At 34.4% G+C, this 57,671-nt stretch carries 49 protein-coding genes and 3 tRNA genes (2 of these 52 running past the window's edge); 17 read left to right on the top strand and 35 right to left on the bottom strand.

Translation table 11 applies throughout. The annotated features are described in order from the left end of the window. The 5 genes from QMG60_RS05250 to QMG60_RS05230 all read right to left on the bottom strand — a co-directional run. Positions 1–1,166, bottom strand: the 5' portion of a protein-coding gene (locus QMG60_RS05250; RefSeq protein WP_113677108.1) for an MFS transporter. It extends 55 nt beyond the left edge of the window; only the first 1,166 of its 1,221 coding nucleotides appear in the window; it begins with the start codon at positions 1,164–1,166; its stop codon lies beyond the left edge, outside the window. A 423-nt stretch (positions 1,167–1,589) separates the two neighbouring features. Then, positions 1,590–2,630: a Gfo/Idh/MocA family oxidoreductase gene (locus QMG60_RS05245; protein ID WP_281867113.1), complete on the bottom strand. Its 1,041-nt coding sequence runs from the start codon at positions 2,628–2,630 to the stop codon at positions 1,590–1,592. A gap of 175 nt (positions 2,631–2,805) precedes the next feature. Continuing rightward, the gene (locus tag QMG60_RS05240; protein WP_281867112.1) at positions 2,806–3,876 is read right to left on the bottom strand and encodes an NADH:flavin oxidoreductase/NADH oxidase; all 1,071 of its coding nucleotides are present in this window, start codon (positions 3,874–3,876) and stop codon (positions 2,806–2,808) included. A 127-nt stretch (positions 3,877–4,003) separates the two neighbouring features. Further along, positions 4,004–4,651, bottom strand: a complete 648-nt coding sequence (locus QMG60_RS05235; protein ID WP_281867111.1) for an ABC transporter ATP-binding protein — start codon at positions 4,649–4,651, stop codon at positions 4,004–4,006. Next, a complete protein-coding gene (locus QMG60_RS05230; RefSeq protein ID WP_281867110.1) occupies positions 4,645–5,334 on the bottom strand; it encodes a hypothetical protein in 690 nt (229 codons plus the stop codon). The genes QMG60_RS05235 and QMG60_RS05230 overlap by 7 nt, the downstream gene beginning before the upstream one ends. A 460-nt stretch (positions 5,335–5,794) precedes the next feature. Between QMG60_RS05230 and rseP the strand changes: the two genes are divergently transcribed. The 3 genes from rseP (at position 5,795) to QMG60_RS05215 (ending at position 7,407) form a co-directional block, all read left to right on the top strand. Then, a complete protein-coding gene (gene rseP, locus QMG60_RS05225; RefSeq protein ID WP_281867109.1) occupies positions 5,795–7,138 on the top strand; it encodes an RIP metalloprotease RseP in 1,344 nt (447 codons plus the stop codon). Between the two features lie 83 nt (positions 7,139–7,221). Next, positions 7,222–7,295, top strand: a tRNA-Asn gene (locus tag QMG60_RS05220). Between the two features lie 38 nt (positions 7,296–7,333). Continuing rightward, a tRNA-Asn gene (locus QMG60_RS05215) sits at positions 7,334–7,407 on the top strand. A gap of 435 nt (positions 7,408–7,842) precedes the next feature. On the opposite strand, the gene QMG60_RS05210 is transcribed toward QMG60_RS05215, so the two are convergent. From QMG60_RS05210 to QMG60_RS05130, 17 genes are all read right to left on the bottom strand, one after another. Then, positions 7,843–8,514: a hypothetical protein gene (locus tag QMG60_RS05210; protein ID WP_281867108.1), complete on the bottom strand. Its 672-nt coding sequence runs from the start codon at positions 8,512–8,514 to the stop codon at positions 7,843–7,845. Between the two features lie 262 nt (positions 8,515–8,776). Beyond that, positions 8,777–9,973 carry a C1 family peptidase gene (locus tag QMG60_RS05205; RefSeq protein WP_281867107.1) on the bottom strand — a complete coding sequence of 399 codons (1,197 nt, stop codon included), beginning with the start codon at positions 9,971–9,973 and terminating at the stop codon, positions 8,777–8,779. A gap of 220 nt (positions 9,974–10,193) precedes the next feature. Continuing rightward, positions 10,194–11,354, bottom strand: coding sequence for a BamA/TamA family outer membrane protein (locus QMG60_RS05200; RefSeq protein WP_281867106.1), 1,161 nt, complete (start codon positions 11,352–11,354; stop codon positions 10,194–10,196). Between the two features lie 65 nt (positions 11,355–11,419). Continuing rightward, entirely contained in the window at positions 11,420–12,385 is a 966-nt protein-coding gene (locus tag QMG60_RS05195; RefSeq protein WP_281867105.1) for a transporter, read from the bottom strand. Positions 12,386–12,457: 72 nt separating this feature from the next. After that, positions 12,458–13,633 carry a helix-turn-helix domain-containing protein gene (locus QMG60_RS05190; protein WP_281867104.1) on the bottom strand — a complete coding sequence of 392 codons (1,176 nt, stop codon included), beginning with the start codon at positions 13,631–13,633 and terminating at the stop codon, positions 12,458–12,460. Between the two features lie 111 nt (positions 13,634–13,744). Then, complete coding sequence (locus QMG60_RS05185; RefSeq protein WP_057115586.1) at positions 13,745–14,320, bottom strand: DUF4136 domain-containing protein; 576 nt, start codon at positions 14,318–14,320, stop codon at positions 13,745–13,747. 263 nt (positions 14,321–14,583) lie between these two features. After that, positions 14,584–15,984 (bottom strand): DUF2252 domain-containing protein, encoded by a 1,401-nt coding sequence (locus QMG60_RS05180; RefSeq protein WP_281867103.1) that lies wholly within the window; start codon positions 15,982–15,984, stop codon positions 14,584–14,586. A gap of 14 nt (positions 15,985–15,998) precedes the next feature. Then, positions 15,999–17,489 (bottom strand): DUF1254 domain-containing protein, encoded by a 1,491-nt coding sequence (locus QMG60_RS05175; protein WP_281867102.1) that lies wholly within the window; start codon positions 17,487–17,489, stop codon positions 15,999–16,001. A gap of 28 nt (positions 17,490–17,517) precedes the next feature. Further along, positions 17,518–18,867 carry a DUF1214 domain-containing protein gene (locus QMG60_RS05170; RefSeq protein ID WP_281867101.1) on the bottom strand — a complete coding sequence of 450 codons (1,350 nt, stop codon included), beginning with the start codon at positions 18,865–18,867 and terminating at the stop codon, positions 17,518–17,520. A gap of 46 nt (positions 18,868–18,913) precedes the next feature. Beyond that, entirely contained in the window at positions 18,914–19,744 is an 831-nt protein-coding gene (locus QMG60_RS05165; protein WP_057115584.1) for a hypothetical protein, read from the bottom strand. 101 nt (positions 19,745–19,845) lie between these two features. Further along, positions 19,846–20,868 (bottom strand): HAD family hydrolase, encoded by a 1,023-nt coding sequence (locus QMG60_RS05160; protein ID WP_281867100.1) that lies wholly within the window; start codon positions 20,866–20,868, stop codon positions 19,846–19,848. A 73-nt stretch (positions 20,869–20,941) separates the two neighbouring features. Beyond that, entirely contained in the window at positions 20,942–22,612 is a 1,671-nt protein-coding gene (locus QMG60_RS05155; protein ID WP_281867099.1) for an arylsulfatase, read from the bottom strand. Positions 22,613–23,078: 466 nt separating this feature from the next. Further along, entirely contained in the window at positions 23,079–24,512 is a 1,434-nt protein-coding gene (gene pyk / locus QMG60_RS05150) for a pyruvate kinase (RefSeq protein WP_057115581.1), read from the bottom strand. Positions 24,513–24,517: 5 nt separating this feature from the next. Continuing rightward, complete coding sequence (locus tag QMG60_RS05145; RefSeq protein ID WP_057115580.1) at positions 24,518–25,006, bottom strand: IPExxxVDY family protein; 489 nt, start codon at positions 25,004–25,006, stop codon at positions 24,518–24,520. 125 nt (positions 25,007–25,131) lie between these two features. Then, positions 25,132–25,872 carry a ribonuclease III gene (gene rnc / locus QMG60_RS05140; protein ID WP_057115579.1) on the bottom strand — a complete coding sequence of 247 codons (741 nt, stop codon included), beginning with the start codon at positions 25,870–25,872 and terminating at the stop codon, positions 25,132–25,134. Positions 25,873–25,881: 9 nt separating this feature from the next. After that, positions 25,882–27,135, bottom strand: a complete 1,254-nt coding sequence (fabF, locus tag QMG60_RS05135; RefSeq protein ID WP_057115578.1) for a beta-ketoacyl-ACP synthase II — start codon at positions 27,133–27,135, stop codon at positions 25,882–25,884. A 236-nt stretch (positions 27,136–27,371) separates the two neighbouring features. Further along, positions 27,372–27,608, bottom strand: a complete 237-nt coding sequence (locus QMG60_RS05130; RefSeq protein WP_007137004.1) for an acyl carrier protein — start codon at positions 27,606–27,608, stop codon at positions 27,372–27,374. Between the two features lie 175 nt (positions 27,609–27,783). On the opposite strand from QMG60_RS05130, the gene purN reads away from it, so the two are divergent. Beyond that, positions 27,784–28,362, top strand: a complete 579-nt coding sequence (gene purN, locus QMG60_RS05125; protein ID WP_281867098.1) for a phosphoribosylglycinamide formyltransferase — start codon at positions 27,784–27,786, stop codon at positions 28,360–28,362. Between the two features lie 68 nt (positions 28,363–28,430). Then, positions 28,431–28,907: a ribonuclease HI gene (gene rnhA / locus QMG60_RS05120; RefSeq protein WP_134138893.1), complete on the top strand. Its 477-nt coding sequence runs from the start codon at positions 28,431–28,433 to the stop codon at positions 28,905–28,907. Between the two features lie 58 nt (positions 28,908–28,965). On the opposite strand, the gene QMG60_RS05115 is transcribed toward rnhA, so the two are convergent. Next, positions 28,966–29,313 carry a DUF6249 domain-containing protein gene (locus QMG60_RS05115; RefSeq protein WP_134139646.1) on the bottom strand — a complete coding sequence of 116 codons (348 nt, stop codon included), beginning with the start codon at positions 29,311–29,313 and terminating at the stop codon, positions 28,966–28,968. 273 nt (positions 29,314–29,586) lie between these two features. On the opposite strand from QMG60_RS05115, the gene QMG60_RS05110 reads away from it, so the two are divergent. The 5 genes from QMG60_RS05110 to QMG60_RS05090 all read left to right on the top strand — a co-directional run bounded on the left by QMG60_RS05110 (position 29,587) and on the right by QMG60_RS05090 (position 34,645). Further along, positions 29,587–30,174, top strand: a complete 588-nt coding sequence (locus QMG60_RS05110) for a sigma-70 family RNA polymerase sigma factor (RefSeq protein WP_281867097.1) — start codon at positions 29,587–29,589, stop codon at positions 30,172–30,174. Then, complete coding sequence (locus tag QMG60_RS05105) at positions 30,158–30,553, top strand: hypothetical protein (protein WP_281867096.1); 396 nt, start codon at positions 30,158–30,160, stop codon at positions 30,551–30,553. Before QMG60_RS05110 ends, QMG60_RS05105 begins: the two co-directional genes overlap by 17 nt. Before the next feature lie 2 nt (positions 30,554–30,555). Beyond that, positions 30,556–31,458, top strand: coding sequence for an alpha/beta hydrolase (locus QMG60_RS05100; protein WP_281867095.1), 903 nt, complete (start codon positions 30,556–30,558; stop codon positions 31,456–31,458). 285 nt (positions 31,459–31,743) lie between these two features. Continuing rightward, positions 31,744–32,667: a PfkB family carbohydrate kinase gene (locus QMG60_RS05095; protein WP_281867094.1), complete on the top strand. Its 924-nt coding sequence runs from the start codon at positions 31,744–31,746 to the stop codon at positions 32,665–32,667. Between the two features lie 79 nt (positions 32,668–32,746). Then, on the top strand, positions 32,747–34,645 hold the full coding sequence (locus QMG60_RS05090) for an amidophosphoribosyltransferase (protein WP_134138890.1): 1,899 nt from the start codon (positions 32,747–32,749) through the stop codon (positions 34,643–34,645). Positions 34,646–35,499: 854 nt separating this feature from the next. Here the strand turns inward: QMG60_RS05090 and QMG60_RS05085 are convergent. Together QMG60_RS05085 and pth are read right to left on the bottom strand one after the other, a co-directional pair. Further along, positions 35,500–36,111: a superoxide dismutase gene (locus tag QMG60_RS05085; RefSeq protein WP_057115572.1), complete on the bottom strand. Its 612-nt coding sequence runs from the start codon at positions 36,109–36,111 to the stop codon at positions 35,500–35,502. A 139-nt stretch (positions 36,112–36,250) separates the two neighbouring features. Further along, positions 36,251–36,877 carry an aminoacyl-tRNA hydrolase gene (gene pth, locus QMG60_RS05080; protein ID WP_281867093.1) on the bottom strand — a complete coding sequence of 209 codons (627 nt, stop codon included), beginning with the start codon at positions 36,875–36,877 and terminating at the stop codon, positions 36,251–36,253. 232 nt (positions 36,878–37,109) lie between these two features. Between pth and QMG60_RS05075 the strand changes: the two genes are divergently transcribed. After that, the gene (locus tag QMG60_RS05075; RefSeq protein WP_281867092.1) at positions 37,110–39,995 is read left to right on the top strand and encodes a tail fiber domain-containing protein; all 2,886 of its coding nucleotides are present in this window, start codon (positions 37,110–37,112) and stop codon (positions 39,993–39,995) included. A 431-nt stretch (positions 39,996–40,426) separates the two neighbouring features. Here the strand turns inward: QMG60_RS05075 and QMG60_RS05070 are convergent, their stop codons facing one another. Together QMG60_RS05070 and QMG60_RS05065 are read right to left on the bottom strand one after the other, a co-directional pair. Next, positions 40,427–41,038: a 50S ribosomal protein L25/general stress protein Ctc gene (locus QMG60_RS05070; RefSeq protein ID WP_057115570.1), complete on the bottom strand. Its 612-nt coding sequence runs from the start codon at positions 41,036–41,038 to the stop codon at positions 40,427–40,429. A 121-nt stretch (positions 41,039–41,159) separates the two neighbouring features. Next, positions 41,160–42,101, bottom strand: a complete 942-nt coding sequence (locus QMG60_RS05065; RefSeq protein WP_057115983.1) for a ribose-phosphate pyrophosphokinase — start codon at positions 42,099–42,101, stop codon at positions 41,160–41,162. A 288-nt stretch (positions 42,102–42,389) separates the two neighbouring features. On the opposite strand from QMG60_RS05065, the gene QMG60_RS05060 reads away from it, so the two are divergent. Further along, positions 42,390–42,469: transfer RNA gene (locus tag QMG60_RS05060), tRNA-Leu, on the top strand. Between the two features lie 187 nt (positions 42,470–42,656). On the opposite strand, the gene QMG60_RS05055 is transcribed toward QMG60_RS05060, so the two are convergent. From QMG60_RS05055 to QMG60_RS05025, 7 genes are all read right to left on the bottom strand, one after another. After that, a complete protein-coding gene (locus QMG60_RS05055; RefSeq protein WP_281867091.1) occupies positions 42,657–43,064 on the bottom strand; it encodes a hypothetical protein in 408 nt (135 codons plus the stop codon). Between the two features lie 98 nt (positions 43,065–43,162). Next, on the bottom strand, positions 43,163–43,621 hold the full coding sequence (locus QMG60_RS05050; RefSeq protein WP_281867090.1) for an OsmC family protein: 459 nt from the start codon (positions 43,619–43,621) through the stop codon (positions 43,163–43,165). A gap of 220 nt (positions 43,622–43,841) precedes the next feature. Further along, positions 43,842–45,026 carry an aldose epimerase family protein gene (locus QMG60_RS05045; RefSeq protein ID WP_281867089.1) on the bottom strand — a complete coding sequence of 395 codons (1,185 nt, stop codon included), beginning with the start codon at positions 45,024–45,026 and terminating at the stop codon, positions 43,842–43,844. Between the two features lie 279 nt (positions 45,027–45,305). Continuing rightward, positions 45,306–46,814 (bottom strand): L-arabinose isomerase, encoded by a 1,509-nt coding sequence (gene araA, locus QMG60_RS05040; protein ID WP_057115567.1) that lies wholly within the window; start codon positions 46,812–46,814, stop codon positions 45,306–45,308. Between the two features lie 118 nt (positions 46,815–46,932). After that, positions 46,933–47,634: an L-ribulose-5-phosphate 4-epimerase gene (locus tag QMG60_RS05035; protein ID WP_281867088.1), complete on the bottom strand. Its 702-nt coding sequence runs from the start codon at positions 47,632–47,634 to the stop codon at positions 46,933–46,935. Continuing rightward, the gene (locus tag QMG60_RS05030; RefSeq protein WP_281867087.1) at positions 47,618–49,309 is read right to left on the bottom strand and encodes a ribulokinase; all 1,692 of its coding nucleotides are present in this window, start codon (positions 49,307–49,309) and stop codon (positions 47,618–47,620) included. The genes QMG60_RS05035 and QMG60_RS05030 overlap by 17 nt, the downstream gene beginning before the upstream one ends. Before the next feature lie 231 nt (positions 49,310–49,540). Then, positions 49,541–51,085 (bottom strand): alpha-L-arabinofuranosidase C-terminal domain-containing protein, encoded by a 1,545-nt coding sequence (locus tag QMG60_RS05025; RefSeq protein WP_281867086.1) that lies wholly within the window; start codon positions 51,083–51,085, stop codon positions 49,541–49,543. Between the two features lie 550 nt (positions 51,086–51,635). Here QMG60_RS05025 and QMG60_RS05020 point away from each other — a divergent pair. Next, entirely contained in the window at positions 51,636–52,325 is a 690-nt protein-coding gene (locus tag QMG60_RS05020; RefSeq protein WP_057115563.1) for an NUDIX domain-containing protein, read from the top strand. Between the two features lie 11 nt (positions 52,326–52,336). Here QMG60_RS05020 and QMG60_RS05015 read toward each other — a convergent pair whose 3' ends face one another. Further along, positions 52,337–53,335, bottom strand: coding sequence for a GntR family transcriptional regulator (locus QMG60_RS05015; RefSeq protein ID WP_134138880.1), 999 nt, complete (start codon positions 53,333–53,335; stop codon positions 52,337–52,339). Between the two features lie 101 nt (positions 53,336–53,436). On the opposite strand from QMG60_RS05015, the gene QMG60_RS05010 reads away from it, so the two are divergent. The 4 genes from QMG60_RS05010 to QMG60_RS04995 all read left to right on the top strand — a co-directional run. Beyond that, entirely contained in the window at positions 53,437–54,489 is a 1,053-nt protein-coding gene (locus tag QMG60_RS05010) for an aldose epimerase family protein (protein WP_281867085.1), read from the top strand. Between the two features lie 35 nt (positions 54,490–54,524). Continuing rightward, positions 54,525–55,685: a galactokinase gene (gene galK, locus QMG60_RS05005; RefSeq protein ID WP_281867084.1), complete on the top strand. Its 1,161-nt coding sequence runs from the start codon at positions 54,525–54,527 to the stop codon at positions 55,683–55,685. Between the two features lie 17 nt (positions 55,686–55,702). After that, positions 55,703–56,761 carry a UDP-glucose--hexose-1-phosphate uridylyltransferase gene (locus QMG60_RS05000; RefSeq protein WP_281867083.1) on the top strand — a complete coding sequence of 353 codons (1,059 nt, stop codon included), beginning with the start codon at positions 55,703–55,705 and terminating at the stop codon, positions 56,759–56,761. 254 nt (positions 56,762–57,015) lie between these two features. Beyond that, positions 57,016–57,671 carry the 5' end (the start) of a sodium/sugar symporter gene (locus QMG60_RS04995; RefSeq protein WP_057115558.1) on the top strand. Its footprint extends 1,030 nt past the window's final position, so only the first 656 of its 1,686 coding nucleotides appear in the window; its start codon is at positions 57,016–57,018; its stop codon lies beyond the right edge, outside the window.

Genomic DNA, 57,671 nt, shown 5'->3' with positions numbered 1-57,671 from the left:
CCGATAAAAGCAAAAGAGAATTGAAGACCAAAACTTTGTGCAATATGCCCAATTACAGGAGGTCCCATCAAGAAACCTAAGAAACTTACACTCGAAACAATCGTTAGGGCTTCTCCTGCTGGCACGGTTGGATTTTTCCCAGCGATACTATATACGGTTGGAACGATAGTGGCAACGCCCAAACCAACGAACATAAAAGCGATTGTACACGGAATAATATAAGGAAGAAAAACAGCTGTAAAAAGTCCCGCAGAAATCATAACGCCGCTAATCTGCATAACGCGTTCACGACCAAATTTATTGATTAATCCGTCACCCAAAAATCTTCCGCCAGCCATCATAATCATAAAAGAAGTGTAGCCTAAAACTACTAACGCGCCAGGCGCTTGTACAATATCTTTAAAGTAAACACCACTCCAATCGAACATAACGCCTTCGCTTGCCATACTGCAAAACCCAATTACTCCCAGCCAAAGTAAAGCTGTGTCTGGTTTTACAAATAGTTTTTTGCCTTCTTGTTTTACTTTTACTTTTTCTTTGGCTCGCACCAAAAATTTAAAATTAAAAGCAACCATAAGCAAAACTATTCCAGCAACAATTAGAAAATGATGTAATGGACTTAATTTTAAAGCAAGCATACCTAAACCGACTAATGCTCCTGTAAATCCTGCAAAACTCCACATTCCGTGAAATGCTGACATGATTGTTTTTTTGAACAAAACTTCCGTATAAACTCCCTGTGTGTTTACAGCAATATTGGCTAGATTTCCAAACAGGCCAAATAAAAATAACCCAAGTGATAATTGTAATGCTGTTGTTGCTAAACCCAAATTAATTAAGCAGAAAACGTACATTATTAAAGAGAAAATCAAAATGCGGTGACTTCCCCACTTGGTAACCATTTTTCCCGAAAAGGGCATAATCACTAATTGTCCAACTGGAAGGGCAAAAAGTATAGAACCTAAATCGCCTTCTGTTAAATGCAAAGCCGTTTTAATATCTGGAATCCTGCTTGCCCATGTTGCAAAACTTAAACCCATTCCGAAATAAAACATTCCAACGGCAAAACGAATCCGATTTAAATAGGAAGCCTTTGCTTCTCTAAATACTTTCTTGATTTTACCTTTGGTCTGAAAAAGCGCTAATGGATTAAAATTTATCAGCATATTTAATTTTTAATAAATGATATTTTCAAAAATACTAAAAACACTTGTCAAAGCACATAAAACCTATTGTTATGCTCAATATACAACGTTATTGTTTATAAATTCGAAGGTTTTCAATTGAAATCTTCTTATTAAAATTACAACTTTTCGCGTTTAGTAGAATTATAATCTGCGTCATTTTTTTTAAAAACAAAAAAAGGAGCAATCTCAACTTTCGAGAAAACCCCTTTGTACTTATATTTCTCTGTTCCATAGGAACATTTCGTCGGTAGAAAAATTATATCGTTGCGATATTTTACGTTCCGTAGGAACGTTTGATACATTTAGATTATAAAAATGACAACAAAATCAAACGTTCCTATGGAACGTAAATGCGACTGAACATTATATTTTTTACCGACGAAACATTTAATTACATACTTATTATATACTTATTACCTTTTGCTGGGCATTACTTGCAATTGCAGCTTCTATAACCTGCATCACTTTTACACCATCTTCTGCAGTAACAGGTTCCTTTTTATCGTTTACGATAGAATCATAAACTCCATCAAAAAAACTAAAATAATTACCTTGAAGTGTCGGGATTTTTTCTCTTACTATTTTACCATCAATTTCTGTGTGTAAAAGTCCTTGGAGATTTGCGTCTTCTGTTCCCCAGGATTCTAAATTTGGCTTTTTTCCGATTTTTAAATCATCTTCCTGAACATCTCCTCGAGGTTTTAAGAAAGAGCCTTTTTTACCGTGAATCGTATATGCTGGATTGGCTTCTCTCACAAAAAAACCTGCTTTTAATCTTACTCTGAAATTAGAATAAAACAATGTCAAATCGATCCAGTCGTCTACAACAGAATTTTCTCTGGTTACTCGAATATCTCCAAATACCGATTTCGGACAGCCAAATAAACTCACCGCTTGATCTATTAAATGCGGACCTAAATCTTTTAAAACTCCAGCACCGTCATTTGCCGTTTCTTTATGTGCCTTCGGGCTCAATAAAGGATTATAGCGGTCAAAATGAAATTCTGCTTCTATCAAATCGCCTAAAACTCCTTCGTCGATAATTTTCTTGATTGTTTTAAAGTCACTGTCCCATCTTCTGTTTTGAAACACGGCTAATTTCAATCCCTTTTCTTTTGCGATTGCTGCCAGTTCTTTTGCCTCCGCAACTGTTGTTGTAAAAGCCTTTTCTACAACTGCATGTTTACCTGCCAAAAGGACTTTTTTAGCATATTCATAATGTGTTCCTACAGGGGTATTTACAATTACTAAATCTACATCGTCGTTTAATAATTCTTCTATCGAAGCGTAACTTTTAACGTATGGATAATCTTCTTGGATTAACTTTTTGCTTCTTTCCCAAGAACCTAATAATTCAAATCCTTCGTGAATATCTAGAAACGGTGCGTGAAAAACTTTTCCCGACATTCCGTATGATAAAAGTGCTGTTTTTATTTTTTGCATGTTATTTTTAGTTTTTTGCCACAGATTAATGTGATTAAAAAGGATTTTTTTTGCCGCGAATTTCACGAATTTACACAAATCGTTGCTTTACAAGTTTAAAATAATTCCTGAAATTCGTATCGAAAAACATTAAAAAGAAATCATTTTAATCTTTGAAATCTGTAGCTAATAAATTTTAAATCTTAGCTCGTTCGTATTGTTTTGGACATTGAATTTCGCTGTCTAATTCTTTAGCGAAATCTAAAGGCAAATTCGGATTTCTCAAAGATTCTCTGGCGAATAAAATTAAATCGGCTTGACCGTTTTTTAGTATTTCTTCGGCTTGTCTGGCTTCGGTAATTAAACCAACTGCTCCAGTTGAAACATTAGCTTCTTTTTTTACTTTTTCGGCAAAAGGAACTTGATAACCTGGACCAAGCGTAATTTTTTGATACGAAACCAATCCACCTGATGAAACGTCGATTAAATCTACTCCTTTTTCTTTTAATATTTTTGAAAGCTGTACAGATTCTTCAGGATTCCATCCGTTTTCTGCCCAGTCAGTTGCTGATATTCTAACAAATAATGGTAAATCAGATGGCCATTCGGTTTGAACTGCTTCTACAATTTCTAAAGTAAAACGAATTCTATTTTCAAAACTTCCTCCATATTCATCTGTTCTCACATTTGTCAATGGAGATAAAAACTGATGCAGCAAATATCCGTGCGCGCCATGAATTTCTAAAACCTTATATCCCGCTTCTACTACTCTTTTGGTTGCTGCTTTAAAATCTGAAATTACTTTTTGGATTCCGTTTTTATCCAAAGCTTCTGGAAAAAATGGTTCGTCATCATGATACGGAATCGCACTTGCAGAAACGGTCTGCCATCCGCCTTGAGCGAAATCTAATTTTTTATTGCCAAGCCACGGAGCCGAAACACTTGCTTTTCGTCCCGCATGCGCCAATTGAATTCCCGGAATTGAATTTTGAGAAATAATGAATTGGTTGATTTGCTTCAATTTTTCGATATGTTCGTCTTTCCAAATTCCAAGATCTGAAGGAGAAATCCTTGCCTCTGGAGAAACTGCAGTCGCTTCCTGAATAATTAATCCAGCACCTCCAGTCGCTCGACTTCCTAGATGAACCAAATGCCAATCGTTTGCAAAACCGTCTTCTGCAGAATATTGACACATTGGAGAAATTGCAATTCTATTCTTTAATGTAATTTTTTTTATAGTTAATGGAGAAAATAATTGTGAAGCCATAATTGTAACTTTTGAAGATTTTATGCTACCAATTGAAAATGACAGCAGTTTAAAAAGTAAAGTTACGGCATCTTGTTAAAACGTGAAATTGAAATGTTTATTAATTAACAAACATTTAAACCAAATTCTATTCAATATTATTTATCGCAAACAATTCTTTCTCAATTTCTGAATATTGGCTTTTTTCAAACTGAGTAATGTTCTTATTTTGAAGTAGAAAAATTTTGCCACAATCCCTGTAAAGTATCTCTAAAATATGCGAAGAAATAAAAATAATACTCTTTTTTGAAAGTGCTCTAATATGGTTCATCAACAAATAATTTGATTCTAAATCGAGACCGTTAAAAGGTTCGTCTAAAATATAAATTGAAAACTCTTTTTGAAAAACGGCATTCAGATACGTTTTCTTTTTCATTCCTGTAGAAAACTCGCGTATTAATTGATTACTTGGAACTTCAAATATTTGTTCCGTGTTTTTTCTTTTTACATCTACTAAATGGGCATAAAAATCGTAAAATTCGACCGCAGTAAGTTCTCCATAAATTGGAGGATCTGTTGGAACCCAGCCTGCATTTTGCAGTACTACTTTTTCTTCATTAATGGAACAGCTTCCATTAAACTTTTCTAAACCTAAAATACATTTAAAAAGTGTTGTTTTACCTTGACCGTTTTTACCAATAACACCATAAATTCCAGGTTGATCAATACTGATATTAATGTTTTCTAATATTGATTTGTCTTTATATTTTTTCTGATCAATAATAATCTTCAGCATGTTTTTAATTCGTTTAAGTTTTGAATCGTTTTTTTATAAATAAAAGGTGTTGCCAACAATGGAACTCCAAATAAAAAAATACTTGAAGCTATAAAAAGAGTAAAGAAAATCTGCTGTAAATAATTGTTATTAAAATAGATATACTTGAACAGAAGATTTAAAAGAGGAACAATAAATATAAAAATGAGAAATATTAATTTCTCCCACTGCAATAAGAAACACAATGTTAGAGCTACTGGAAGCACTAAATAAGCAGTATTAATAATTGAATTTTTAAACTGAAAAATCAAGTATTTTTTGGCACTAAAAGGATTCTGTTTTATTTCTTCTATTGTTTCTCTTTCAAAGGATGGAATGCAGGTTATTAAAGACAAACCTAAAAAAACCGCATACAATAGATTTTGATTTTTACTGTTTACCGCCATAAAAATAATGGTAATCAAAATTGGAAGAATATAAATCAGCTTGTATTTTCTAAACGAGATATGCCAGTAGATATTAAATGTATCAAAAGGATATTTAATGATTTTTAAATTGAATTTAGGAGCATTGATTAATAGAATCTTAAACAAAATAATTGCTGCGATAAAAATAAATTCATTCTTTAATAAGAGTACTAAATAAAATGGAGATGAATAAATAAGGTATTCTATAAATAGAATTAATTTATAATTTTTTTTCATTTTTAGAAGCTCTACATCTAACCTCTGCAAATGATAAACCACTATCTCCAAGAAAAGGAGGGGAACATAACTCCTGAACTTTTCGAAGTTTTTATAAATTAAAAATGCGCTGACAAAATGGATTGCTATAATTAGAAATACTGCCAGATTATCATCTTTAGAAACTAATTTTCTAAAACGAACCAAAAACAAATAATGTAAGATTGTTCTCAATATTTTTTTTCCGAAATTTACTGTTTTTTATTTATAACCAAAGAATAAAAGCTCATTTTACAAATACTTGCCGAAGATATTTGTAACAAATAATCAAAAATGTTACTAACAAACGAACAATATTTACTTTATTGAAAAGTAAGGTCAATTATTAACAAACATTTAAAACCTTAAACATTATCTTGCGGTCTTAAATTAAATAAGAAAACGCTACTTTTGTGCGTTAAATACGAACTAAAAATAAAAAATGGATATAGTTATCAAACTCTCTCAATTTCTATTGAGTTTATCTTTACTTATTATTCTTCATGAATTAGGGCATTTTATCCCTGCAAAATTGTTTAAAACAAGAGTCGAAAAATTTTATTTGTTTTTTGATGTTAAATATTCACTTTTCAAAAAGAAAATAGGAGAAACAGAATATGGTATCGGATGGCTTCCGCTTGGAGGTTATGTGAAAATTTCTGGAATGATTGATGAAAGTATGGACAAAGAGCAAATGGCTCTGCCTCCACAGCCTTGGGAATTTCGTACTAAACCAGCTTGGCAGCGTTTAATTATTATGCTTGGCGGCGTTACTGTAAACTTTATTCTGGCTTTTATTATTTATATCGGAATGGCTTTTGCCTACGGAGATACTTATATTGCTAATGCCGATTTAAAGGATGGTGTTGCAATTGAAAATCCTGCTATGATTAAAGCTGGTTTTAAAACTGGCGATAAAATTATTTCTATTGACGGAAAAGCTGTAGAAAATTACGACAGTGATATGAACATGAATGTTATCATGGCAAAACATGTTTTAATTGAAAGAGACGGAAAACAGCAGACTATAACAATGCCGACTGATTTTGTAGACCAACTTTCTAAAACAGAAAAAGGACTTCTTATTGGTATTCGTACTCCTTTTGCAATTGGTAAAGTTGCGGAAGAATCTCCTAATCAAAACTTAAAACCAAAAGACTTGGTTCTTTCTTTAAATGGACAAAAGATTAAATACTTTGATGAAGCTAAAACAGTTTTAGAAGCTAATAAAGGCAAATCAATTCCAGCTGTTGTTTTACGTGATTTAAAAGAAACTCCAATTACCTTAAAAGTTAATAACGAAGGAAAACTAGGTGTGGTTGCAGGAGGTTTAGACATGAAATCATTAGAAAAACTAGGTTACTATAAAATCAGTACTAAAGAATATGGTTTCTTCGAATCTATTCCGGTTGGTCTTGAAAAAGGTAAAGATCAATTAGTAGGTTACGGAAAACAATTGAAAATGATTTTTAATCCAGAAACTAAAGCTTACAAACAAGTTGGCGGTTTTGCAGCAATTTTCAATATTTTCCCTACTTCTTGGAGCTGGGAAGTATTTTGGTCAATCACGGCTTTATTGTCAATTATGCTTGGAGTTATGAATTTATTGCCAATTCCAGCACTTGACGGTGGTCACGTAATGTTTTTATTGTATGAAATGATCAGCGGTAAAAAACCAAGTGATAAATTCCTAGAGAATGCGCAAATGGTTGGTTTTGTTTTACTTATTTCACTATTACTATTTGCTAACGGAAACGACATTTACAAAGCAATTGTAGGCAAGTAAAAATATTTAATAAAAAGAGTGAAAATGTTTTTGAGAAACTAAAAATAGTTTTATATTTGCACTCGCTAAAAAGAGCAACAACTTCCTCCTTAGCTCAGTTGGTTAGAGCATCTGACTGTTAATCAGAGGGTCCTTGGTTCGAGCCCAAGAGGGGGAGCAACTTTTTTTAGCAAACATATTTACCTTTAAGGTGATTCCTCCTTAGCTCAGTTGGTTAGAGCATCTGACTGTTAATCAGAGGGTCCTTGGTTCGAGCCCAAGAGGGGGAGCTTAAAAAAAAGACGATCAATTTGATCGTCTTTTTTTTTGTCAAATTCCAAAGTTTAAAAAATTCCAAATTCCAATACTTTAGGACTGATTATTTTAATAGTAAAGGCGCAGGGTTTTACGCAAAAAGCGCCAATTTTGTCATTTCGACCAAAGGAAGAAATCACGCAAGAAACTACACAATTTAAATTGCCAATCTATGTCGACAAACCATTGATCTCTGGCCCCTCGAGATGACAAACAAGATATCTAATAACATGCTTGATTTTTTGATTTATGTAAACCATTTTGTTTAAATTATCAAATTAACATAGCCTTTGGTTTCAACTGTTCACCTTTTTTTTAATATTGATTTTCAAAATCTATAAAATTAGATCTAATTAACCTTTGCGCTTTTTCTTAGTGTCTTTGCGGTTAAAATCTGCGGCTAACAAAATCTACTTCACTACCAAGGTCTCGCTTTTAAATCGTTTCATCAACAAATCAGCTTTTTCGATTTGGTTGACTGATTTTAAAGACTGGGCGTATCTGTAATAATAAATAACATCTGGATCTTTAACGAGATTAAACAATTGCTCATAATATCCTGCCGCTGTATTAAAGTTTCCTTCGAAGTAAAGTCGATCCGCAACCTTTTGAAGCATTTCTGGAGATTTATATCCTTTTTCCAGCACTCTTTCATAAGTTCTCGTTACATCTACTTTGACATATTTTTCAGGCTCAGCTGGAACTTTAACCACAACTGGCTCTGAATAGGCTGTTATACTTTCAATAGAAACTTCAGGCTGTGTCATACTTGCTCCTTTTTGTTTTCGCTTGACATATCTCGGAATAATAGTTCTAGTATTATTTGGTCCTAAATCGTTGGTATAAACCATATCCAATTTAGTTACCTCATAAGTTGTAATTCTGCCTCCAAAAAGTTTATTGATTCTCTCTTCTACATAATATGATTTTATAACATAATCACTGTTTGAAGCAAGATTGTCGGTTAAAATTATAGTTTTTCCGTTAGCGGAAGATCCCTGGGCATTTGCAGTTTGTTGTGCAAAGCAATTAAGAGATACTATTATTAAAAATGCGCTTAAAAACGCTTCGAGCTTTTTCATAAATATTCAATAAAATTAATGGATCGCCTTAAAATTTTATTAAATATATGCCATTCAAGCCGTTACGATTAATATTCTCCGCAAATAACTAGAAAAAACGTTGAAGCGCTTCTTTTCTTTTAAGTGTTCCTGATTAGGGAAAAAGGTTCCTTAAATTGTTTATAGGAAAAATGGCTTAATGAAAAATATATAATTAATCAATAAAAAAAGCGCCGCAATTTTCATTGCAGCGCTTTCCTATTTATTTAAAAACTCAGAGTAATTAAACCCCCAACTTCTTAGCAATCTCAGTTGGAATTCCTCCTTTGTTTACTAATAATGCTGTAGTTTTATATTTTACGAAGTTCTTAGTTACAAACAAGAAACCTTTGTAGTCGTTTGTTTCTCCCCAAGAATTTTTTACGATATAGTATTCTTTTCCAGTTTGATCTTTTGCTAAACCAATAATGTGCATTCCGTGGTCGTCTGTTGTTGCGTAGTTATCAAACGCAGCCTGACGCATTTCTGGAGTAATTTCTGGTTCTGCTTTTGGTCCGTTAAACATGTCTGCTTTTTCTTCAGCCGTCATATCGTCGAATTTTTTAGATGCAACATAAGCTACACCATTTTTCCAGCTGAAGCTTTTCTCGCTAACATCTGTTGCCCAAGCTACAGTATATCCTTTTTTCAAAGCATTGTCTATAACATCTGTCATATCGTTTACTTTTACGTTGTAAACTTGATCCAATGACCAGTTGTCTGGCACCATCATTGTAGTTTTTTGATAGTACGGAGATGTTGTGAAAGATGACATTTCTACATAATCATCTGGGTTAATTCCAACCACTTCTTTTGCAAAAGATTGCGGCGTATAGTTTTTTCCTTTGTAATTGAAGTTATCAGGCACTTTTCCTAAATAAGAATCAATAACTGCTGTGTAAGCTTTTTGCCAGTTTGGTGTCAATTCTCCGTTCGGGTTTTTAACAACAGCTGCCAAAACTCCTTCGATTAGAGCAGCCATTTCTCCAAATTTATTTTTATCTGTTCCGTAGTTTAATCCTGTGTAAACTTCTCTAGGAACAGTTCCGTATTTTTTGTACATATTTATTACATCGTGCAAAGCTCCTCCGTCTCCAAGGGTAATTGCTCCGTGCATACGAACATAATTTACACCTTTGTCAACATATACATTTCTTGCAGAGTAAATTTGAGATAATTCTACTGGCTGTTTTCCTAAACGAATCATTTCCGACTCTAAGAATGAGTTTGTTGAATAACTCCAGCAAGTTCCAGATGAACCTTGAGTTTTTACTGAGGTTGTACCTAAGTTAATTACTTCTGTAAATTTAAAGTTCTCTTTACTTTTGTCGCTAGCGTTTAGTTTAAGTGAATTTACTAACACGTCTTGCGCAAAACAGCCTGCTGTTCCAGCTAAAAATACTGAAGCTGCAAACACTGATTTGAATGAAAATGTATTCATAATTTATGTTTAAAGTTTAATAAAATTAGTCTCTAATGTTTCTAATTTGTTACAAAACAATTAAATATTATAGAATTTGTGTAATGTTTAATTGTTAATGTTTTCTTAATGAATATAATTATTAGGTTATTTACGACAAAAAGCCTCAATAATGCAATATTGAGGCTTTTCAAAATTATTTTTTTATAAATCAACTTCTTACAAGTTTTTTGCTTTTAATTTATCGCAACCAATTACTTCCAAAAACGATATAGTAAGCCCAATCTTCTGGTCCTTTTGCAACGTCAACACCCATTCTGAGTTTAAACTTTCTGGCCAGTAAATATCTGAAACCTGTTCCGTAACTATAAACAACTGGTTTTGCAAAAGCATCGTCCCAATCGTTAAAAGCACTTGCTAGACCTCCATAACCCATTATACTCCATCGTCGGTAAAAATCCCATCTTAATTCGGCTTCTGTTACAATACTTGTTTTTCCTTGGTATCGTGCGGCTGGAATTCCTCTTAAATTAATTCCCGGCAAAAGATAAAAAGGCGGGTTACCAAACGCCTGTTCCCCTTCAATCCTCAGCCCGCCGATTAATTTTTTAGTTAAGGGATAAAATCCAATTGCAGATAAATTGACGCGCCAGGCATCATAATCACTTCCTAAAATATTATCTGACCAGAAGAAATCTGATTGAAGCCTAATTCCTTTATCTGGTGTAAAAATATTATCACGTCCGTCGAATTGCACTGCTAATCCGAGCTGGCTTATGGTACTTTTAATATCTTTTGGATCTACAAATGGCGGGGGAAGATTAACATCAGGCAGGTTTATTTTAGAATTTAAAAAAAGATATTGTGGTCCTGCACTCCATTTTGGATTATTAAACTGCTTGAGCCATTGTGTATAAAAAATAGTAGATTTAAAATTGAGTTTAAATTCCTGATCTGGCAGATTTGGTCTGTTGTTAGCATAAAATGATAAATTCATATCGCCATAGCCAGCCATAACTCTGTATAATATTTTGGGTTTAATAAGCGTTCCTGAACGAAAAGCCCCAACCATCCAGCTTTTATTTCCTGTATACATCCCGATTCCGCCCGTGATATCTGGATTTATAAAACGCTTTTTACCATTTTCGTCTACAATTGGTGCATGTTTTTTTAAGAAAACAGGCACGATTGCACCTCCAATTCCTCCTAAAGCTGGTTCTGTAATTACGGTTGGAACGACCAGAAATCCGTGTGCGTAAATAATATAATCACTTAAATCAAACGCTCCGTCTAGAGAATCTTTTGCACTTATATGCTGTTTTTGTGCATTTATAACATTAAATGACAATAGAAATCCAAGCAAGAATAGGATAATTTTTGGTGGTGTTTTTTTGTTTTTCATATAAAGAAGCTGAATCGTTTTACATTTAAAAATTACCGTATTCTTAAAGTTCCGAAATCTCTTAATTACTTTTTCTTGAACTCGAAAACATGTGCCAGCGTAATGAAGAAGGTATTTCCTTGAAATCTATTTACAGCGTTAACTTCTCCAATCCATCTCAATCCTGCAGAAGTCATACAGCCAATATGAAGGTAATTAATCTCAGCGCCAAGTCCGCCGACATGATCTTTATCTGGCTCAAGCAATAGGCTTCCTACTGGAATTTTATCATCAGAAACTTTGTATTGGAAATAATAAATTAAACCTGCATTTAATATTCCTTTTGGTGCTGTTTTTTCAGCATTCATACAATAAAAAGTTTTCCCGAGACCTCCTTCAACACTAAGGATATCACCTGTTTTGATATCGGTATCTTTTTTCTTTCCATTAATTTCGTAAGAGGCTAATGCTGAAAAATGAAATGTTTTTTTATCATTAAAGAACAAAGTTGTTCCTGCTGAAAACTCATTCATAAACATTCCTAAACCGCTGTTATTACTTCCGCCAAGTTCATATTTTCCTGTTGGAAGATACATTTGGTAAGTAAAAATAAAATCGGCTCTTTTGTTATGCCAGCCCAGCTGAATGGGCTGTACATACATATCTGTAAACGCAAAATCACTTTTTGAATCGATATAACTTCCTTGAATAGTATTAGAAGCACCTGCTAATAAAATAGTTGCACCATAATTGGCCCCCAGAATTTTAAAGTCGCTTACATAAGAGGCTCCTGCCCCAGTTATAAACATAGTCAAATCTGGATTGCCAATTTTGTCCCCGTCACCATTCCTTAACGAAGATGCCGTATAAATATAACCTGGAATATATACTGCTAAAGTATTTTCTGGAGCTTGAGTTCCTGATTGAAGTCCCATGGCGCCAAGAATATGTCCTCCTTTTAATTGTGCCGTGCTGTGAAAGGAAATGGCTAATGATATAATGGTGAAAATTGATTGTAATGCTTTTTTCGAATTACTAATTTTTGCTTTCATATCGAAATGTTTTAAAATTAATTAAGACTTTACGAGCGCTAATCATAACTGATTTTATACAACAGCTATTTCTTATTTAAAATAGTAAGCACTTGTACGATCAGGATTTATTCTAATGGTTTTAAAATATTCTGATGGTGATTTCCCAGTATGCTTTATAAATGCTCTAAAACAGGTTGTACGGGATTTAAAACCAGAATCCCAAGCCATTCCTTCTAGAGACAAATCTTTCCATTCTGGATCGTTTATTTTATCTTTAAAATATTCTATCCTTTTGAGGTTTACATAATCCTGAAAATGAAGTCCAAATTCAGAATTAATTAAATTGGATAAATGGTGAACAGATATTCCTGTTTCATCAGACAAGTCTCTGATTACAAAATCTTTCTTTAAAAAAAGCTTTTTAGCATTTAAAACATAATCTAGTTTTAATAAATAATCTTCTTTTTTCTCGGGTGTTAACTCATATGTTATGAGAAGATTATTCTTGATTTCTTTTGATTTTACAGCAACCGTATTGTCGCTTATAAAATCGAATGTTTCTTCTTCATCATGAAAAATTTGAGGTTTGAAATAAAGCCATCCCACAGTAAAAAACAAAACTGATGAAATTAAGAAATAGCAGGAAATGTCTACAACATCAATTTTTCTTAACAGAAAGTGATGAACAAAAAGCGCAGAAAATAAAAACAAAATCATAAGATTGTAAATCTTGATCCAGTTGATTACTTTAATTCGATGAAATTGATCTCCTTTAAATTTTTTCAGATCATAGTTTAAAATCAACATGGTTTGAAAAAAGACATAGGACAGCCAAATCGTCAAGGCTAAAATAGAAAATGGATTTTTGATTTTGATTGCAATATAATGTGCCGCTTTTAGATTGGTAAAACTTCCAACGTATGCAAAAAGTGTCAATACAAAATAAATAACAAAAGGCAGAAAATGAAGCCAATCGTATTTCCTGATTCTTTTATTGAGAGATAAAATGTTTCTAACATATAAATAAGAACAAGGGGCAGCTAAAAAAATAAACGATTTTGTAATAGTGAATAGTTCTGGAAAGTTTTTAATGGTATTGGCAGACAGATAAAAATTGTAAATACTTACCACTGCAAGACTCAGCAAAAACATTCCTAAAAAGAAACTTTTTGAATAGTTTTTTTTGGAAAAAAGCACCATAATTGAGGTAGCCAGACCTGCAATTGTGGCTATAAAAAAGAAGAGTGAAAGTAATATATCGATCATTTTTTTTAAGGTTAATTAGCATTATTTCTCTTAAAAATGCGAAAGGGAGCATTCAAATAGAAGCTTCGAGCCTGCCTCAATTGACAGGCACAAAGCTGTACTATTGATTATTTACTTTTTAGCTGATCCTGGAGGAAAATCAGCAAGTATTTTTTTGATAGCACCATTTATAAATTCTTCGGGATTATCTGGTTTACTGTCAATTTCAGCATTTCCAATTCCCTGCCAAAGCAGTTTTTGACTTTTAGTAGAGACAATATCAATTACCAATGAACCATCGACATAATCGTAGGTATTGAATGTTGTATTGGCTCCTCCCATCATAGCGCCGCCGCCCCAATATCCGTACGGACGATACATACCGCCGTATCCATAAAAATCTGTGTTTGCACTTACAGAAGTTTTATTTTTTAATATCGAAACTGCATTTACTTTTAAATCAGGATTACTAGATTCTGTAAAGCCTTTAGCAAGCATTTCGTTTCGAATAGCTTTTGTTACACGATCAACATTTAGTTGATTAACTTGGCCTTGCTGTGCTTTTAAATCATAAACCGCAAAGGTTTTATATTCGCCAAAGTTGGCAGAATGATCATAATCTGATGTGACTTTTACAGTTGGAGAACAGCTGTAAATTAATCCCAAAAACAATACTGGGAGTATACGAAGATTTGTTCTTTTAATCATTTTTGTAGTATTTAAATTGTTAATTAAATTATTTTTAACTAGAATGTATTAAAAACTTAAAATCTTGAATAGAAGGGCTTAGAATGGCTAAATACGACCTAAATACACACAAGTATCTACTAAACAATTACTTAGCTTACTCTCAAAGATAAATCATTTTATTTAATAATTCAATTAAATAAATAAAATCTTACTTGTTTTTTTTCCTCCTTGTTAAATTCATAAATTTCAAATTTATTTTACTCTATGCAGTTATTTAAAAATTATATCTCTGGCGAAATTGGGAGTCTTCCTGCTTTTACAGCTTCGACCATTTTATTGTAATCTGACTCATTTTGATCTGCATATAAAATGGAAAACTTGGCAATTGCGTCGGCGAATTCGTCATTTTTGCCCATATATCCAGATAATAAAGATGGGTCGCCTGTTCTTGCGTGCGCTCTTGCAAGTGCCCATCCGCAGGCTTTGGCATAATCATTCATATTTTGTTCTTTCATTATTTCAAGAACTGGTTTTACTTTGGCATCACGAAGCTGGCGGATGTAAAAAAACTTGTTCTGGCTGTCGTTTGTCCATCCTAAAAACATATCCGAGGCAGACTGCATCAGCTTTTGTCCCATTACAATTCGTTCTCCTTCGTGCGGATACTTGTTTTTAATTTTTACATTTTCTTCGAGTACACTTTTTCGGGCTTCTTTAAATTGTAAAAAAATAGGTTCACCAGTTGCCGACATCAGTAAACTAATACCGCAGCTTGTACCGACACTTCCTACACCTACCACTTTTACAGCTAGATCGTGTAAAGTGTAACGGTTTAAAAGCACCTTTTTATCATCTGGCAGAGAATCGATATAACGTTTGTGCACAATTTCGGCTTCTTTCAAAATTCGTTTTCCTTCTTCTCCCGTTGGATGATAAATTAAAGGTGGATCGTCTTTTATTCTTGCGCGCGAACCTTCGTGATAAGTCATTTTTGCAAACTCTTTTTCGTGTGCGGTATATTCAGCTGCTTTTTTGATTCGTTTTTGCTGAAAGGATTTTATTTCTTCGTCTTCTCCTTTTTCTATTAATTCTGCCAGGTCAATATGCGCGTACCAAATTTGAAGTGCCGATAATTTACTGTATTCCAACATGTGCCTTTTGTAACTATCAGCGACATTCCATGCAAATTCCTTACAGGTTTTGTTCGAAAATTTTTTCCATCTCCCGGCAATTGCAAAACTGGCAGCCAGTCTTTTCAAATCCCATTCCCACGGACCTGGATATGTTTCGTCAAAATCATTAATATCAAAGACCAGTTTACGTTCTGGAGTTGCAAATCCGCCAAAATTCATCAAATGACAATCACCGCAAAGCTGCAAATGAATTCCAGTATTGGGCGTGTGAGCCAAATCGGCAGCCATAATTGCGGCGGCTCCTCTAAAAAATGCAAAAGGCGACTCCATCATTCGGCTATATCGAATAGGCAATAGATTTTCGATTCTTCCAATACTTGTTTTAATGAGAATCTCTACAGGATCTTCGCGATCATCTGCGAGATTCAATTGCCGATGAACCGAACGGGACGTAACTTTCCTAATGGCAGCGCCTTTCTCAAAACGTTCCGCTTTTGAAGCTGCAGCATCAAATGAAGTGTCAGTTCTATTTTCAAATTCTTCAGCCATAATCTGTTTTTAATCTACTTCACTTCTTTAATATCATCCATTTTCCAACTCTTATCGAAATAAGCTGTTGTCGGTCCATAAAAGCGCATATAAGTAAACCAGTGTTTTCCTGGTAAAGTCTGCACCCAGTTTTTCTCTTTTCCTGCTGGAGCTTTTGGTCCAAAATATAAATCAACAGAGCCATCGGCATTTTTTATCAGATCCTTACGGGAAGATAAATCAGCATTTCTCTGCGGATTATCAATCAAACATCGTGTTGCTGTATCATAAATCGTAATCGACCAGAAATTGACTGCAGGTGGATTTGCCGGAACTTTCAGCGTGTAATTTTTACCGCCGTCTAACCAGTTGCCTTCACTGTCATAATACGAGCCTAAATACGCCTGACCGACATTTGGAATTTTGGTAATCATAGCTTTTGAATATGTAACGGCTTCATAGAAATAAGAAGTTCTTTCGAAGAATTCGTCGTAATTATCAGCATGCTGCGAGGGATCTTTGATGATCATTACATAATCCCATTTTTTATCCGGCCAGTGTTTCACATCTTTGAATCTTTTGTTGAAAGAATTTGCCATGGCCATTTGTTGTCCTTTCGCAGCAGCGGCAATTAAAATTTTCTTCTGACGTTCGTCTGGCGTAAAAGGTTTGCCTTTTTCGATTCCGAGATTTCTAAGCCAGGCCATGAAAAAACGATCGCGTTCTTCAACTGGTTCGTTTTGTAAAATAGCATGAAGGCGTTCCCAATAAGCGATTCCCGTTGGCTGAATTCCGTACCATTTTTTTCCTGCCGGCGGACTTACCACTTTTGTAGGTGTTGGATTGGCGCGTTGTGCGTATGGATAAATTTTTACTTGTTTTACCAATGTTTCAGTCGCTTTTGGATCTGGATCTAATGCTCTGAATCCGAAAAACATATTTACTGTCGTACACGGCACTATAAAATATCCTGCTGGTTTGAAATCTTTCATCGTTGGCGGCACTAAAATGTATTTTCCCCCTTTCCCTTTATCAGGTCCCATTTCACCAATTACGGCTTGCTCACGCTGCCAAAAATCTCCAAGCCCGCCTGCTGTGTGTCCTGCGGGCATTTCAATAACCGTTGGTCCGTTTGCAGCAAGGTCAATAAATGACATAATATAAGGCGTTGTAGCATTTCCTGTTAGAATTCCTAAACGGTCATTATAAGTATTATAAAAAACAAGGTCATTACTTGTAGCATTAAATGTTTTGTAATGAATTTGCTGCCATTCGGCGAAAGCCACAATTGGCAATCCCCATAAATAACATTGGGTTGCCTGCTGAAAATCCATTTCATCAAACAAAACCGGAATCGATTCTTTTGAAGGCAGTTCGCCATCCATTTTTACTGGAGTTCCAAACTCAGAAGCCACAACTGTTGTTGTGTCAGATGGTGACGTTTCATTTATTACTGTCTTTTTTTCACATCCAACAGCTAAAATCAGCATAGAAACTACAAGTATTATAAGGCTTTTGTTTTTCATAACTTTTGTTTTTGAGTATTAAAAAGTGCTATTTTTTCTCTTCAATAGGAGCAGGAAACCATTTACCATCCTGAACTTCTTTCTTAGGAACATACGTTCTAAAGTTGATAGAAAAACCTTTTCCTGCAGGAGTTGGCAGCCAGTTGCTTTCGATTGCATCTTTTGGCAATGAAGAAGCTAACCAAATGCTTAAAGAACCATCAGGATTTTTCTTTAAACCCGAAACATTATTAAGGTTATAGCGTTTTAATTTATTAGGTACTACTCGATAATCAGGTACGCTGTAAACCGTTGCTGACCAAAATGCATTAACCACTTTGTCTGGAAGTCCATCTTTTGGAAATCTGATTTCATAAACTTTATCTCCGCTTAATGGCTGTTTATTGCTGTCAATTAATCCAATGAAATAAATGGCTTCATCAATTTTATTAGCCCATAAACCTCCATAATTAATAATATCACGTGCCAAAATATCATCACCAAAATTACCTGTCGCGTATGATACTGACCAGCCTCCTTTTTGAGTTCCAAAGCCTTTTGCTCCAGCTAAAAATCCTGGAATTGCTTTTGTTTCAACAATTTCATCGATACGGGCTTTGGCTTTGTCATCTTTTTTGCGATATTCTCCAATTGCGATTGCTTTGGCCTGATACTCTTTTCCTTTTGGCATTACGTCAGGATAAGAATTTAGGACTTCTTCGACTTTGTCAAATATTTCACCGCCAATTGGTTTTTTGGGTGTAAAATCTGGAATAGCAACTGGAGGCGCAATTTTAATTCCTTCAGGAACTGTCAGCGTAAATTGTTTTTGCAGTTTTTGTGCAATATCTGGAGTTCCTTTTAATTCTACACGAGCCAGAATTTTTGCTTTTTCTGCCGGCAGTTCTATTTTTACAGCATCTGCAGGAATGGTTGGATTTGATCCTTTTAAAACCAAAGCAAATTTCCCGTAAGGAGTTTTAGGAAAGTTACGGTTGTTGATATTGACAATTACATTGGCCCAGCCGTCTAATAATTGTGCGGTATAATAACGTCCTTCAATTTTAGGAACATTTAAAATAACTGCATGATCCTTATCTACAGCAATCCAAGCTTCTAGATAAGCGACATCTAAATTTGGATTTACAAACTGAGCTGAACCCAGCGGATTGTATTTGATTTTATTGTATCCTATTTTCTCGACATTGATATCATAATTTTCTTGTTGCAGTACTAAATATCTTGCATATAAATAAGTATAAGCATCTACAATATCCTGATCTGAAGGAACTGCATTTGCTGCTTCTACATTGGAAGTTGATTTTTCTGAAGTTGATGTTTCTTTTTTGCAGCTGACAAACAGAATTGCTGCAACTAAAATTAGAAGTGCTTTTTTCATGGAATAACTTTTTTAAATGAGAAATAATCTTAAATGAAGAAGCCTTTTAAGAGCCTGGAAATACAAAAGCGACAACAGCTCTTAATCCCCAATCGGGTTTAATTTCATGAGGCCCTACAATTGGTATCAGAGGCATAACAGCAAACTGAACGACTTGATCTCCTAATTTGGTAACGGCTCCAATGGATGGATTTAAGGAAATTAAAGTAGTATTGGCTTCCCAGTTTTGAGTAATTTCGGCATTTACGCCTAAACTCGCTCCACTTTTGTAACTGTGTGAAAGAAAGATTTGTGTATAAAAACTATTGAAATCGGCACGGTCTTCATTGCCCGCGACAGACCAAATTTGATTGGCTATAAAACCAACCGAAAGTCCTTTGCCTTGATGCATTACCAAAACACTTGGCCCAACACCAAATTTTTCTGTTCCTAAGAATTTCTCTGTTGCAGTTGGTACTAAAAACGCTGGTCCAATTCCGAAAATAAGTCCTTTCGTTTTAGGTGCGAAAAAGGCTGTTACAGTTGCATCACTTAATCCAAATTCGTGCGTGTTTTCACCAGTTATATCGCGTTGATCAACTACTGGAAGGATGTAACGCGTAATTAAGTTTAAATTATCACTTAATTTAAAAGGAATTACGGGTTGTATATTTATAGTATATTTTGATCCGTTAAATGGTCCAATACCATAACTAAGATTGTTTTGTAATGGAACGCTAATTAAACTAGCAACCGGATTGGCTAATTTATCTGCTAATTCTTGAGCACTTGAGCCTGGTTTTGCAGGTTCTTCTTGTGCGAATGCAGCGAAATTTAAAAGAAAAAATACCGCCGTAGAGAATAATTTGATGCTATTATTTGCTAATACATATTTCATAATCAGAGACTTTAAAAGGATTTCGTAATCATTCTCAGAAAATCAAATGAAACAACTTTCAACTTTAAAAGCTGTTTCATTTTACTTTTCACTAATTCAAATTATTGGTCTGGAAATATCTTTTTCCAGTCGTCTTTCATACTTATTACGTGATACTTATATTTAGCAGCCGTATTTAGTGATAAATTATCTTTTTCCTGATAGTTATATTCCCTGATAGAATCATTGTGATTTACAATCATTTGGAATGAAGGATATTTACTTCCTTGAGAATATCTAAGCATGGCAAGATCACCAGCGCCGCCTTCGTTTCCGCAGGCAAAAACAGGTCTTTGACCAATATGCAATTGTATGCCAACAGGTTTTCCTTCTTTATCATTAAATTGATCTAAAGCAGGTTCTCTTTTTATACTGTTTGCGGCATCATCAAATTTGTATTTAAAAGAAGTTCCTACTACTTGATCTTTTGGAATTCCGTAAAAATCTTCCGAAATCGCACGGACTAATTCTATGGTTCCTCCGGTCACAATAAAAGTTTTAAAACCGTTTGCACGGAGATAATTCAGCAGTTCTAACTGAGGCTGGTATCTAATTTGCTTTAGAGAAACGTTTTTGCCTGGATATTTGGCTCCGGCAAAGAACTCTTTGGCAGAAGCTTCAAATTCGTCTTCGGTCATTCCTGTATGGGTTGCAGCAACTAATTCGATAAGCGCTTTATCGCCTCCTTTTTCAAAAAAAGATTTGTCTTTTTCTACAACGGCTTTAAACGGCTGTTTTTGTGCTAAAGAAGGATTGGCTTCCACCATTTTTTTTACACGGTAAAAAGCAAATAGTTCTTGAACATAAGGTTTTTCAGCCCATAGCGTTCCGTCGTTATCAAAAGTGGCAATTCTGTTTTGTACAGGAATAAAATCGGCGCTTCCTTCTTTGGTGACTTTGGTAACATAATCGATAATTTCTTTTTTCAACGGAGTATCATTCCAGCTTGGCAGCGGATCAGAACTTGTGGCAATTTTTGTAGTGTCAGAAGCAGTAGAAGTCGTTGTTGAAACTGTATCAGCTTTTTTGCAAGAAACCAACAACAATAGAAATAAGGGCAATATATATATTTTCTTATACATCATGATATTGATTTTTAAGTTATTGAAAAGCTTGAGTTATGGGGTAACTCAAGCTTTTTTTTATTAAATACTATTTCTATTTTTTCTTTTTTGTTTCTGCTTCATCCTCTTTTAATTTAGGAAGAACGTTTTTCTCAATATATTTTTGTGCTTTAATATCTTTCATCGCTTCTTCCATAATTGTGTAAGCAGAGAAACTTGGTGGAATTGATCTTGGAGGATACTCTTTAAATGTTTCTGCAAATACAACGACATCTTGAATTGCACCATACATTAGTTGCACATGATTCAACTGATAATCCCAAAAAGTATTTGAAGTTATATCAGCTCTTTCAAAAGGATCCTGATATAAATTAAATATCTTTTGCAAACGCAGTTTGGTGAAAGGTTCTGCCCAGACTCCTAATGTTCCTCCTAACCTTTGTTCGGCAAAAACATATTTATAATCTCCTTCTCTCAACCCAACTAAAAGTCCGTCATCATCTGTGTAAAAGAATTTATCTCTGGCACTTTTTGGTGTTTTGCCTTCTAAAAATTTACTTTGATCAAAACCATCTAAATGCACTTTATATGTTTTTCCATTTGCAGAATAACCTTTTAAAAGTTTATTTATTATATCTGGCTCACCTGCAATTGAAGCAAATGTGGGAATCCAGTCGTTATGGCTCATTATTTCATTAGTTACAGTTCCTGCTTTAATATGTCCTGGCCAGCGAACAATACAAGGTACGCGGAAAGCACCTTCCCAGTTTGTATTTTTTTCTGAGCGGTAAGGAGTCATTGCGCCATCTGGCCATGTATTCATATGAGGACCGTTATCTGTAGAATACACAACAATAGTATTATCAGCAATTCCTAAATCGTCTAGGGCTTTCAAAATACTACCAATTGTTTCGTCATGTTCGATCATACCATCGATATATTCACTATCGCCGTGTGTATATCTGCCTCTATGTTCTGCTCTAACATGTGTACGAAGGTGCATACGAGTGGCATTAAACCAGCAAAAAAATGGTTTTCCCGCTGCATTTTGTCTTTTAATAAAATCGATGGCTGCTGCTGATGTTTCGTCATCTACAGTTTCCATTCTTTTTTTAGTAAGAGGTCCTGTATCTTCGATTCTTTGTTTTCCAACTCTTCCAAAACGAGGATCTGTAGTTCCGTCATCAACATTTGTTGCAGTACATTTTAATACTCCTCTAGGTCCAAATTTTTTCAGATATTCTGGGTCTTTTGGATAATCTGGCAATTCTGGCTCTTCTTCTGCATTTAGGTGGTAAAGATTTCCAAAAAATTCATCAAAACCATTAACTGTCGGTAAACTCTCATTACGATCTCCCACATGATTTTTACCAAACTGTCCAGTTGCATATCCAAGGCTTTTCATTATTCCTCCAACAGAAGGATCTAACTGACTCATTCCCATTGGTGCTCCAGGGAAACCCACTTTTGTCAATCCGGTTCTTAGACCATGCTGTCCTGTTAAAAACGCTGCACGGCCAGCAGTACAGCTTTGTTCTCCATAATAATGTAAGAATCGCATTCCTTCATTCGCTAAACGATCAATATTGGGGGTGGTATATCCCATAACTCCATCACTATAGGCACTAATATTAGTTGTTCCTATATCATCACCCCATAGCACCAGAATATTTGGTTTTTTACTATTCTGAGCATTTGCTTCAATAAGTGTGAAGCAAACAAATGCAAAAAGCATTATGGCATTTTTAAGTTTACTCTGTTTCATGATAAAAAAAATTCGTTAATGATCTTGTTATTTATATGAGTTTGTAAATCCGAAAGAAAAATGGGTAAAATGCTGCTTTCAAAAACTTATTAATGGAGTATATTTTTTTGATATGGTTTGGAAGATTTATTCCAGAAACTTGAGATATTTTTTTAACTTTTTTTTAAGCTTCTCAAAATTAGCTAATAAATGAGCGAATAATTGTATTTATTTGGCGAGAGCTTGTTTCATTTTATAAAATGAAACAACATAAATGAGGAATTTGCAACAAAAAGCATCATTTTTATAAAAATGATAAATGAAAAATAGAAGAAAACGCTTTTTTACATATAGTAAAAATGACTATTAATTAATTCTATTAAACAGAAATCTTTGTAGCCAGAGGTGAAAAATGTGTAAGTAAAAGATTTAAAACAAAAAAAGCCGCTTGAATCAAGCGGCTTTTAAAATATATGTATAGAATAATTTACTCTATTTCAGAAACTCTCATAGTGTTAACCATTCCTTTTTCTTTGATTGGCATTGCAGCAAGATTAATTAAATAATCTCCTTTTTGTGCATAACCTTTTTCAACTGCAATTTGATTTACATCTGTTACAGTATCATCTGTACTTTCTTCATTATCATAGTAGAAAGATTTAACTCCCCATAATAAATTCAATTGTGTTAAGATTCTTCTGTTTGAAGTAAATACTAAAATATGAGCAGAAGCTGGTCTCCAAGCTGAAATTTGGAAAGCTGTATAACCGCTGTTTGTTAAAGTACATATTGCTTTAGCTTCGATTTCATTTGCTAATAAAGCTGCTTGGTGGCAAACTGTTTTAGTAACAAAACGTTTTGTTTTAATTTGCGGAGTATTTTGTGGAACTTGGATTAGTGGTGAATTCTCCACAGCCTCACAAATTTGTGCCATTTTTTGAATTACTTGTACTGGATAATTTCCTGTAGCAGTTTCTCCAGACAACATTACAGCATCTGCTCCGTCCATTACTGAGTTAGCAACGTCATTAACTTCTGCTCTTGTTGGAGTTAAACTTGTAATCATTGTCTCCATCATTTGAGTTGCAACAATAACAGGAATTCTAGCTGTTTTTGCTCTGCGGATCAAATCTTTTTGAACCAACGGTACTTCGTGAGCAGGAAGTTCAACTCCTAGATCTCCACGTGCCACCATTAAACCATCGCAATACGCTACAATTTTATCCATGTTCTCAAGAGCTTCCGGCATTTCAATTTTAGCAATAATTGGAATTTTAACGTCAGAATGCTTTGCGATTAATTCTTGTAAGTCTTGTAAATCGCGTGGTGTTTTTACAAACGAAAGCGCAATCCAATCCACTCTTTGCTCAATTGCGAAAATCGCATCGGCAATATCTTTTTCAGTTAAAGCTGGTAAAGAAATCTTTGTGTTTGGAAGATTAACTCCTTTTTTAGATTTTAATTCTCCACCTTGGATAACTCTAGCAACAACTTCACTTTTTTTATCTGTAGAAACAATTTCGAAAATAAGTTTACCATCATCAAGCAAGATACGCTCTCCAACGTTAACATCATTTGGAAAATTTTGATATTTCATGAAGGCTTTTTTCGATGTTCCAATAATATCTTCTGCAGTTGTAAAAGTGATTTCATCACCATCATGTACTACAGTACCTTCTTCCATTACACCTACTCTAAGTTTTGGTCCTTGCAAATCTCCTAAGATTGCTGTAGTGTAACCAAACTCATCGTTAAGGCTTCTAATAATATTAATCTTTTCTTTTACTCCTTCGTAATCTGCATGCGAAAAATTGATTCTAAACACATTAACCCCTGCATCGATCATATCTTTGATGATCTCTCTTGTACTACAAGCCGGGCCAAGTGTAGCAACAATTTTGGTTTTCTTGTTTGTTAACATTTTTTTTAAAAAATTAGATTGTTTTTTGATTTTATTTTATCTGTATCTACAGCATAAATAGCTGCAATACTTTCAATGGTATTTAGTTTTTGTTGAATTTCTGAAAAATTAAGCGCCTCTTCGCTATTGTCTATTTTCAGGAAAAAATCGACTTTTTTAAATTCAGGAAGTAAATGAATTGTTGTCGAAACCTCACTTGTTTCATTAGAAAACAAATTCTGAAAATCATTCGTACTCACAGAAATGATTTCATTTTTATTCTGAATTAAATTCCAGGAAACAGCTTTTTCAGAATCATAATAATAGAATCTCGAAAAATTTGCTTCTCCTTCCTTAGTCTGAGCATGGATCTCGTTTTTGCTCTTACTTAAGTTTATCGGAAGGATTTTATTTATAAAATAGGCTAATCGATAATCTTCTAATGAAGTATGAATTGCCATTAAATAATAATCAATTTCGTCAAATTCGTCTAAATCCAATCTATGAATAGCCATGTCTTGAAAAATCAAGTTGTAAATATACTATTTCTAAACGGAGCTTCAACGGTTATAACATGGTTGTTTTGTTAAATTATAAACGAAAACGTTGTAGCATTGTGATACTTACAACATTTTTGCAGCTATTTCTTGTCAATTTTTTCTTGAAACGCAAAGTAAGCTCTTTGAGATGCTTTCTCTTCGGCTTTCTTTTTTGAAGTTGCTCTCGCTCTCGCAACTACTTTGTCGTCAATACTAAGTTTAACACCAAATAAACGCTGTCCGTCTATACCATTATCTTCAAAAATATCATAATGAAAAACTCTTTTTTCTTTTTGACACCATTCAATAACAAGACTTTTATAACTTATAACTTTTCCTTCAAGTCGAGCAATATCGACATAAGGAGTTACTACTCTTTTCTGTATGAATTTTTCACAAAAAGAATAGCCTTTATCTAAATAAATTGCTCCAATAAGAGATTCAAAAATATTACCATGAATGTTTTCGCCAAAGTGCTGAATTGGCACTTTACTTTCTACAAACTGTACTAAGTTTAAATCTTTACCTAATTCATTCAAATGTTCGCGGCTCACAATTTTTGAGCGCATTTTGGTTAAATAACCTTCATCTCCATTTGGGGCTTTATTAAATAAATGTGCGGCAATTACGGCACTTAACATCGCATCTCCTAAAAATTCCAAGCGTTCGTAATTAATAGGATGCCCATTTGGATCCAGTTTATTAGAAGAGCGATGCGTAAAAGCTCTCTTATAAAAATCGATGCTAGAAGGCTGAAAACCAAGAATTTTCTGAATAGTGTCAAAAAAAATCCCGTCTTCTAGAGAACGGGATTTAGAAAATATTTTTTTGATAATATTCATATACAGAAATTAGTCAACTAGTTTTTTAAACAATACACAAGCATTGTGTCCACCAAAACCAAATGTATTACTCATTGCAACATTTACCTCACGTTTTTGAGGTTTGTTTAAAGTAAGATTTAATGATGGATCAATATTTTCGTCAACAACAGTATGGTTAATCGTTGGAGGAACAATTCCGTGTTGCATTGCTAAGATCGAAGCAATTGCTTCAATAGCTCCAGCAGCACCAAGTAAATGTCCTGTCATTGATTTTGTTGAGTTGATGTTGATGTTTTTAGCATGTTCTCCAAAAACTTTACTGATCGCTTTTAACTCAGCAACGTCTCCTAATGGAGTAGAAGTTCCGTGAGTATTAATGTGATCTACATCTTCAGGGTTCATTCCAGCATCTCTCAAAGTATTTTCCATTACGGCAATTACTCCAATTCCTTCTGGATGTGGTGCAGTTAAGTGATAAGCGTCAGACGACATTCCGCCACCGCCAATTTCACAATAAATTTTAGCACCTCTAGCTTTAGCATGTTCGTAATCTTCAAGAACCAAAGCTCCTGCTCCTTCTCCTAAAACGAAACCATCTCTGGTTGCATCAAAAGGTCTTGAAGCCGTTTCTGGACTTTCGTTTCTTGTAGATAAAGCGTGCATTGAACTAAATCCTCCCATACCTGCAATTGTAACTGCAGCTTCAGAACCTCCAGAAACAATAACATCGCACATTCCTAAACGAATGTAGTTGAAAGCGTCGATTAATGCATTTGCAGAAGATGCACATGCAGAAACCGTAGTATAATTTGGTCCCATATAACCATTACGCATAGAAATATGCGCAGGAGCGATATCGGCAATCATTTTAGGGATAAAAAACGGATTGAACTTTGGAGTTCCATCACCTTTAGCATAATACATAACTTCGTCTTGGAAAGTTTCTAAACCTCCAATTCCTGCTCCCCAGATAACACCAACTCTTTGTTTGTTTACATTATCATTAGTAATTCCAGCATCTTTAATAGCTTCATCACTGGCAGCAATTGCATATTGCGCAAATTTATCTAATCTACGAGATTCCTTACGATCCATGTAATCTTCAATGTTGAAGTTTTTTACTTCGCAGGCAAATTTCGTTTTATGCTTTTCTGTATCATAATATGTTATAGGAGCCGCTCCGCTAACCCCATTCACAAGTGCATTCCAATAATCCTGGATATTATTCCCGATAGGAGTAAGTGCACCTAATCCTGTTACAACAACTCGCCTTAATGCCATAAATATGTATTTTGTACTTTAAACAAATAAAACCCACGCTTTCTTAACTTATTGTTACTTAAGAGCCATGGGAATTACAATATAAATATATCTTTTTGATTGAAAATCAATCGAAATTTAAATTTAAAAAAATAATAACACCCGACTTTTAAAAATTTCTATTTTTAAAAAACAAACTCCAATTTTGGAATTTGGATATTCAAATTTGGAATTTTTAAAATTCGGGTGTGGTATTATTATTTTTTAGCTTCCTCGATATAAGAAATAGCTTGACCAACAGTAGCAATGTTTTCTGCTTGATCGTCTGGAATTTGAATATCAAATTCTTTTTCGAATTCCATAATAAGCTCAACAGTGTCTAATGAGTCAGCTCCTAAATCATTAGTGAAGCTTGCTTCTGTTACAACTTCGTTTTCGTCAACACCTAATTTGTCTACGATAATCGCTTTTACTCTTGATGCAATGTCTGACATAATCTTTAATTTTAGAATTTAATTTGTTGGCAAAAATAAAAAACTTTATTTTAAAACAACTATTTAGTTTATAAATGTGACACTAATTTATAAAATTAATTTCAAGAAAGGTCTTTTAAAGCTATTTATTTTCGTTTTTTATTCCGTTTTTTGCATTCTCAAAATAAATTCTATTATGAAAAAAATTATCGTTTTTGCCTCAGGATCAGGAACTAACGCAGAGAACATTATAAAATATTTTTCGAACAGTGAAATTGCAAAGGTGGTTTCGGTTTTTACAAATAATGCCTCAGCAAAAGTTATTGACAGAGCAAAAAATCATCAAATTCCAGTCGAAATCTTCGCAAAAAACGAACTTTTAGAGCGAAATGTATTACAAAAAATACAAAAAATCGACCCGGATTTGATCGTACTTGCAGGTTTTTTATTGAAATTTCCTGAAAACATAATCGAACAATATCCAAATAAAATAATAAATATCCATCCTGCACTTTTACCTAAATATGGCGGTAAAGGTATGTACGGCATGCACATTCACAGGGCTATAGTAAATAACAAAGAAAAAGAAACTGGAATTTCTATTCATTATGTAAATGAAAATTATGATGAGGGCGGTATTATTTTTCAAGCAAATATATCCTTAACAGACGAAGACACCCCAGAAACTGTTGCAGAAAAGATTCATGAGCTGGAACAAACACATTTTCCTGAGATTATCCATAAGATTCTGGAAGATTCAAATTCCAAAATTTAAATTCCAAATTCCAATTTTTAGGTCGCAGAAATCTGCAATCTAAAATCTAAAATCTACACTCTAAATAAATGACTCACGAAGTACATATATATACAGATGGCGCAGCAAAAGGAAATCCTGGAAATGGAGGTTACGGCGTAGTCATGGAATTGGTTGGAACACCTCACAAAAAAGAATTTTACGAAGGTTTTCGGCTTACTACTAATAATAGAATGGAACTTTTGGCTGTAATTGTTGGTTTAGAAAAACTGAAAAAGCCAAATATGAAAGTCCTTGTGATTTCTGATTCTAAATATGTCGTTGATTCTGTTGAAAAGAAATGGGTTTTAGGCTGGGAAAAAAAGAAATTTGCCGGGAGAAAAAACCCAGATTTATGGAAACGCTTTTTAGTTGCCTACCGAAAACACCAGGTCGATTTTAAATGGATAAAAGGCCACAACAATCATCCACAAAACGAACGCTGTGATGAACTTGCCGTTATGGCATCTATGCAGCCCAAACTTTCTGTAGACGTTTACTACGAAACTATAGGATCTAAAGAATAAAAAAACGCATCAAGTATTTGATGCGTTTTTTTTGTACTAACTTAAACTTTTACTTTACTTATTCTTTATCTAAGTCTTTTGCTGTTTTAAATCCAATCAAAAGTCCGATACCTGCCATTATGAAAATTATTGAAGGATAAACTGCTCCGTCATTCAAAGATGTATAGGTAGTAATCAATAAGGCAATAAAGATCCCTACTCCGCTTCCTATTAATAAGAATGCTAGATTTACAACGAAGATTTTCCAAGCTGGAACTCCGCTTCCTTTTCCCTGCATAAAAATACTGGCATCAACACCTTTCTCGATAAGTGCCAAACGTTCTCTGTTTCTAGTTGAATAAATTAAATAAACGATCCCGAAGATCATTAAAAAAAAGCTGATTGGAATAAAAATTTTGTCCATAATATTTACGTTTTTAATTGATTGATACTCCATATGACGAAGCTTTCCAAATTCAGGTTACAAGTTTTAGTGAAAAATTTTAATTTTTAAATCCCAAATCCCAAAACACACTGATAATCAGTTAATTTTGAATGTATTTTCACGGTACAAACTTGGTCAAAGTTTTTAAACTTTGGCCAAGTTCAGAAAGCCAATTGGAATTTGGAGTTTAAAAATTGAAATTTATTTTTTTAAAATTCTTGTAACCTAAACATACAAACTGTCGTCCTATATAATATGAGTACAATAAATGATCAACATTATATCGACAAAGTTCTGCAAGGCGACACCAATTCGTTTGCCGTTCTTGTAGATCGTTATAAAGATATGATCTTTACTTTGGCACTCAAAATGGTTAAAAACAGAGAGGAGGCAGAAGAAGTTGCACAAGATACTTTCATCAAGATCTATAGTTCTCTTTCTAAATTTAAAGGCGATTCTAAATTTTCAACATGGATTTATAAAATTGCTTATAATACCTGCCTCGACAGATTGAAGAAAAGTAAAAAAGACGATTTAAATATTTCTATAGATGATTTTTCTTCCCATTTAATTAAAACGATGGACAATGCTTTGAGCGCTTTGGAAGAAAAAGAACGAAAGCAGACGATTCAAAAATGTTTAAATTTATTACCAAGTGACGAAAACTTCCTTTTGACTTTATTTTATTTTGATGATCAGAATTTGGAAGAAATCGGAAAAATCATGAATATATCGGCAAACAATGCGAAAGTAAAATTATTTAGAAGCAGACAAAAATTAGCCGTAATTTTGAGACAGCAGTTAGAACCAGAAATAATAGAATGTTATGAAAGAGAGCGATAAAAACATAGAACACCTTATTGATAAAATGATGGCTGAAGACAAACTGCAGTCACCATCAATAGATTTTACTTCAAAAATCATGGCTGAAGTTCTGGTTTTAGAACAAAGAAAACTTAAAACATACAAGCCTTTGATTTCTAAACCCGTTTGGATTTTCATTGGAACAGCCTTATTTGCTTTGGTACTTTATTTATCTTTCTTTTCAGTTTCAGAAAACAATCTGGAAATCGGAAAAGCATATACAGACAAAATTACACCTGCTTTTTCGGGAATTCACTTCTCTAAAAATATCATGTATGCTGTTTTAATTGTTCCTTTCATGATTTTGATTCAGGTTGGCGTTTTAAAGAATTATTTTGATAAGAAATATCAACTATAAAAATGAAAAATAAAAAGTTAGTTTTCAAACACTTTTTAAGAGCAAAAAAAACAAGCAGCTATTCTCTTTTATTGTTGTTGTTTTTTGTTACTGGTTATGCATCAGCAATCCAGCCAGCCTTTACTAAGAAGGAAATAAAATTTGTTAGTGAAGGTATTTCACTCTCTGGTACTATTTTTACACCGAAAAATATACAGGCAGCCGTTGTGATTATTCATGGATCTGGACAAGAAAAAAGAATGATAAACTTTGCTACAACTCTAGCTAATAATGGAATTGCAGTTTTAACGTATGACAAACGCGGAGTCGGAGAATCAGGCGGTGTATATGCCGGACCTGAAGTAGGAACTAATAATGTTGATTTCTCCAATCTAAATCTTTTGTCTTTAGATGCCAGTGCTGCCGTAAATAGTTTGTCTAAATATTTATCAAATGATAAAATACCAATAGGTTTAATAGGAGGCAGTCAAGCTGGATGGATAATTCCATTGACCGCAGAAAAAAACAACAAAGTTAAATTTATGACAATATTTAGCGGCGCTCTTATAACGGTTAAAGAACAATTGAGATTTCAATTTTTCACCAATGGAGATCAAAATTTCTGGAATACGCACTCAGAAGAAGAGGCAAGAAAACATGTATTCAATGACCCTGATAAATATGAGTTTATTGATACAGATCCCAAAGACATTCTAGCTAAATTATCTATTCCAGGAATCTGGATTTTTGGCGGTAAAGATATTCAAGTCCCGGTAAAGCTATCAATCGAATATCTTGATGTATTAAAATCTAAAGGAAAACATTATGAATATAAATTATTTCCAAACTTGGGTCACAATACCGCATTTTCAGACTCTGAAGAACCTATGAAAGATGCCATCAAATGGATTAAAGGCATAAAATAAATAAGGCCAATCATACTCAAAAAAATATTCCGTTTTAATCTGAAAAAGAAAAACTACTTGTTTTAAAAGCTCAGATAAAATTAGATATATTTCAAAAATAAAACTTGCAATTTAAATCTGGAAATCATATTTTAAGCACTCTATTAAATCAAATATAATTCACTCATTTACAATATAATTACATCCGAAATCGATATTATTTTTTTAAGAAAATTTTGAGAACCTAAACCGTTGCAATATTGTAACTTATAGAGTATCTTTGCACCCTAATTCGAAATTCATAAAATGAATAAATTATTGATTGTTGGAACAGTTGCTTTCGACGCGATCGAAACTCCTTTCGGAAAAACAGATAAAATATTAGGTGGTGCTGCAACGTATATTGGTTTATCAGCTTCATTTTTTAACTTGCAATCGGCCATAGTTTCTGTAGTTGGCGACGATTTTCCTCAAGAACATTTAGATTTATTGACTTCAAAAAATATTGATATCTCTGGTATCGAAATTGTAAAAGGCGGTAAAACGTTTTTTTGGAGCGGATTGTATCATAACGATTTAAACTCTAGAGATACATTGGTTACTGAGCTAAACGTTTTAGCTGATTTTCAGCCAAAAGTTCCTCAAAACTATAAAGATGCTGATGTTGTGATGTTAGGAAACTTACATCCGTTGGTACAAAGCAGTGTTTTAGATCAAATGGAGAAAAAACCAAAATTAGTTGTTTTAGACACAATGAACTTTTGGATGGACTGCGCTCTTCCAGAATTATTAGACGTTATTAAACGTGTAGATGTTATTACAATCAATGACGAAGAAGCAAGACAACTTTCTGGTGAATATTCATTAGTAAAAGCTGCTGCCAAAATCCAAGATATGGGACCAAAATATGTGGTGATCAAAAAAGGAGAACACGGAGCACTTTTATTCCACAACAGAGAAGTATTCTTTGCACCTGCTCTACCATTAGAAGAGGTTTTTGATCCAACTGGAGCTGGAGACACTTTTGCAGGTGGCTTCTCAGGATTTATTGCGCAAAGCGAAAACATTTCGTTTGGCAACATGAAAAATGCAATTATTTACGGCTCAAATTTAGCTTCGTTCTGCGTAGAGAAATTTGGAACTGAAAGGATGGAAACATTAAGTAAAGGAGAAGTAGCGATTCGATTACAGCAATTTAAGTCGTTAACTCAGTTTGACATAGAAATATAATGCGCAAAAGCCTCGATAAAACGGGGCTTTTTTATTACGTTAATACACACAACTTACAACAACACAAATACAAAAAACAATGAGCGACGCTTTAAAACACGAATGTGGTATAGCCTTAGTTAGACTTCTTAAACCGCTTGAATATTATAAAGAAAAATACGGAACTGCTTTCTACGGAATTCAGAAAATGTATTTAATGATGGAAAAACAGCACAACCGTGGACAAGACGGTGCTGGTTTTGCAAGCATTAAATTGGATGTAGAACCTGGACAACGCTACATCAGCAGAGTTCGTTCTAATCATGCACAGCCGATACAAGATGTTTTTAAACAAATCAATGAGCGAATCAGCGAAGAATTAAAAGCACAGCCTGAAATTGGTGACGACATCAATAAAATAAAATCACAAATTCCTTACGTTGGCGAATTGTTTTTAGGACACGTTCGTTACGGAACTTTTGGGAAAAACAGCATCGAAAGCGTTCACCCATTTTTACGTCAAAGCAACTGGATGCACCGTAATTTGATTTTGGCAGGAAACTTCAACATGACCAATGTTAAAGAACTTTTTGAAAACCTAGTTGAACTTGGACAGCATCCAAAAGAAATGGCGGATACTGTTACGGTAATGGAAAAAATTGGTCATTTCTTAGACAAAGAAGTAATGCAATTGTATCAAGACTGTAAAACAGAAGGTTACTCAAAAAGAGAAGCTTCTCCAGTAATTGCTGAGCGTTTGGATATTGCTAAAATATTAGCTCGTTCAGCTAAAAATTTAGATGGAGGTTACGCAATGGCTGGTTTATTGGGCCACGGTGATGCTTTTGTTTTTAGAGATCCAGCAGGAATTCGTCCAGCTTATTTTTACCAAGACGACGAAGTAGTTGTTGTAGCTTCTGAAAGACCAGTTATTCAAACTGTATTTAATGTACCTTTTGAAAGCGTTCAGGAAATTGAACCAGGAAATGCTTTAATCATTAAGAAAAGCGGTAAAGTTTCTATGAATCAAATCTTGGAACCAACCGTTAAAAAAGCTTGTTCGTTTGAAAGAATTTATTTTTCTAGAGGAAGTGACGCTGAAATTTATCAAGAACGTAAAAATTTAGGGAAATTAATTTTACCTGCTGTTCTTAAAGCAATTGACAGCGATACAGACAATACTGTTTTCTCTTATATTCCAAATACTGCTGAAACTTCATTTTATGGTTTAGTTGAAGCTGCACAGGATTTCTTGAATCAGAGAAAAAACAATTATATTTTAGAAAACAGAAATACACTGACTGCCGAAACACTTCAGGAGCTTTTAGCTGTAAAAATACGTACAGAGAAAGTTGCTATTAAAGATGCTAAACTTAGAACTTTTATTACAGAAGACAGCAGCCGTGATGATTTAGTAGCTCACGTTTACGATGTTACATATGGCGTAATTAAACCAGAAGATAACTTAGTTATTATCGACGACAGTATTGTTCGTGGTACTACATTAAAAATGAGCATCATTAAAATGATGGATCGTTTAAAACCAAAACGTATTGTTATTGTTTCATCTGCACCTCAAATTCGTTACCCAGATTGTTACGGAATTGACATGGCAAAACTAGAAGGTTTAGTTGCCTTTAGAGCAGCACTTGCTTTATTAAAAGAAAGAAACTTATACCATATAGTAGATGAAGTTTATGCTAAATGTAAAGCACAAGAAAATTTCTCAGATTCTGATGTTGTAAATTATGTAACAGAAATTTACGATCAATTTACAGATGAGGAGATTTCAGATAAAATTGCAGAAATGTTAAGCTCTCCAGAAATCAATGCTGAAGTGAAAATTATTTTCCAAACTGTAGAAGATCTTCACAAAGCTTGTCCTAAAAATTTAGGTGACTGGTACTTCACTGGAGACTACCCAACTCCTGGCGGAAATAGAGTTGTAAATCGTGCCTTTATGAATTTTTACGAAGGAAAAGACGCTCGAGCTTATTAAAAAAGTATTAACAAAAGGTTAAATAGTGCATTTCATCGGTTTTTTTTGCCGTTCATCCTGTTTGTTTGGTGAAATTGAAAAGCTACAATACTTTTGAGAGACCATAACATTAGTAGGTTAAGTTTATGGTAGATTTGGGGCAAAAAGGGTGGAAGAAATTCCACCTTTTTTATTGGAATAAACTCAAATATTTCTAAAACAAGAGATTACCTTTATCTTGATCGAATTATTCCCTTTAACTACAAAGTTTTTTCAGAGAACACTTTCCATACATATATTCAAAGACATTAGTACATTAAGTTTATAATAAATTGGGGCAAAAAAAAAGCTTATTAAAATCCGATTTTTTATTCGTTAATACACTTAAGTATTTACATCACAACAGATTATTCCATTTATCGGATTTACTTACCTTTTATCTAAAAAGTTTTTTTTGCAAAATTACCTTCCATACATTTACTAAACCATAACATTAGTAGGTTAAGTTTATGGTAGATTTGGGGCAAAAAAGGTGGAAGAGATTCCACCTTTTTTATTGTAATAAATCTAACAAAATCAATTAATTACATTCCATTTATCGGATTTACTTACCTTTCATCTAAAAAGTTTTTTTTACAAAACTACCTTCTATATATTTACTACACCATAACATTAGTAGGTTAAGTATATGGTAGATTTGGGGCAAAAAGGGTGGAAGAAATTCCACCTTTTTTATTTTTTTTAGAAGAGAAAAAAAGATATGAGAATATAGATTACAGAAAATAGACTAAAGAGAAATAAAAGAATATAGACAAAAAAAAGACGGATAATCTTTCGATCATCCGTCTTTTCTTATTCTATTTTCTTTGAATAGACTATTTGTCTAAAGCAAATCTTCTAGCTACTTCTGTCCAGTTAATTACACTAAAGAAAGCTTCAATATAATCTGGTCTTCTGTTTTGGTAGTTTAAATAGTAAGCATGTTCCCAAACATCCATTCCTAAGATTGGAGTTCCACCGTTTCCAGCAACTTCTGGCATTAATGGATTATCTTGATTTGGAGTACCTACAACTTCTAATTTCCCTCCTTTTTGAACTGTTAACCAAGCCCATCCTGAACCGAATTGTGTTGCACCAGCTTTAGCAAATTTTGCTTTAAATTCATCAAATGATCCAAAAGAAGCTTCAATTGCTTCTAATAAATCTCCTGTTGGTAATCCACCTCCGTTTGGTGACATTACTGTCCAGAATAAATTGTGGTTGTAAAAACCTCCACCATTATTACGAACTGCCGCATTAGATTTATCTAAGTTGATCAAGATATTCTCGATTGTTTTTCCTTCTAAATCTGTTCCAGCGATAGCCGCATTAAGATTTGTCGTATATGCATTGTGATGTTTAGTATGGTGGATTTCCATTGTACGAGCATCAATATGTGGTTCTAATGCGTCATATGCATAAGGTAATTGTGGTAATTCAAAAGCCATGATATTAGGATTTTTATGGTTTATAATAATTTATCCCAAATTTAGACATTTAACTTTGGAATAGAAAATACTATTTCGTTATAATTCAATTTAATTAATCGATAAATTGCTTTTTTAGAAGATAAACACTTGTAAATCTTTATTTTCCATTGAAAGTAGTCATGGTATTTTCTAATCCTGCTGTCCCAAAAGTTTTGATAATTTCTGCCGAAGTCTCTAAACGTTCTGGTAATTTTGACTCTTCTTCTTCATTCCACTCTCCTAAAACATAATCTATTTGCTGCCCTTTTTTAAATTGATCACTTATACCAAATCTAAAACGAGTGTATTGTTGTGTATTCAGAACTAAATTTATGTTTTTAAGACCATTATGACCGCCATCGCTTCCTTTTGGCTTAATTCGGATGGTTCCAAATGAAAGGTTTAGATCATCTGTAATGACAAGAATATTCTCTAACGGAATGTTTTCTTTGTCCATCCAATATTTTACGGCTTTACCACTTAAGTTCATATAAGTGTTTGGTTTTAAAAGAAAAAAAGTTCTTCCCTTAAACTTATATTCTGCCATTGAACCGAGTTTTACAGTTTCAAATGATAGACCTTCTTTTTTAGCTAAAAAATCAAGCACTTTAAACCCGATATTATGTCTGGTGTTTACATATTCGGCTCCGATATTTCCTAATCCTACGATTAAATATTTTTTCATATTATCTATGTTCTCTTCTTTTGGTGTTGATGAAAACAGTTTTATTACCCATTTTATCATGTTGCAAAAATAAACTTAATTACGAAATTAAATCCTCTACATTTATAATTTTCTCTAGTTTAAAATTGAAATTGAAACAAATAAATACACAATTAATCTTACAAAAAAACCTTAATCTGTTTAAAAAAAAACATCTTGGGGCAAAATTCCAGTAGGCTTAAAAAGAAATTTGTGCATTCAAAAAAAGGGCCAAAATAAATATCTAAATCGCCCATAATTAAAAGAATACGCTATGAAAAATAAATTTCTTCCTTTGCTTTTTGTGCTAGCCAGTTACGGTGCCTACTCACAAGTAGGTATTGGAACACTGAAGCCAAATGCATCAACACAGCTAGAAGTTGTTGCTTCAGATAAAGGAATTTTAATTCCTCGAGTTCCTTTAACAGGATCTACAGATGCCACAACAATTAAAAATGGAAATGTTAATAGTTTACTGGTTTTTAATACTGAAACCATTTCAGATATAACTCCAGGCTATTATTACTGGTATGTCGATAAATGGTATAGAATTGCAGTTTCTGGAGAAGGAACCGGTATAGGAACAGCAGAAGGCAATGGTATCCCAGGTAAAAAAGGCGATCCAGGTTATCCAGGTAAAAATATTAATATTTATACTGATAAAATAACTAATACAGTTTATGTACAAAATTCAGATGGTACTTGGACTCCTATTAATGGTCATAATGGAGCGACGGGAGCAACTGGCCCAACAGGATTGACTGGAGCGACGGGTGCAACTGGTGCGACTGGAGCAACTGGTGCGACTGGTGCAACTGGAGCAGATGGTGCGACTGGAGCTACGGGTGCGACTGGAGCAACGGGTGCAACGGGAGCGACTGGAGCGACTGGAGCAACGGGAGCAACGGGAGCGACTGGTGCAACTGGAGCAGATGGTGCAACTGGAGCAGATGGTGCGACTGGAGCAACGGGAGCAACGGGAGCAACGGGAGCAACGGGTGCGACTGGAGCGACTGGAGCAACGGGAGCAACGGGAGCGACTGGAGCAACGGGAGCAACGGGAGCGACTGGTGCAACTGGAGCAGATGGTGCAACTGGAGCAGATGGTGCGACTGGAGCAACGGGAGCAACGGGTGCGACTGGAGCAACGGGAGCGACTGGTGCAACTGGAGCAGATGGTGCGACTGGAGCAACTGGAGCCACTGGAGCAACTGGGGCAACTGGGGCTACGGGTGCAACTGGAACCACTGGTGCAACTGGGGCGACTGGTGCGACTGGAGCAACGGGTGCGACTGGAGCAACGGGTGCAACTGGCGCAACTGGAGCAACTGGTGCGACTGGAGCAACGGGTGTAACTGGAGCAACTGGCGCAACTGGAGCTACGGGTGCAACTGGAGCGACTGGTGCGACTGGAGCAACGGGTGCGACTGGTGCGACTGGAGCAACGGGTGCAACTGGCGCAACTGGAGCAACTGGTGCGACTGGAGCAACGGGTGTAACTGGAGCAACTGGTGCGACTGGAGCGACTGGAGCAACGGGTGCAACTGGAGCAACGGGTGCAACTGGGGCTACGGGTGCAACGGGAGCGACTGGAGCGACTGGAGCAACTGGGGCGACTGGTGCAACTGGAGCAACTGGGGCAACTGGGGCTACGGGTGCAACTGGGGCAACGGGTGCAACTGGAGCAACTGGGGCGACTGGGCCATCAGTTCCACAAACAATAACTAAAGGAAGTTTGTTAGCAGGAAGCTCTGTAGTTACAGTAACAGGAAGCGGTAAAGTATTAGATGCAGATATTACTGTTGATGTTGTAAAGAAAGATCTTACTACTACAACACCTGATAATGGCGGGAAGGTATTAAAAGTTGTTTCAGGAACTGGTGCTACACTTGTAAATGCACAAGTAAACATGGTTCCCGCAGTAAACGCACCAGGAATGCTTACTACAAACAAATCAGGAATAATTGAATGGTCGTCGGATATGCCTTGGTTATTAGATGGTAACGACGGTAATAATGGCTTGGATGTAGAAAAAAAATTCGGTACCATCACTAATTTTGATATTCCATTTATTACTAATAATACCGAAAAAATGCGTTTAACAGCAAAAGATGGTTTCTTAGGTATTAACACAAACAATCCAGAAGCCAGAATACACGTAGTAGGAAATGGCGGACTTACGGATGATGTAATCATAGAATCAAAAGGATTCTCCCCATTAATTCAGTTTAGACAAGCTACCTTGGCTTCTGGTCAATCAATAGGAGGAATATGGTGTGGAGGAAATGATTCAGGTATGGACAAATTGAGTTATCTGACTGCTACTTATTTAGGCACTGGAACTAACAAACTTAGTAATATGTTTTTAGGAACCTCTGGATTAACAAGGATGACTATTGATCAAAACGGTTATGTGGGTATTGGAACAACTTCTCCAGTTGCAGGTATACATATGGTACAAGATGCTTCTGATATTAGCAATAGAAGTATTTTTAGAATATCAACTTATACCTCATCAGCTACATCGTATTCGCCTACTATAATTTTTGACAGACAGCGTGGTTCTGCCGCATCTCCTGCTCCTTTAATAACTGGAGATGCCTTAGGATCAATAAGTATGAGAGGAAATACGAGTAGTAGCGCATTAACTGTTTTATCAACAATTGCAAGTTATTATAAAGGTTCTACAGCAACACCTAAATTGAGTGATTTAAAATTTGGAACATCGGATGTAGCCGATCAAATGACAATAGATGAAAACGGGAATGTTTATCCTAGAATGGGTGGTACACAAAATTTAGGTACAGCTACAAATAGATGGGCAGCTGTTTTCGCAGTTAACGGTACAATTCAAATGTCAGATATTCGTTTTAAGAAAAACATTACACCGCTTAAATACGGCTTAGCTGATGTGCTTAAAATTAATCCTATTTCTTATAACTGGAAAGATGACAATAGTGGAAAAGTAAAAATTGGAGTATCAGCACAGGAAGTACAGACTATTTTACCTGAAGTGGTAAATGTCGCTGATGATGCCAATAAAACACTTGGTGTTAACTATGCTGAAATGGTTCCAGTTTTAATTAATGCTATAAAAGAGCAACAAACTCAAATCGAAGAGTTAAAAGCTTTGGTAAAACAATTAGCTGATAAAAAATAATAAAGATTATATTCTTAAATAAGAATAGAACTAAAAATCCGATTACATAACGTAATCGGATTTTTTTATACTTTGTTTTCTTATATTTTTAAATGGTAATTAAACCGTATTATACTGTTATTGACAGTCTTATTATATTGCTTTTCTCGACATCCTTTTTCTGGCTTCTTTAGCCAGGAAAAGATATAGCGGATGGCAGGTTTGTTAGATCTTAAAATAAATAAAAGTTTCTGCTTCTGAGAAATAATTAGATCGCTATTGGAATATGGGAACTAGATAATTGCTTTTAAAGGCTTCGACTCCGCTCAGCCTGACATCAATAAACAAACGCAAACAGATAAACTTAGCCCCTCAGAACCTAAGCCTCTCAGAACCTCAAAAAAAAAGCACCAACCTTTCGATTGATGCTTTTTGTATTGATTTGAAAAAAATTATTTTTTCTTTCCTTTTGCAGGAGCTTTTGCAGCTTTTGCAGCTTCTTGAGCAGCTTTCATAGCAGCACGAGAAATTCTTACTTGAGCAACAACTGTGTTGTCTGGGTGCATAATTTTGTATTCTGGAGCACCAACTTTAGTAACATATAATTTGTTACCCATTTCAAGTGGAGTGATGTCAGCTTCAACAAAATCAGGAAGATTTTTAGGTAAAGCTTTAACTTTTAATTTACGAGTGTTTAAACGTAAAACACCACCCGCAAGAACACCTTTAGATGTACCAACGATTTTTACAGGAACTTCCATTGTGATTTCTTTATCATCAAATAATTGGAAGAAGTCAATGTGTAAAATTCTGTCAGATACTGGGTGAACTTGGATATCTTGCAAAATTGCATTGAATGATTTTCCTTTTCCAAGCTCAATCACAACTGTGTGTGCATTTGGAGTGTAAACCAAGTTTTTGAACGCTGCAGCGTCTGCTGAGAAGTGTACTGCTTGATTTCCTCCGTATAACACGCAAGGAACCGCTCCAGCATTACGTAAGGCTTTAGTTGACACTTTGCCCACGCTTTCTCTTTCTGATCCTTTAATTGTAATCGATTTCATTGTAAAAAAATATAGTTATTAAATAAATATTCTATTTTGCTGTAAGCTTTAAGCAATAAGCTTTAGGCTTTTTCAGAATGTGTAACAATGCTTACAGCCTAAGGCTTAAAGCTTACTGCTTTTACATAATGAATTTTCCACTGATGGAATTATTGTGGTGAACCATTTGCATAACCTCAGCAAATAAAGGCGCACAGCTTACCACTTTTATTTTGTTAGATTCTTTCTTTAACGGAATAGAATCTGTTACGATTAACTCGGTTAATTTCGAGTTTTCGATTTTCTCATACGCACCGCCAGATAAAATAGCGTGTGTACAAATTGCTCTTACGCTTAGTGCTCCTTTTTCGATCATCAGGTCGGCAGCTTTTGCTAAAGTTCCCCCTGTATCGATCATATCGTCTACTAAGATTACGTTACGTCCTTTTACTTCACCAATCAGCTCCATAGTGTCGATAACGTTCGCTGCTTTTCTTTGTTTGTAACAGATTACAACATCTGATTCTAAAAACTTAGAGTAAGCATATGCTCTTTTTGAACCTCCCATATCTGGAGATGCAATTGTTAGATTTTCTAATTTTAAACTTTCTACGTATGGTAAAAAGATTGTAGATGCAAATAAATGATCTACTGGTTTTTCAAAAAATCCTTGAATTTGGTCTGCGTGCAGATCCATTGTCATGATTCTTGTTGCTCCTGCAGCTGTTAGTAAGTTTGCTACTAATTTAGCTCCAATTGGAACCCTTGGTTTGTCTTTTCTATCCTGTCTTGCCCAACCAAAATAAGGCATTACAGCTGTAATATGTCTTGCAGATGCGCGTTTTGCGGCATCAATCATTAACAACAATTCCATCAGATTATCTGCACTTGGAAAAGTCGAACATACGATGAATACTCGTAAACCTCTAATTGACTCTTCGTAAGATGGCTGAAATTCTCCATCACTATACGTTGACATCGTTACTTTTCCTAACGGAATTCCGTACTCTTTTGCAATTTTTTCTGCAAGATAAACACTTTGTGAACAAGCAAAAATTTTAGCTTCTGGTTCTAGGTGCGACATTATAATTTGTTGTTTTTGCTCCGCTGCACTTGTATTATTTGGCCTCCCAATTTTTGGTAAAGCAAAATGCATATAAATGCCTCGGGTGTAGTTAGTTGTGTGTGCTTCGTTTTAACGAGCTGCAAATTTAGAAAATTTATTGGACACTGAAAGGAAAAATTTAAGTATTTTTAGTAGTTGATTTAATTTTATTTTTTACATTTGCACCGTGTTAAAGGAATGACGCCATTTATGACTTCATTCTATTGCGTTAAATAAGTCATTTATGGTTTATTTTTCGTCTGCTAAGCCCGGATGGCGGAATTGGTAGACGCGCTGGTCTCAAACACCTGTGGGAAACCGTGCCGGTTCGACTCCGGCTCCGGGTACAAAAACCTCTTCTTAACGGAAGAGGTTTTTTTGATTTTATACCTTCTGAAGTTCCGCTAGTACAAGTAAAACTGTGATTATTCATTTACTTGAGTGGTTCTAAAACACTCATTCCCCAAGATACTTTTTTGCAACATTATGGTTTTGCCCACTATTTAAACAAAAACAAGCAACGATTTTGTGCTGTTATTTCCCTATCTTTTGAATCAATATTACATTGAGTTCATCACCACATATCCAATTAATTTGATAATTCTCAGCCCTCCATACCATATTAATTTTTGACCACTCGATTTTAAATGAATTGCTTAAATTTTGGAAATCACGTAAGCTTTGCACTGTACCATCTATTAGAGATTCATCTACCTCAGGCTCCATAATGTTTAAGTTAAAATGAGATAATGCATTTTTTAATTCATCGTAACTTTCTTTATACCCAATGGGATTTTGTTTAGTAGCAAATGTTTCAACTCCTTTATTTAAAAACCAAGAATCTATTACCACAGTGTTCTTTTTAAGCCCTTTATTATAAGAACTTACTTGAGCAGTAACTATATTAGATATGCAAAAGATTAGGAAAACAATTTTTTTCATTTTTTGATGATTGGATTTATATTATCCAAATGTAATCTTTATACAATTATCTAGTTTATGGTTTTCCATAATCTATCTTTGAACAAATAGTACCACTATTAAACCTCACAACTCGCCTCATGCAAAACAGGAAAATTGCAGGAATTAGCAATAAAGCACAATTGATTTGCTTTTTTATGAAGTTCTAATGCCAACTCTATTTTGTCTGAATTAGCAATAATAATTTTTGGTTTTAATTTTACCTCAACAAAACGCCCGCTTCCATCTGGACTAACTTCGAGTACTGCTTCGGCATTATCTGAATATTCGAGAACTTCTATTCCGTTTTGAGAACATACATACAAATAAGACATCATGTGGCAGGAAACCAAACTGCTCAAAAGCAAATCTTCGGGATTAAATAATGATGGATCGCCTTTGAATGCTTTCGCTGCCGAGACATTTAAAATGGGCTTTCCTTCAATTTTTATTTGATGGTTTTTAGTAGATCTTGAAACTGGTTCTTGTTGATTTTTGTTTGAAGTCCAATTTAGCGCTGCTTTGAATAAATGTTTCATTTTACTTTTGTTTTCAATTGCTAAGTTAAGATTTATAAGTTGTAATTATTTAATCTCACAAAGTCGCAGTGTCGCAGAGTTTGACACAATATTGTCAGAAATGACAAAAATTCGTGCTAATCCATGTAATTCGTGGCGAAACTTTCAATCATAAAAAAACCTCGAAAGCATAACTTTCGAGGTTTTCTAGAGAATTGAACTAATTAACAAATTCTAAAAATTATTTTTTTACTGAAAACTTAAAAGTTGTTTTCGTTTTATAATTTTCTCCCGGGTTTAAAACCGTTGTTGGGAAATTTTTCTGGTTTGGAGAATCTGGATAATGTTCTGTTTCTAGACATAATCCAGTTCTGTGTGCAAAAGTTCCTCCGTTTGGCATTGGTAAAGTTCCGTCAAGGAAATTCCCTGAGTAAAACTGAATTCCAGGTTCGTCTGTTGTCATTTCCAAAACTCTTCCGCTTGGAGCGTGATATACTTTTGCGATTATTGTTTTTCCTTTTTCAGGATTGTTCAACACCCAGCAGTGATCGTAACCTTTTCCTCTTTCTAATTGTTCGTTTTTAGCTTCGATGTCTTTTCCAATTAATTTCGGTTTTCTGAAATCGAAAGGCGTATTGGCAACATCTTCTAATTTTCCTGTCGGAATTAAAGTTGCATCTACCGGAACAATTTTATCGGCATTTAATGTCAATTCGTGATCTAAGATTGTTTTGGTAAAATCTCCAGATAAATTGAAATAAGAATGCTGCGTTAAATTTATAACAGTTTTCTTATCAGTCGTTGCTTCGTAAAGAACATCTAACTGATTATCATTTGTTAATGTATACGTTACAAAAACTTTTAAATTCCCAGGATAACCTTCTTCCATATCTTTACTTAAGTATGATAATTTCAAAGAAGCTGTGTTCCCTGATTTCACCTCATCGGCTTTCCAAACAACATTAAAATATCCTTGCGGTCCACCGTGCAAAGCATTTGGTGCATTATTGATTGCTAACGAATATTCTTTTCCGTCTAAAGTGAATTTTCCTTTAGCAATTCGGTTTCCATATCTTCCAATCAAAGCTCCAAAAAACGGATTTTCTTTTTCATATTGTGCCAAAGAATTAAATCCAATCACTACATTTTCAGAAACGCCGTCTTTATTAGGCACTTTTAAATCTGTAATTCTACCGCCAAAAGTGATGATGTCTACTTCCATCCCATTTTGGTTTTTCAATTTATAACTGTCTACTTTTTCTCCTTTAGCAGTTGTACCATAAGAAGATTTTTCAATCGTAACTGTAGCTTTTTCATCAGAAGAAACTGTTGTAGTATCCATTTTTTTATCGCTTTTACATTGAACTGAAACTGCAGCCAGACTTAACAGGCTTAAACCGAAAACGCAACGTTTTAATACATTCATATTTGATAATTTTGTGGTTATTGTGAAATGTTAGATGTTAAAGATAATCTGTCACACGTAAAAAAAATGCTATATTTTGACGAGGATTAGACAGATTCGTTTCACGAAAACGCGGAATTACACCGATTTTTTAATATTTAAAATCCGTTTTGATCCGCGATTTTGCATTAGCAAATCCGTTTCATCAGCGTTCTATTTTCACAAAGTGATTTATTACCCAGCAAGCTAAAAGTAACAAAAACTTAGAACCTTAGCAACTTAGTATCTTAGCATCTCAGACTACAATCCGTGTTGAAACAAATGATAGTATGCCTCGTTTGCATTAATTTTATCTTTAAAGTCTCTTACCGTTGTTTTTTCATCAATAACCAACAATTCGATTCCGGCAATGTCTGCAAAATCTTCCATGTATTCTGTTGTTAACGATTGGCTGTAAACTGTATGATGTGCTCCTCCTGCTAAAATCCAAGCTGTTGCAGCGATATCAAGGTTTGGTTTACAATCCCATAAAACTCTTGCAACTGGTAATTTTGGTAATTCAGCCATTGGCTTAATCGCTTCTACTTCGTTTACAATTAAACGGAAACGAGTTCCCATATCTACCAAAGAAACATTGATTGCATCTCCGGCTGGCGAATTAAATACCAAACGAGCTGGATCTTCTTTTCCGCCAATTCCTAACGGATGCACTTCGCAAGAAGGTTTTCCGTCGGCAATAGATGGACAGATTTCCAACATGTGAGAACCTAAAACATACGATTTTTGCGGCGTGAAGTGATACGTATAATCTTCCATGAAAGAAGTTCCGCCTTCCAAACCAATGTTCATTACTTTTAAAGCTCTTACCATTGCAGCTGTTTTCCAATCGCCTTCGCCACCAAAACCATAACCATCGGCCATTAATCTTTGTGTAGCAATTCCTGGTAATTGTTTCCAAGCGCCAAGGTTTTCAAATGTATCTGTAAAAGCTCCAAAACCTCCTTCTTCAAGGAAAGCTCTTAATCCTAATTCGATTTTTGCAGCTTCAACAAGTGAACTTCTTTGCGCTCCGCCTTCTTTTAAAGAATCGGTTAAAGTATACGATTGTTCGTAAACAGCCAATAAATCATTTAGTTCTTTTTCTGTTACTTTCTCAATATGTTTGGTAACATCTGAAGAATCGTATCCGTTTACCGAAACTCCGAAACGAATTTGAGCTTCTACTTTATCACCTTCTGTTACGGCAACTTCACGCATATTGTCTCCAATACGAGCTACTTTTAAGTTTTGAAGTTCGTCCCATCCAAGAACCACTCTTGACCAGATTCCTAATTTTTTCTGAACTCTTTCGTCTTCCCAGTGACCAACGACAACTTTACGTTTTTTACGCATTCTAGACATGATGAAACCAAATTCACGATCTCCGTGAGCAGATTGGTTTAAGTTCATGAAATCCATATCGATGGATCCCCATGGAATTTCAGCATTGTATTGTGTATGCAAATGACATAATGGTTTTTTCAAAATACTTAAACCGCCAATCCACATTTTTGCTGGTGAAAAAGTATGCATCCAAGCAATAATTCCGATACAGTTTTTAGCTGAATTTGCCGCTAAACATACATCTAAAATCTGTGATGGAGATTTTACTACATCTTTGTAAACCACTTTTACCGGAATTGAAGACGAAGCGTCTAATCCTTTTGCAATAATCTGAGAATGTTCTGCTACTTTTCTAAGTGTTTCTTCACCGTATAATTCTTGGCTTCCTACTACAAACCATACTTCTTTTTGAGAAATGTCTATCATTTTTTTATTTTGTTTCAGGTTTTCTTTGTTTCAAGTTTGAAATCGCAGAAAATCTATGTTCTATATTCTATGTTCTTTTTTCTAAATCTAAAATCTGAATTCAAAAATCTAAAATCATTTACTGTCCGTAATACGAATCTTTTCCGTGTTTGCGGTTGTAATGTTTCTTTATTAATGAATCTTTTAATCTTGGTGCGTTTGGGTTGATTTGTAATGTCAGGTACGCCATTTCGGCTACGACTTCTAAAACTTTACTGTTGTAAACCGCTTTTGCTGCGTTTTTTCCCCAGGCGAATGGACCGTGATTTCCAATTAAAACCATTTCTACTTCTTCGTAAGAAAGATTTTTTTCTTTGAAACAATCCAAAATCTGAATTCCGGTATTGTGTTCGTAGTTTCCTTCAATTAAAGAATCTGCCATTGGCGGTGCGCACGGAATATCAGCCGTTAAGTGATCGGCGTGCGTTGTTCCGAAAATCGGAATATCTTGCTGCGATTGTGCCCAAGCCACAGAATAAGTCGCGTGCGTATGAGCCACTCCACCAATATTTGGCCAGTTTTTATACAAATATGCATGCGTTTTGGTGTCTGATGACGGGCGCATTGTACCTTCAATAACATTGTTATCAAAATCTACAATTACAATATCTTCAGGTTTTAAATCTTCGTAAGGAACGCCGCTTGGTTTAATGGCAAAAACACCATTTTCTCTGTCGACAGCGCTTACGTTTCCGAATGTGTAAACCACCAAATTCAATGCATTTAATTGCATATTGGCTTCATAACATTCCTGTTTTAAATCTTTATAAAGAGAACTCATTTTGAGAAATTTTAATGTTTGGATCTGCAAAAGAACTTAATTGTTCATACGCTAAAAGCAGTTTATGATACGCTTCAACTTTATCTGTCTGAGGGAAATATTCTCCATCAAAATCACTTCCGATTTTCTGGCTTGCTTCGATTACGTTCGGATAAATTCCGGCTGCAACGGCTGCGTAAATTGCGGCACCTAAAGCTGGAGTCTGATCTGAAGCTGCGATTTTAATTGGCTTGTTTAAAACATTCGCCAAAGTCTGCATGATAAAAGGGGATTTTCTTGCAACTCCTCCGATTCCAATTACGCTGTCAATTTTTACACCTTCTTCTTCAAAACGATCAACAATTTTCTTCGCTCCAAAACAAATTGCATTTACTAAAGCTTTAAAAATATGAGGTGCTTTTGTTCCTAAAGAAAGATTGGAAATCGCGCTTTTTAATTCCTGATTGGCATCTGGAGTTCGTCGCCCGTTAATCCAATCCAAAGCAATTGGAAGACTTTCTGAAACTGGAATTTTCTCTGCTTCTTTCGTTAATTCAACAATTAATTTATCGCTGAATTCTTCTCTTAATTGTTCTTTTTGAGTATCATTTAAAAGAGACGAAGAACCTAATAAATGTTCTGTCGGCCACATCAATAATTCTTTGTACCAAGCCAATAAATCGCCAAAAGCAGATTGTCCTGCTTCTAAACCAATAAAGCCAGGAATAACTGAACCATCAACTTGTCCGCAGATTCCGCGAACCGTTTTTGTTCCTACTTCATCATAAGAACCAACCAGAATATCGCAGGTTGAAGTTCCCATAACGCGAACCAAAGTATTCTCTTCGATTTTAGCTCCAACTGCACCTGAATGCGCATCGAAAGTTCCAACAGCCACAACTGTATCTGTAGAAAGTCCTAAACGATCTGCCCATTCTTTGCTTAGATTTCCAGCAACTAAATCTGATGTATAGGTTTCATCATATAAATTACCGCGAAGCTGTGCTAAATACGGATGTAATTTTTCTAAGAATTCAACTGGAGGAAGTCCGTTCCAGTCAGCGTGCCACATTGCTTTGTGACCTGCGGCGCAACGGCTTCTTTTAAATATTTTTAAATCTTTATCTTCAATTAACAAATACGTCATTAAATCGCAATGCTCCATCCAAGTGTGTGCTGCATTACGAACTGCTTCGTCTTGTCTTGCAATGTGAAGGATTTTTGCCCAAAACCATTCTGATGAATAAATTCCTCCAACGTATTTGGTTACATCTTCTCCACCCCAGCTTACTGCCAGTTCGTTAATTTCGTTTGCTTCATTTATAGAAGTATGATCTTTCCATAAAACCATCATCGCATTTGGGTTTTCTTCAAAACCTTTTGTTAATGCTAATGGAGTTCCATCTTTTGTAACTGGAACCGGAGAAGATCCCGTTGTATCGATACAAATTCCGCGAACCAACTTGGGATCTACCTTGCTTTCTTTTACAACATTCTGAATTGTAATTTCTAATCCTTCGATATGATCCAAAGGATGCTGGCGAAATTGATTGATGGAAGCATCACAATATTGCTTGTTTTTCCATCTTTTGTAATGAGAAACATTCGATGCCAGCTCCTGTCCATTCTCAGTGTCAATTAGCACCGCGCGAACAGAATCTGTTCCGTAGTCCAATCCTATTACATAATTTTTCATTCGTATTTTATTTTTAAAATATTGACAAATATAGAGATAAATACTTTATAAGTGTATAAAAAACACTTAATTGAAATTGCATAATTAATTTTTGCTATAAATGCATTAAAATAGCATTTTAGCCTTTAATCAAAAAATAAATGTTAACAATACATTTATAATATTGTGATTATTTCACTTCTAAAATAAAAACCTTCACTTTTAAGAAGATATTTTTACATTTATTAAAGATTATTTTCCTTCTAAAACTAATACTGAGAAAGGCGGAATTGTGATTTCAAGCTTTCCTTTTTTATTCTCAAAACCTTTAAAAGCAACCGGAATAATTTTATTCGGATTTTCGAAAGAATTATAATCCTGTAGTTTTGAAGCTGTAATTATAGTCCCTGTAAAATTTTTAACGCCAAGATCTTTTACATCAATTTCGATTTTATTCTTATTTACAGCATCAATATTTACCAGTGAAATATGAACTAATCCTTTTTGATCTTTTGAAACAGATACAGATACAGCCGGAATTGATTCTCCATTAAAATTATATGTCGGGGATTTAAAATTTATCGGAAGTAATTTCGCGTCTTGATGAACGCTATACATTTTCATTACATGATAGGTTGGCGTTGTAATCATCTTGGCTTTGTCGGTTAAGATTACAGCTTGAAGCACATTAACGCATTGTGCCAAGTTGGCCATACGAACCCTATCTGCATGATTATTGAAAATATTTAAAGTTGCTCCCGCCAAGACAGCATCTCGCATTGTATTCTGCTGATATAAAAACCCTGGATTTGTCCCTTTTTGAACTTCATACCAGCCTCCCCATTCATCGACTATCATCGCCACTTTTTTCTCTGGATCGTATTTGTCCATTATGGCAGCATGTTTGGTCACTAACTCTTCCATTTTTAAGGCAGACTGCATGGTCTGGAAATATTCTTTCTCTGTAAAATCAACATCTGCCCCTTTTTTGCCCCAGTCAATTACTGCGTAATGATGAACACCGACTCCGCCCAGCATATTCAGCGGAATGTTTTTCATCAAAACCTCTGTCCAATTGTAGTCAGAACTATTAGATCCCGAAGCAATTCTTGTAATACCTCCAGTATTGTTCCAATCTGATATAAAAGTGGCAAACTTGCGATATTCATTAGCATAATAATCTGCAGTCATATTGCCGCCACAACCCCAGGCTTCATTTCCAATTCCCCAGTATTTTACTTTCCAAGGTTCTGCTCTTCCGTTTTTCTTTCGAAGATCACTCATTGGACTTTTTCCTCCAAAATTGGTATACTGAACCCAGTCTGCTAATTCCTGAACTGTGCCGCTTCCGACATTTCCAGATAAATACGGTTCTGCTCCCAATAATTCACACATATTTAAAAAATCATGTGTTCCAAAACTATTGTCTTCTGTTACGCCTCCCCACCATTGATTTACAATTGTCGGACGCTTTTCTTTTGGACCAATCCCATCTTTCCAATGGTAGGTATCTGCAAAACAGCCGCCGGGCCATCTTAAATTTGGAATTTTCAAATCTTTTAATGCCTTGATAATATCATTTCGAACTCCGTTTGTATTGGGAATTTTTGAAGTATCTCCCACAAAAAATCCGCCATAGATACAGCGTCCTAAATGTTCAGCAAAATGACCATAAATGTTTCTATTTATAATCGGTGCTGCTGCATCATTTTTAACTGAAATAATAACCGATTCTTTTTGAGCTGTAATTGTTTGAATAAAAAATATAGCAAACAAGATTAGTAGTGGTTTTTTCATAATCTGTTGTTGGTTTTGGTTTTCAGAAAATTGCGTGGCTGCAGAATTTCTAAAGATGTTGGTTTTTTAGTTTTATAAGTGTTCGTTTAACATTTGTAAATTTAAACAAAAATAAGTCTCATAAAAAAATAAAATTATCAGAACAACTGGTTGCAAAAAACATATTTCATAATTTTGCCTTGGAAACAAGCATTCTTAAAGGGATTGAACCAAAATATCTTTAAACAAATAAAAAGTTAAGAATCTGAAAAATTGACAAAAAAAAGCAAAAACCATTTGTTTTATAACAACAATCTCAATTTTTGAATTGTGAATATGAAATAATAATCCTAGTGTATATCTCTTTTAAAAATGTTTCTACCTTTGACTCGTTATTTTGATTTGAAATTGAGAAGATTAATAAGTAAAAAACAGCTTTACCTTAGCAATTAATATCGAATACACATAAATATTCTTATTCGCTGCTATTTAACATAAGTGTAAAATCAACATTAATAAATTATGAAAGGTTTTAAGAAGTTTATATATTTACGGTCCAAATTAATTACATATGCTAAATAGTTATAGTTCTGCCGATAAAGTTTTACTGGCGGTTGACTGCATCATTTTCGGATTCGATCATGAGGGTCTGAAAATACTTTTAATCAAGAGAGATTTCGAACCCGAGAAAGGAAAATGGTCTTTGATTGGAGGGTTTTTAAAACGTGACGAAGTTTTAGATGCAGCAGCTATCCGAATACTAAATACCTATACTGGTCTTAACGATATTTATATGGAGCAGTTGTATGCTTACAGCGAAATCGATCGTGACCCCGTAGAAAGAACTATTTCGGTTTCTTATTTTGCTTTGATTAATATTGAAAATCACAACGCAGAATTAATTAAAAATTATCACGCCGAATGGTTTCCAATTAATGATGCACCAAACTTAATTTTTGACCATAATGAAATGGTACAAAATGCCATTAAGAGACTTCGTTACAAAACTTCTGTAAAGCCAATTGGTTTTGAATTACTTCCTGAGAAATTTACCATGCGCCAGCTTTTAGAATTGTATGAAGCGATTTTGAGCAAAGAACTGGACAAAAGAAACTTCATCAGTAAAATTAATTCTTTAGAAATCTTAAATAAATTAGACGAAAAAGATATGCAGTCTTCTCGAAAAGGTTCTTATTTATACACCTTTAATAAAGAGAAATACGAAGAAAAATTACTCAACGATTTTGTTCTAAATTTATAATTGACACGTCGCTATAAAGAATTCCTTACTATAAGAGCAGATTTATTTTCGATCTGCTCTTTTGTTCCTTTCAAAACCATATCGGCCAGAATTTTTCCCATCAATTCAAAATTGGTTGAAATGGTTGTAATTCCGTTGGCAGCAATTTTCTTTAAAGCGGTTTCATTATAAGATATAATTCCAAAATCTTCGCCTAATTTTAGTTTTCGATTTATGGCATTTTCTATAACCAAAAGCAGATCGCGGTCATGAGGAATAATATATAAATCTCCTAAAGCAATAGATTGATTGCTGAAATCCGAAATAATTTCGTAATCATAATTGTATTCCTGACAGAAAGATTCAAAACCAAGTTTCATTCCCGGCGGCTCTCTAAAACCTGAAAAAATCAAAATCAGTTTTTTATATTTTTCCAATCTTTTTTTGGCTTTCAGTAATCCTTCAAAAATATCTTTTTGATGATTTTGATAAATAGCTGGAAACATTTTTAACTCTGGATTAGTCTGATCCAAAATAATTACATCGGTTACTGGTAGGGTTTTTATAGAATCGACGATATCGTTTAAGTTCGTCGGCATGATTATATATTTTGTGTAATTTCCGTTGCTGTCATTTATCAGTTTTTTGAAAACTTGAACATTAAAATGATGAAAGAAAATATCAACCTGAACATTTTTACCAATATTTTTTAGGAACGAATTATAAATATCTTCTTTAAAAATATTAAGCTCGTCAAAAAGAAGAAAAACCTTCTGAGTAATAGTGATTTCAACACTTTTTACATAATAACCTTTTCCTGGAATAGCGTAAATAATTCCTCTTTTTTTCAATTCGTCATACGCCAGAAGCACTGTGTCGCGCGATAAAGAAAAGCCTAAACAGACTTTATTGACCGATGGAAGACGATCTCCTTTTTTTAAATTGCCCTCTTCAATCGCTTTTTCTATTGAAAGAATAATCTGCTTATATTTTGGAAGCCCAATATTATTTTGAATTGAAATGATGTTCACAATAAAGTCATTTTGACTATTAATACTAAAAACTGGTAGGTACTGGTATGCAAAGATAGAGAATGTTTCTATTTTTGGATTTCATTTTTGGTAAAAATAATATGGAAATAAAACACATATCGCATTTAAAGGAGACTCATAATTGCAAATTGTTTGGTTTAATGCCCAATAAAGAAGAAATTTATTCTTTTGAATTGTGTAACAAAAACGGAATGAAAGTTCAGGTCATCAATTATGGTGCAACAGTAACTTCCATCCAAATTCCTTTGAATGAAAAATCGATAGATGTTGTTTTAGGATTTGATAATCTAGAAGCTTACTTAGAATCTTATAATTTACCAAGCGCTCCTTATTTTGGAACTACTGTTGGCCGTTATGCCGGTCGTATTCATAATGGAGCTTTTAGCATAGATGATAAAAAATTTCAGCTTGACGGAAATAATAATGGCAATACGCTTCACGGAGGCAATATGGGATTTGGGAGAAAAGTCTGGAGCGTAACTAATGCTTCAACCGGCGAAAATCCTTCTATTACTTTTGGTCTTTTGAGTGAGCATTTAGATGAAATTTTTCCTGGTGAAATGACCGTTTATTTGACCTACACTTTAAATGAAGAAAACGAACTGCAATTAGAATACAAAGCTGTTTCTACAGAAGATACCGTTATCAATTTGACACATCATAGTTATTTTAACCTTGACGGACATGATGGAAATGTTTTAGAGCAACAAATGTTTATCAAATCGGATAAAATGTTGGAGACCAATCCAGATAATATCCCGACTGGAAATTATACCGATTTAACCAATCATGCTTTTGATTTTAGAAATACTAAAAACTGCCCGTTTCCAATTGACAATTCTTTTGTAGTGAATTCTAAAACAGAAATCGTAGCACAGCTAATCAGCTTAAAAAACAAACTGAGAATGAATGTCTACACCGATCAGCCTAGTGTACATATATATGTAGGAGGAAATTGTTTTGGAAAATTAAAAGGAAAAGAAAATGTCGATTACAATGCGCAAAGCGGTATTTGTTTTGAAACTCAAAATTTTCCAGACGCACCCAATCATAGTCATTTCCCAAATGCTGTTTTGAAAAAAGGCGAAGAGTATAGTCAAAAAACGCTTTACAAATTTGAAAATTTAAACTAACCAAATTCCAAAACCACCATTACACTCACTTTATAATGAATGATATTTTAATACAAAACACTGTTGCTTTTTTTGAGAAATCTTTTGGATCTTCTCCTCAAAAAACGGTACTTTCTCCAGGAAGAATTAATATTATTGGAGAACATATTGACTACAATGATGGTTATGTTTTACCAGCTGCAATTGACAAAGTAATTTGTTTTGCTTTTGAAAAAAACAATACTAAAACTTCTAAGGTAATTGCAATCGATTTAAACGAAGAATTTGAAATTAACCTGACTGAAGAAGTAAAATTGAGTGATGTGGTTTGGACTAATTACATTCGAGGTGTAATTAAACAATTGCAGGATAACGGATTTTCTTTTGAAGGTTTCAATTGTGTTTTCAGCAGTAATATTCCGGTTGGCTCTGGACTATCTTCTTCTGCGGCTTTAGAATGCGGAATGATTTTCGGAATCAAATCGCTTTTCGATTTAAAAATTGAGAAAGTTGACATTTCATTATTAGGACAAAAAGCAGAACACTGGGTGGGTATTAACTGCGGTATTATGGATCAGTTTTCAAGTGTTCATGGTCTTGAAAATAAAGTGATAAAATTGGACTGCAACACTTTAGATTTCGAATATCACAATGCCGATTTTAAAGATTATTCATTGATTTTATTAGATTCTAATGTGAAACATTCGCTTTTTACATCAGAATACAATACCAGAAGAATTGAATGCGAAGAAGGTTTATCAATCATAAAAAGTCATTTTCCAGAAGTAAAAAGTTTTAGAGATGCTTCAGAAGCACAGGTTTTGAGTCTTAAGGATAAAATGACTGAAAAAGTTTTCAGCCGAGTTCATTTTGTGGTTAAAGAAATTAATCGTGTCATAAAAGCGTGCGAAGCTTTAGACAAGGGAAATATTGAACATCTGGGAGAATTACTTTTTGAAACTCATTATGGTTTATCACAGGAATATGAGGTAAGCTGCGAAGAGTTAGATTTCCTTGTAGATACTGCAAAAAATGACGAATCTATCATAGGTTCTAGACTTATGGGAGGCGGTTTTGGAGGTTGTACAATTAATTTAGTTAAAAAAGGTCAAGAAAATGAGGTAAAACATAAGTTTTCAAATCTTTATTTAGATAAATTTGGAATTGAATTAAAATTCTATGATGTAAAAATCTCAAACGGAACAACACTACTTTAATACCACAACACACTACAATGAAAAATTTTGACATTAACGAAGATCCTCACAGACGCTTCAATCCTCTAATCAACGAATGGGTCTTGGTTTCACCTCATCGTGCAAAACGCCCTTGGCAGGGACAAAATGAAACTATTTCTACGGAAGAACTTCCAAAATACGATCCCACTTGTTATTTATGTCCGGGAAATGTTCGTGCCAATGGAGAAACTAATCCAGTATACGAAAACAGTTTTGTTTTTGAAAATGATTTTGCTGCGATGAAACAAGAGGAAATTATTTTTGAAGACGATATTAAACATACTTTCTTTAAAGTAAAACCAGAACAAGGAATTTCGAGAGTGGTTTGCTTTTCGCCAAGACACGATTTGACTCTCCCAGAAATGGAAATTGCAGATATTGAAAATATTATTAAAACCTGGCAGAAAGAATATACTGATTTAGGAAACATCAAGTACATTAACCACGTTCAGATTTTTGAAAATAAAGGAAGTGTAATGGGCTGCAGCAACCCGCATCCGCATGGGCAAATCTGGGCACAGTCTTCTTTACCAACTCAGGTTGAAAAAACGCATAACAGTTTAAAATCATATTACGATAAAAATAGAAGAACATTGTTGGAAGATTATGTTCAGGCCGAATTGAAAACTGGGGAGCGTATTGTAATTGAGAACGATCACTTTGTAGCGTTAGTGCCTTTTTGGGCTATTTGGCCATACGAAACTATGATTGTGAGCAAAAGAGCTGCCAACAAAATCACCGATTTTTCTGCTGAAGAAAGCAACGCTTTTGCTAAAATTTTAAAACAATTAACAACGAAGTACGACAATTTATTTAATACTTCTTTCCCTTATTCTTCAGGAATTCATCAATCGCCAACAGATGGATTTGATCATGCGGAATGGCATTTTCACATGCATTTTTATCCGCCGTTGTTAAGATCGGCAACGGTAAAGAAATTTATGGTAGGATATGAAATGTTAGGCGAATCGCAGCGTGATATTACACCAGAAAAAAGTGCTGAAATTTTAAGAAAGCTTTCAGATGTGCATTATAAAAGTCTGGTAAAAGCCTAATGGTTTGCCGGTGCAATAAAGCTAAATGCTAAAAATTTAACACAATTTCGATTGAATAAATGTAAAAAACACATTTACCAGTAGCTGATTTCTAAATTTTTATTTTACATTTGGCTTCCGCTTTTATTTTCGTAAAAAAATAACAGAAATAAAACACATCTTGCATTTTTAACAAGATTACACAACATAAAAAACAATTTAGAACCAAACAAACAAATTTAACCCTATAATAATTATTTAAAATACTACTAACAATGAACCAAAACCTCGCTTTCGCAGATTATGCGGTTTTTATTATCTATTTTATCGTAGTCTCGGTCTACGGTTATACCGTTTATCGCAAACGTAAACAAGACGAACAAGATGCTAAAGCTTACTTTTTGGCTGAAGGAAATTTAACTTGGTGGGCAATTGGAGCTTCTTTAATTGCTTCTAACATTTCTGCAGAACAATTCATCGGAATGAGCGGTGAAGGTTTCTTTTTAGGAATCGCTGTTGCTGCTTACGAATGGCTTGCTGCCGTTGCACTTATTATTGTAGCTGTGTGGTTTATTCCTGTATATCTTAAAAACAAGATTTACACAATGCCACAATTCTTAAAAACACGTTACAACGAATCTACTGCTTTGATTATGGCAGTTTTCTGGTTGTTTTTGTACGTTTTTGTAAACTTAACTTCTATTTTATATTTAGGGGCAGTGGCTATTAACGGTCTTGCTGGTGGAGAATATCTTCATGCTATTATGATCGGTTTGGCTGTATTTGCTTTATTTATTTCTCTTGGAGGAATGAAAGTTGTGGCTTATACAGACGTTATTCAGGTTGCTGTATTAATTATTGGAGGTTTGGTAACTTCTTATATTGCATTAGTAACTGTTGGAGAAAAGCTAGGAATAAGCAGTAGTGCAAT

The organism is Flavobacterium sp. GSB-24 (assembly GCF_027924665.1).
In the GTDB taxonomy this organism is placed as follows: Bacteria; Bacteroidota; Bacteroidia; order Flavobacteriales; family Flavobacteriaceae; genus Flavobacterium.
Note: the sequence above shows the minus strand (reverse complement) of the source record. Positions and strands in the feature narration are given on the sequence as shown.

Coding starts and splice junctions, on each gene's coding strand:
- QMG60_RS05155 (WP_281867099.1), bottom strand. CDS start 22,612: ATGAAACAGAGTAAACTTAAAAATGCCATAATGCTTTTTGCATTTGTT.
- QMG60_RS05200 (WP_281867106.1), bottom strand. CDS start 11,354: ATGAAAAACAAAAAAACACCACCAAAAATTATCCTATTCTTGCTTGGA.
- QMG60_RS05010 (WP_281867085.1), top strand. CDS start 53,437: ATGGAAATAAAACACATATCGCATTTAAAGGAGACTCATAATTGCAAA.
- QMG60_RS05045 (WP_281867089.1), bottom strand. CDS start 45,026: ATGAATGTATTAAAACGTTGCGTTTTCGGTTTAAGCCTGTTAAGTCTG.
- QMG60_RS05240 (WP_281867112.1), bottom strand. CDS start 3,876: ATGGCTTCACAATTATTTTCTCCATTAACTATAAAAAAAATTACATTA.
- QMG60_RS05230 (WP_281867110.1), bottom strand. CDS start 5,334: ATGAAAAAAAATTATAAATTAATTCTATTTATAGAATACCTTATTTAT.
- QMG60_RS05090 (WP_134138890.1), top strand. CDS start 32,747: ATGAGCGACGCTTTAAAACACGAATGTGGTATAGCCTTAGTTAGACTT.
- purN (WP_281867098.1), top strand. CDS start 27,784: ATGAAAAAAATTATCGTTTTTGCCTCAGGATCAGGAACTAACGCAGAG.
- QMG60_RS05020 (WP_057115563.1), top strand. CDS start 51,636: ATGCTAAATAGTTATAGTTCTGCCGATAAAGTTTTACTGGCGGTTGAC.
- QMG60_RS05190 (WP_281867104.1), bottom strand. CDS start 13,633: ATGATCGATATATTACTTTCACTCTTCTTTTTTATAGCCACAATTGCA.
- QMG60_RS05195 (WP_281867105.1), bottom strand. CDS start 12,385: ATGAAAGCAAAAATTAGTAATTCGAAAAAAGCATTACAATCAATTTTC.
- QMG60_RS05050 (WP_281867090.1), bottom strand. CDS start 43,621: ATGAAACATTTATTCAAAGCAGCGCTAAATTGGACTTCAAACAAAAAT.
- QMG60_RS05205 (WP_281867107.1), bottom strand. CDS start 9,973: ATGAATACATTTTCATTCAAATCAGTGTTTGCAGCTTCAGTATTTTTA.
- QMG60_RS05175 (WP_281867102.1), bottom strand. CDS start 17,489: ATGAAAAACAAAAGCCTTATAATACTTGTAGTTTCTATGCTGATTTTA.
- QMG60_RS05095 (WP_281867094.1), top strand. CDS start 31,744: ATGAATAAATTATTGATTGTTGGAACAGTTGCTTTCGACGCGATCGAA.
- QMG60_RS05000 (WP_281867083.1), top strand. CDS start 55,703: ATGAAAAATTTTGACATTAACGAAGATCCTCACAGACGCTTCAATCCT.
- QMG60_RS05210 (WP_281867108.1), bottom strand. CDS start 8,514: ATGAAAAAGCTCGAAGCGTTTTTAAGCGCATTTTTAATAATAGTATCT.
- galK (WP_281867084.1), top strand. CDS start 54,525: ATGAATGATATTTTAATACAAAACACTGTTGCTTTTTTTGAGAAATCT.
- QMG60_RS05070 (WP_057115570.1), bottom strand. CDS start 41,038: ATGAAATCGATTACAATTAAAGGATCAGAAAGAGAAAGCGTGGGCAAA.
- QMG60_RS05030 (WP_281867087.1), bottom strand. CDS start 49,309: ATGAAAAATTATGTAATAGGATTGGACTACGGAACAGATTCTGTTCGC.
- rnc (WP_057115579.1), bottom strand. CDS start 25,872: ATGAATATTATCAAAAAAATATTTTCTAAATCCCGTTCTCTAGAAGAC.
- QMG60_RS05055 (WP_281867091.1), bottom strand. CDS start 43,064: ATGAAAAAAATTGTTTTCCTAATCTTTTGCATATCTAATATAGTTACT.
- rnhA (WP_134138893.1), top strand. CDS start 28,431: ATGACTCACGAAGTACATATATATACAGATGGCGCAGCAAAAGGAAAT.
- QMG60_RS05145 (WP_057115580.1), bottom strand. CDS start 25,006: ATGGCTATTCATAGATTGGATTTAGACGAATTTGACGAAATTGATTAT.
- QMG60_RS05105 (WP_281867096.1), top strand. CDS start 30,158: ATGAAAGAGAGCGATAAAAACATAGAACACCTTATTGATAAAATGATG.
- QMG60_RS05100 (WP_281867095.1), top strand. CDS start 30,556: ATGAAAAATAAAAAGTTAGTTTTCAAACACTTTTTAAGAGCAAAAAAA.
- QMG60_RS05110 (WP_281867097.1), top strand. CDS start 29,587: ATGAGTACAATAAATGATCAACATTATATCGACAAAGTTCTGCAAGGC.
- QMG60_RS05035 (WP_281867088.1), bottom strand. CDS start 47,634: ATGAGTTCTCTTTATAAAGATTTAAAACAGGAATGTTATGAAGCCAAT.
- QMG60_RS05235 (WP_281867111.1), bottom strand. CDS start 4,651: ATGCTGAAGATTATTATTGATCAGAAAAAATATAAAGACAAATCAATA.
- rseP (WP_281867109.1), top strand. CDS start 5,795: ATGGATATAGTTATCAAACTCTCTCAATTTCTATTGAGTTTATCTTTA.
- QMG60_RS05075 (WP_281867092.1), top strand. CDS start 37,110: ATGAAAAATAAATTTCTTCCTTTGCTTTTTGTGCTAGCCAGTTACGGT.
- QMG60_RS05185 (WP_057115586.1), bottom strand. CDS start 14,320: ATGATTAAAAGAACAAATCTTCGTATACTCCCAGTATTGTTTTTGGGA.
- QMG60_RS05130 (WP_007137004.1), bottom strand. CDS start 27,608: ATGTCAGACATTGCATCAAGAGTAAAAGCGATTATCGTAGACAAATTA.
- QMG60_RS05065 (WP_057115983.1), bottom strand. CDS start 42,101: ATGTCGCACCTAGAACCAGAAGCTAAAATTTTTGCTTGTTCACAAAGT.
- pyk (WP_057115581.1), bottom strand. CDS start 24,512: ATGTTAACAAACAAGAAAACCAAAATTGTTGCTACACTTGGCCCGGCT.
- fabF (WP_057115578.1), bottom strand. CDS start 27,135: ATGGCATTAAGGCGAGTTGTTGTAACAGGATTAGGTGCACTTACTCCT.
- araA (WP_057115567.1), bottom strand. CDS start 46,814: ATGATAGACATTTCTCAAAAAGAAGTATGGTTTGTAGTAGGAAGCCAA.
- QMG60_RS05160 (WP_281867100.1), bottom strand. CDS start 20,868: ATGATGTATAAGAAAATATATATATTGCCCTTATTTCTATTGTTGTTG.
- QMG60_RS05245 (WP_281867113.1), bottom strand. CDS start 2,630: ATGCAAAAAATAAAAACAGCACTTTTATCATACGGAATGTCGGGAAAA.
- QMG60_RS05180 (WP_281867103.1), bottom strand. CDS start 15,984: ATGGCTGAAGAATTTGAAAATAGAACTGACACTTCATTTGATGCTGCA.
- QMG60_RS05165 (WP_057115584.1), bottom strand. CDS start 19,744: ATGAAATATGTATTAGCAAATAATAGCATCAAATTATTCTCTACGGCG.
- QMG60_RS05025 (WP_281867086.1), bottom strand. CDS start 51,085: ATGAAAAAACCACTACTAATCTTGTTTGCTATATTTTTTATTCAAACA.
- pth (WP_281867093.1), bottom strand. CDS start 36,877: ATGATAAAATGGGTAATAAAACTGTTTTCATCAACACCAAAAGAAGAG.
- QMG60_RS05085 (WP_057115572.1), bottom strand. CDS start 36,111: ATGGCTTTTGAATTACCACAATTACCTTATGCATATGACGCATTAGAA.
- QMG60_RS05170 (WP_281867101.1), bottom strand. CDS start 18,867: ATGAAAAAAGCACTTCTAATTTTAGTTGCAGCAATTCTGTTTGTCAGC.